We start from the raw sequence: 56,188 nt of genomic DNA on the forward strand, positions 1-56,188 counted from the left end.
GCGCATCTCAGCCGCTCTCGGCGGTCGCGGGGGCGGCGGAGACGTCGACGCCCGGGACGAGCAGGTCGTCCACGGTGACTGTCACCACCGCCACGCGGAGCCCGGTGCTGGCGGCCACCCGGTCGGCGACCACCGCCCGGACCGTCTCGGCGATGGCTGGCACGCTGTGCCCGTACCAGGTGATCAGGTGCAGGTCGAGGCCGACGGACCGGTCGTCGAGGCGGACCGCCGCCGGGCGGACGACGGACACGCCCGGCACCAGGCCGGCCGCGTGGGCCGCGATCCGCGCGACCTCGGCGGCGTCGGCGGGGTGGGTGGTCATCGGCGGCGCCGCGGGTGCGGGTGGCGGTCGCCGAGGCCGGTCACCGTGAGGTCACCGTCGAGCACCCGGACCACCAGCCAGCCGAGCAGGCCCGCGAGCACGGCGAGGGCGGCCACGCCGATGCCGGCGAGTGCCCAGACCGCCACGGCGAGAAACCCGGCGAGGAAGCCGAACTGCTGTCGCGACATGGTCACCTCCGGCCGGTCCGGTACCGGCGGTCGCTGGATACACCCGCCGGCCGTCCCTGGAACGTCAGTCGCCTGTGATTCAGGTCACAGCGCGGCGCGGAGTCCCATGATCGACCACCTAGACTCGGCCCGGCTCGACCGACCGGCGGATGGATCAGGCAGATGACGAGCATCGGCAGCGACGACCGCAGCTGGCTGCGGGTGCTGCCCGCCGACGGCGGAAGCGGGCCGCTGTTCGCTCGCGCCGGCCACCGGGTCCACCCGGCCCGCCGGCTCAGCGACCTGGTCCAGGGTCGCCCGCCCGGGGTCACCGGCAGTCAGTGGAGTTCGGCCAGCCGTGCCAGCTTCGACTTCGTGATCTGCGCCGCCGACACCGGCCGGCCGATCGTCGCGGTGGAGATCGGTCCGGTCGCGTCCGCCGGCTCGGCACAGCAGCGCGTCGAGCGACTCACCGACGCGGTGAGCGCGGCCGCCGGCCTGCCCGTGCTGCGGATCGGGTCGCCCACGTTGCGGGCCGCCGAGCACGGCCGGCGCCTCGTGGAGTACGTGATCGACGCACGCGCCTACGTGGCGGGCGCCGCCGGGGCGGCCGTCGATGGGGACGACCCGGCCCCGGTGAGCTTCCGGGACATCCTCGGTCGGCTGCCGGACGGCCGTACCGGGCCGGTCAACGACCTCGGCGCGCTGAGCCGCGCGGCGGCGGTCGAAGCGTACGTGGCGGGGCGGGTGGCCGACCCGATCGTGCGAGGACTGCACGTGCGCTGGGCCGACGGGACGGCACAGGGGTGGAGTTGGGTGCAGGTCCGCCCCGACGCGTGCCTCGTCGAGCGGGTCTCGGTGACCGAACACCGCTTCTCCTGCGGCATCGACGCGGCCCAACTGGCCGAGGATCTCGCCACCGTCGCGGTGGGGGAGCGGCTGCGCACGATCGCCGGCACCGACCTGTTGCCCCGCGCCGAGTTGACCGCGCAGATTGTCGCGCTGAGCCGGCGCCGTGACGAACTGGTCGGCGGGTTCGCCTTCGACCACCTCTGCGCCGACTGACCGGCGCCCGTTCTTCCTGCTGACACCGGCTCCGGATCCGGCCCCGGCAATTTCCTGCGAGACGGTTGAACCTTCCCGGTCGCCGTCCCGTACTCCTGCGCGAATGAACAGGATCTCCCCATCCGCGTCCACCGGGCGCGGGAGACGGTGCGGAAAGGGCATCGTCGGCCATCGACGCATTACCCGGGTAGGTCACGGTGCTCACCGCCGTGACGTGCCCTCTCACATCCGTCGGTCCGCCGAGGGCAGGAATCCACTACCGGATCGAGAAGGAGAGCAATTCGATGCGCAGGTCCACACGGGCGAGCCGGCCATCCGGCAACGCGCGGAGCAAGCGTCTGCTGGCCGTTGTCGGCACGCTCGTGGTCTTCGGCGGAGTCGTCGCCGTGACCCAGATTTCGTCGGCCCAGGACCGGCGGACAAATAAGCCGCGTCCGGCCGCCGGACAGTGCGTGGAGCCGAGCCCGGGTTCGACCGCGCCGGCTGGCGGCGCTTCGACCAGCCGGACCTGGCAGAACGGTCGGTGGGTGCGTAACCACTGGGGTGACGGACAGCAGTCGGTCCCCGAGTGCGAGGACGGCAAGGACGGCACGGTGGGCACCGGCACGGCCATCGCGTGTCCGGATGTGACGGCGAAGTTGCCGCAGGTGCCGGCTCAGGCGCGGGCCGAGGTGGACCGCGGTCTCGCCCAGCTGCAGGCCCAGATCGCCGAGGCGGACCGCCGGCTGGCCGCCGAGGGCAACAAGGGTGAGGCGTTCATCCGCAACGCCATCCTCCAGCCGCTGGCCGGCAAGCGGCGCGCGGTGCTGGACCGGATCACGACCGCGATCGACCGGGTCGGACCTCGGCCGCAGGGCCTCGCGCAGCTCGCCGACTGTCAGGTGCAGCCGACCGGCAACAACGGCGGCGGCAGCACGCCCACCACCACTCCCGGTGGCGGTAACAACGGTGGCGGTAACAACGGTGGCGGCAACAACGGTGGCGGCAACAACGGTGGCAACGCCCCCGGCGCCGGGCTCGGCGTGCTGGCCAACGACTGCGACGAGAGCCGGCTCCAGCCGCACGACGGCTTCCAGATCGGCAACCGCTGCGTGAGCACCGAGTTCGGTGAGGTCGGCGCCGCCGCCAACAACCCGTCCCTGCTGATCACCCAGTTCCCCCAGCAGGTTGGCCAGAACCAGGCATTCACCCTGCGGGTCAGCACCCGCAACCTGATCCGGGACCGCTTCCTGGCCGCCGGTCAGGGTGGCTACTACGTGGAGAGCTCGCTGCTCAACGCCCAGGGCCTGGTCCGGGGTCACTTCCACACCGCCTGCCGGATGCTGGACAGCCTGACCGCCCCGCCGGAGCCGCAGGAGGTGCCCGCGTTCTTCGTCGCGACCGAGGACGGCCGCGGTGGCGCCCAACCCGACGAGGTGACCATCCAGATTCCGGGCCTGCCGGAGTCGGGTACCGCGCAGTGCTCCGTGTGGGCCGGTGACGGCTCGCACCGCCTGCCGATGATGGAGCGGGCCAACCAGACCCCCGCCTTCGACTCGGTGCGGATCACCGTCAACTGATCCAGCATGACCGGCGGTGGCCGGTCACCCGGGCGATGACCCTGGGTGACCGGCCACCGTCGTGCCGTGCCGGGAAAATCCGACGGGGTCCCGCCGTCACGGCGGGACCCCGTCGGCAACTGCTGCGTCAGCGCGCCTTGTACGCCTCGACGACCTCAACCGGGATCCGACCCCGCTCGGAAATTTTGTAGCCGTTCTTGACGGCCCATTCCCGGATGGCCCGGTTCTGCTCCCGGTCCATTCCGGCACCGGCGGGTCGTCCGGGCCTCCGGATCGATCGGGTGCTCTCCACCGGGCCGCGCCCGATCCGCCGACCCGCATTGATGTACGGATCCAGCGCCTTGCGCAGGACGCCGGCATTTTCGTCCGAGACGTCGATCGTGTAGGCCACTCCGTCGAGACTGAACTCGACCGTCCGGTCGGCCTTGCCGCCGTCGAGGTCGTCGGTCAGGACCGTGATTACTTTTCTCGCCATTGCCGATTACTCCCTGTGTCCGGCGGGATGTGTCCAAAGTCTGACCTATCACCCCGGTAATCCGCAACAATATGCGTCCCATTCGGCGCGTCGTGATTCCGTTACCGAGAAAAACCGTGAATCGGTGCGATGACGGAACCTCAATCGAGCAGGCCGGTGTGCCCGGCCACGGCGGCTGCCTCGGCCCGGTTGGACACCCGCAGCCTGCGCAGCAACGCGGCGGTCATCCGTTTCACCGTCCGTTCCGAGACGTGCAGTTCTTCGGCGATGTCGACTGTCGTACGGCCGGCGGCGATCGCGCGCAGCAGTCGCCGTTCCTCGCCGTCCAGGTCGACAGACGTGGCGTGTACGGGGCGCAGCATGGCACGGAGCAACTCGGCTGGGAGCACCGCCCAGCCGTCGAGGATGGCCAGCAGCGGGGGGAGCAGTTCCTCCGGTTCGCTGGTCTTCGGCAGGAACCCCTCGGCACCGGCCCGCAGCGCCTCCACCGCCGGAGCGGTGTCGACGGACCCGGACATCGCGACCACCCGTACCCGTGGGGTGGTCTGCCTGATCGCGGCCACCGCCCGGATCCCGCCGGGTGCCGGCAGGTGCAGGTCGACCAGGACCAGGTCGGGCCGGCAGCGGCTGGTCAGCGCGGCCGCGGCGGCGGCGTCGCCGGTCGACGCGACCACCTCGGCCTGGCCGTCGGTGAAGATCGGGAGCAGCAACTCCAGCCCGCGGACGAAGACGGGGTGATCGTCCACGACGACGAGTCGAAGGGTGGCTGCTCCCGGCATGTCTGCGCCGTTCCCGACTGGGTGCCGATCATGCGGGTACGCACCGAACGAGCGGTGTTGGGTGGAACCCTCCCTGGAGTGGCCTGGGTCACAGTCCGGAACAAGGGGAACGCTTTGTTACTTGAGTGAGACACGCTCAACTCAACGCGATAGCAGGTGTTCGATGGCAACTCTTCCGGTACTTCCCCTGACCGACGCCGTGCTGCTGCCCGGCATGGTCATCCCGGTGACCCTCGACCCGACCACCCAGGCCGCGATCGACGCGGCACGGGCGACCGGCGATCGCCAGCTGCTGGCCGTGCCGCGCATCGACGGCGAGTACGGCCCGGTCGGCGTCGTCGCCACCATCGAGAAGGTTGGCCGGCTGCCCGAGGGTGAGCCCGCCGCCGTCATCCGTGGCCTGTCCCGGGCCCGGATCGGCTCCGGCGTGCCCGGCCCCGGCGCCGCCCTCTGGGTCGAGGCGACCGAACTCGACGAACCCGCTCCCGCCGGCCGCGCCCGGGAACTCGCCCGCGAGTACCGCGCCCTGGTGACGTCCGTGCTCCAACAGCGAGGCGCCTGGCAGGTCATCGACGCGGTGGAGCGGATGACCGACCTGTCCGAGCTGGCCGACTCCGCCGGCTACGCGCCCTGGTTGACCCTGGACCAGAAGACCGAGCTGCTCGGCGCGCCGGACGTCACGGCCCGGCTGGAGCTGCTGGTCGGCTGGGTGAAGGACTACCTGGCCGAGCAGGAGGTCACCGAGCAGATCAACAGTGACGTCCGTGAGGGGCTGGAGAAGTCCCAGCGGGAGTTCCTGCTGCGCCAGCAGCTCGCCGCGATCCGTAAGGAACTGGGTGAGGACGAGCCGGACGGCTCGGCCGACTACCGCTCCCGGGTCGAGTCCGCCGAGCTGCCGGAGAAGGTCCGCGAGGCGGCCATGCGCGAGGTCGGCAAGCTGGAGCGGGCCAGCGACGCCTCCCCGGAGGCCGGCTGGATCCGCACCTGGCTCGACACCGTGCTCGAAATGCCGTGGGGCACGCGTACCGAGGACAACACCGACCTGGCCGCGGCCCGGGCGGTGCTCGACGCCGACCACGCCGGCCTGGCCGACGTGAAGGACCGCATCCTGGAGTACCTGGCCGTGCGCAACCGCCGGGCCGAGCGCAACCTCGGCGTGGTCGGCGGTCGCGGCTCCGGCGCTGTGCTCGCCCTCGCCGGCCCTCCCGGGGTCGGCAAGACCAGCCTCGGCGAGTCGGTGGCACGCGCGCTCGGACGCAACTTCGTCCGGGTGTCGCTCGGCGGCGTCCGCGACGAGGCGGAGATCCGCGGTCACCGGCGCACCTACGTCGGCGCGCTGCCCGGTCGGATCGTCCGCGCGCTGCGCGAGGCCGGCTCGATGAACCCGGTCGTGCTCCTCGACGAGGTGGACAAGCTGGCCGCCGGCTACGCCGGTGACCCGGCCGCCGCCCTGCTGGAGGTGCTCGACCCGGCCCAGAACCACACCTTCCGGGATCACTACCTGGAGGTCGACCTGGACCTGTCCGACGTGCTGTTCCTGGCCACCGCCAACGTGGTGGAGTCCATCCCCGGCCCGCTGTTGGACCGGATGGAGCTGGTCACCCTGGACGGCTACACCGAGGACGAGAAGGTCGCCATCGCCCGCGACCACCTGCTGCCCCGGCAGCGGGAGCGGGCCGGGCTGACCGCCGACGAGGTGGAGATCGCCGACGAGGCGTTGGCGCTGATCGCGGGGGAGTACACCCGGGAGGCCGGAGTCCGGCAGCTCGAACGTGGCCTCGCCAAGATCCTGCGCAAGGTGGCGGTGACGCTGGCGACCGACCCGACGCCGGTACGCGTCGACACCGACAACCTCACCCGCTACCTGGGGCGGCCGAAGTTCACCCCGGAATCGGCGGAACGCACCGCCGTGCCCGGCGTGGCGACCGGCCTCGCCGTCACCGGCGCCGGTGGCGACGTGCTCTTCATCGAGGCGACAAGCATGGAGGGCGAGCCGGGGCTGACCCTGACCGGCCAGCTCGGCGACGTGATGAAGGAGTCGGCGCACATCGCCCTGTCGTACCTGCGCTCCAACGGGCGCCGGTTCGGCATCGACCCGAACGTCCTGGCCGGACGCCGGATCCACGTCCACTTCCCAGCGGGCGCGGTGCCCAAGGACGGCCCGAGCGCCGGCATCACCATGGTCACGGCCCTGGCGTCGCTGGTCACCGGCCGGCCGGTCCGCCCCGAGTTCGGGATGACCGGCGAGGTGACGCTCTCCGGTCGGGTGCTGCCGATCGGCGGGGTGAAGCAGAAGCTGCTCGCCGCGCACCGGGCCGGTCTCACCGAGGTGATCATCCCGGCGCGCAACGAGCCCGACCTGGACGACCTGCCGGCCGAGGTGCGCGAGGCGCTGACCGTGCACACCCTGGCCGACGTGGCCGACGTGCTCGCCCTGGCGCTGCGCCCGGCCGACGTCACGACGCTTGACGGGCCGGCGCTCTTCAAGGTCTGACGCTCCGAGCACAAGGACCCCCGCCGTCAGCGCAGACGGCGGGGGTCCTTGGCGTACGCCGGGACAGGTCTACTGTCTCGCCTGAACCCTCAACCACCTCTCCGCCGCGAGGCGGTGCCCCCGGAGGTAACCCCCGTGAACCTGGTGCTCGGGATCATCCAGATCCTGCTCGCTGTCGTCTTCCTCGGCGCCGGCCTGGCCAAGCTGACCCAGCCCAAAGAGAAGCTGCGCGACCGGATGGGCTGGGTGGACCCGGTGCCGCCGACCCAGGTGAAGGCGCTGGGCACGGTCGAGGTGCTGGCGGCCCTCGGGCTGGTGCTGCCCCCGCTCACCGGCATCGCCACCGTGCTCACCCCGCTGGCCGCCGTCGGGCTGGTCATCGTCATGACCGGCGGCATCCTGGTGCACCTGCGCGACCGGAAGAAGTACGACTCGGCGGCCGAGCGTCGCAGGGAGGTTCAGGGCGCGATCGCGTGCGCCGTACTGCTCATCCTCGCCGCGGTGGTCGCCTGGGGCCGGTTCGGCCCGTACTCCCTCTGATCCGCCGCGCCGGCGACCGTCGTACCCCGGCGGTCGCCGGCGGCGTGCCCAGGCCGGCGGTCGCCGGCGGCGTGCTCAGGCCGGCGGTCGCCGGCGGCGTGCCCAGGCCGGCGGTCGCCGGCGGTGAACTCAGCGCTCGTCGCCCCCGCGGTCACGGCGCACCGTGGCCTTGCGGCCCTTGATCGTGCTCTGCCGCAGCCCGGAGATCACCTCGTCGGCCACCCCCTGCGGCACCTCCACCAACGAGAACCGGTCGGCGATCTCGATCGAGCCGATGTCCCGGCCACGGATCCCGGTCTCCCCGGTGATCGCGCCCACCAGATCCTGCGGGCGCACCCCGGCCCGCCGGCCCAGGCCGACGAAGACCTGGACGGTGTTGCCGCCGCCCGAGCGCGGCCGGGCCCCGCCCCGCCGGTCGCCGCCCCGGCCGCCGCTCTCCGGTCGACCCTCGCGCGGACCGCGCACCGGCACCTGCGGGATCTCCACCTCGTCGTCGGAGCCCGGCGACGTGACCTCGTGGGCCAGCTTCACGGCGGCGAGGGCGACCTCCATCAGGTCGAACTCGTCGGTGAGCGTCTCCACGATCACCCGGTACCCGTCGAGGTCGTCCTCCAGCAGACTCTCGCGCAGGGCCGCCTGGGTCATCTCCAACCGCCGGGTCCGCATGTCGGCCACGGTGGGGATCTTGTCGATGGTGATCCGCTGGCCGGTCACCCGCTCGATGGTCTTGAGCATCCGGTGCTCACGCGGCTCGGCGAGGGTGATCGCCACGCCCTCGCGGCCGGCCCGGCCCACCCGCCCGATCCGGTGCACGTACGACTCGGGGGCGGACGGCACGTCGTAGTTGACCACGTGGGTGAGCTGCTCGACGTCCAGCCCACGGGCCGCCACGTCGGTGGCCACCAGCAGGTCGGCGGTGCCCGCCCGCAGTCGGCCCATCACCCGGTCGCGCTGCTCCTGGCTCATGCCGCCGTGCAGCGCCTCGGAGCGGTAACCCCGACCGTTCATCGTCTCGGTCAGCCGGTCGACCTCCTCGCGGCTGCGGCAGAACACGATCGCCGCGGTGGGGGACTCCACGTCCAGCACCCGGCCCAGCGCGGCCGGCTTGTGTGCCCGCGTCACGATGTAGGCGCTCTGTCGCACCCGGGGCGCCTCACCGGCGACCGTCTGCTCCCGGCCGATCTCGATCCGGACCGGCTCGCGCAGGTGCTGCCGGGCCATCCCGTCGATGCGCGACGGCATGGTGGCCGAGAACAGCACCGTCTGGCGCTCCGCCGGGGCGTGTTCCAGGATCGCCTCGATGTCCTCGGCGAAGCCCATGTCGAGCATCTCGTCGGCCTCGTCGAGCACCACCGTGGCGAGCCCGCCCAGGCGCAGGGTGCCCCGGGCGATGTGGTCGAGGGCCCGACCCGGGGTGGCCACGACCACGTCGACGCCGCTGTCCAGTGCCCGCAACTGCCGCCCGATCGGCTGCCCACCGTAGATCGGCAGCACCCGCGCACCCAGGTCCTTGCCGTAGCGGTGGAACGCCTCGGAGACCTGCACCGCCAGCTCCCGGGTCGGCACCAGCACCAGCGCCACCGGGTCGCCGTCGCGGCGGTGGGGCGTCATGAGGTTCAGCAGCGGCAGTGCGAACGCCGCCGTCTTGCCGGTGCCGGTGGCCGCCTGACCCAGCAGGTCCCGGCCTTCCAGCAGTGGCGGGATCGCCTCCCGCTGGATGGGGGTCGGCTCCTCGTACCCGAGGGCGGCGAGGGCGCCCAGCAGTTCGGCGCGCAGCCCGAGGTCGGTGAAAGCGCTCACCTCGTCGGTGCCGTCGGGGGTGGCGTCAATCGGTGCGTCGATCGGTGCGTCGTGCTGTGCAGGTGCGGAACTCATGGGCCAAGCCTTTCATTACGCCGTCCAGGCCGCTGCGCCGACCGCCACAAGAGTGCGATCGGCGACCAGCGGCACCCCCCACAAGGTCGCCCCCGTCAGACGGCGCCGGTCAGGATCGCCACGATCATGATGCCTCCCAGCGTCACGTCGAGCACGCCACACCCCTCGCTGTACCAGCGCGGCACGACCCGACCGGTGCGGTGGTGGACCAGGTCCCACCCGCCGTGCACCAGCCACCCGAGCGCCACCAGCCACGCGGCCACCTGACCCCCGACCGTGACCGCGGCCAGCGTCAGCCCCACCCAGACGACCAGGCCGACCAGTTGGGTGGCGAGCACGCCCGGCCCGCGCAGGGCGCGTCGGCCCAGGCCGAGCAGCAGGTACCCGCCGGGCAACACCAGCATCGTCCACGGGCTGAGCACACCCGGCTCGACCCACATGTCCACCGTCAGCAGCAACGCCAGCCCGGTCGGCCAGCGGTGGGCCAGCGCCGTCACGGCCGGATGCCGGCGTACCGCCACCGGCGTCTCGTGCCGATGACGCACCGCCACCAGCACCATCGCCGGCACCATCAGCAGGTGACCGCCGAGCATCAGGGCGTCGCCGTCCAGCCGGCCGGCCCAGAACGGTACGAGCACCAACAGGAACGGCACGTACATCGCCGCGGCCATCTCGACGACCCCACGCCAGTGGTGCGCCCGGTAGCGCATCCACACCGTCATCCCGACCGTCATGTTCGTGGCCATCACCAGCGCGGCGACGTCCGGCCGGCCCAACGTCCCGGTCAGCCCGAGCAGGACGCCGGCCGCGTCCCAGAGGGACCCGAGCAGCAGCATCCCGACGACCATCGCCAGCGCCATCTCGGCCAGCTGCCACCACAGCCGCCGCGTGCCGGCGCCGGGCGCTGCCGGCGTCGGCGCGGGAGACGGTACGACCATGCTGTCCGCGTACACCCGTGTGTTTTCCATGCCGTTGACCCTGCCGGTGTCCCGGCGCGGTCGGCAGGCTCATCCAGCACCGAAATCCCGTGCGGATCACACGGTCCAACCGTGACGTCTCGCACGGGTGGACCGTGCGCCGGGCGGTCCTAGGATCGGTGCGTGGCGAGCGAGGTGGTGACCCCCCGGGCGGACCGCCGGCTGCACCGGGCTCGGCAGGCGACGTTGCTGTCGCTGGCCACCGGCGTGTGGGCGAGTGTCCTGCTGCCCGCGGCCGGCCTGACCCGGGAGCCGTCCGCCGGCCGCGTCGTGCTCGGCGCGGTCGGGATCCTCGTCTTCGCGGCCACCCAGACCGCTGTGCTGTACGCGGCGGTCACCCCCTGGCTCGCGCAACGCTGGCGACGTCGCGCGCAGCTCGGGCTGGTCGTCGGGGCGGCGCTGACCGTGCCGTTGGTGGCCCCGGTCGCGGCCGGCACCTGGCCGACCTGGGCGTGGATCGGGGCCTCCCTGGTGGGGATGGCCCCCCTGCTGGTCCGCCTCCCGGGCGCGCTGGCGGTCACCGCCGGCACCCTGCTCGTGTCGGCGGCGGTCGCCTGGTGGACCGGCGGGTCCCTGGGGCGCTCCCTGGCCGTGACCGGTGGCATCGGGGCGGGTGTGGCCGCGGTCAACTGGTTCCAGGTCTGGTTCTGGGGACTGCTGGTGGAGGCCCGGCAGGGTCAGACCGCCCAGGCCCGGCTGGCCGCCGCCGAGGAGCGGCTGCGCTTCGCCCGGGACGTGCACGACCTGCTGGGGCACAGTCTCACCGTGATCGCGCTGAAGGCCGAACTCGCCGCGCGGCTCGCACCCGTCGACCCGGAGCGGGCCGGGCGGGAGGCCGCCGAGGTGCAACGGTTGGCCGCCTCCGCGCTCACCGAGGTCCGCGAGAGCGTGCACGGCTACCGGGCCGTCGACCTCGGCGAGCAACTGGCCGCCGTGGCAGACGTGCTGCGCTCCTGCGGCGTGCGCTGCACGGTGCCGCCAGACGTCGACCTGCCGCAGCCGGCCGCCACCGAACTGGCGGCGGTGCTGCGCGAGGCGGGCACCAACGTGCTGCGGCACAGCCGGGCCGAGTGGTGCCGGATCCACATCGACCGGGACGAGAACGGGGCCAGGATGACAATCGCCAACGACGGTGCCGACGACGGCGGACCGGACGAGCACAGCCACGGCCTGCGCGGCCTGGCCGACCGGCTGGCCGCGGTCGGCGGAGAGCTGCGGGTCCGTCGGGAGGACAGGGTGTTCACCCTGGAGGCGACCGTGCCGGTGCCGTCGTGATCCGCGTCCTGCTCGCCGACGACGAGGACCTGATCCGGGTCGCGGTCGCCGCGCTGCTCGGCCTCGAACCGGACATCGAGGTGGTGGCCCAGGCCGCCGACGGAGCCGCGGCGGTGACCGCGACGCTCGCGCACCGCCCGGACGTGGCGGTGGTGGACCTGGAGATGCCCGGTCTGGACGGCATCGCGGTGGCTGCCGAGCTGACCCGGGTCCGTCCCGAGTGCGCGGTGGTCGTGCTGACCGGGCACGGTCGTCCCGGGCACCTGCGGCAGGCGCTGACCGCCGGGGCGCGCGGTTTCGTGCCCAAGGGCTCGCCGGGCGGCGCGCTCGCCGACGTGATCCGCCGGGTGCACGCCGGCGGCCGGTACGTCGACCCGTCGCTGGCCGCCGACGCGTTGACCCTGCCCGCGTGCCCGCTGACGCCTCGGGAGCTGGAGACGTTGCGGCTGGCCGAGTTCGGTGCCCCGGTCGCGGTGATCGCCCGCCGGGTACACCTGTCCATCGGCACCGTCCGCAACCACCTGTCCGCCGCCGTGCAGAAGCTCGGCGCGGCCGACCGGGCCGAGGCGGTCCGCGCCGCCCGGGACAACGGCTGGCTCTGACCGCTTGCGTGGCGACCCGCCACCGCCGTGTCCTGGCGCGGGCGTGCCGCGGTGACGACCACGCCGTCAACTAACACCCCGCCGAGCGTTGCGACGTCATCACGCTGCGTCGCACTATGGTCAGTGGGTGTTCGGGATATCCCGGGAGGACAGAGGATGAATCACGCCGTCGTGGAAGCCATGACCCAATGTGGTGAGACCGCCGACTCTCTCGCCGCTCAGACCGGTGTCGACCCGAAGACGGCGGCCCGTTGGGCAAACCCGGGACGGATTCCGCAGACACGACATCGTGCCCAGGTCGCGGCGATCCTCGGCCGGGAGGTGATCGACCTGTGGCCGGACGTCCTGAAGCGGCGCGATCCGATCTGGCTGCGGGCGTGGGTCGACTGGGAACGGGAAGCGGTGGCGCTGCGGTGGTTCGAGCTGGCCTGGGTGCCTGGTCTCCTGCAGACCGAGGCGTACGCGCGGACGACGCTGGCGGGGGAGTCGCTGTCCGGTGAGGACGTCGATCGTCTCGTGCAGGCACGCATCGGCCGGCAGGCCGTCCTCCACCGCGACCAGCCCCCGCTCCTGATCGCCGTGCTGGACGAGGCCGTGGTGCGGCGTTCGGCGTACGGCGATCGAGATCTCATGCGCGAGCAGTGCGAGCATCTCGTCGCGTGCGCGCAACTGCCGTCGGTGCAGGTCTACGTCGTGCCGACCACAGTCGGCATGTACCCGGGCCTGGGTGGGCCGTTCATCGTCGCCGAGTTGGAGGGCGGCGGGCGCGTCGCCCACATCGATGGCCAGGCGCAGGCGCAGATAACCGAGCAGCAGGCAGAAATTGCTACCCTGGACCGACGATGGGAACGCATTCGCGGGGAAACTCTCTCTCGCGGACAGTCCCTAGACCTGCTCAGGGAAGCGGCATCCTCATGGACGTGACCGGTGCGCGCTGGCGCAAGAGCACCAAGAGCGGCAACAACGGGGGCTCGTGCGTGGAGGTCGCCGACAACCTTCCGGGCGTCGTCCTGGTTCGGGACACGAAGGACCGTGACGGCGCGACGTTGGCCTTCGCGCCGGAGGCGTGGCGAGGCTTCGTCGCTTTCACGCGAGCCCAGCGCTAGGTGTCCGTTGTGGCGTGGGATCGCGCCACCCCTGGCCCTGACACTGGCGGCCTTCGCCCGTCGGACGTCGTCCGATGGCGTGCTGGTTTGGGGGTGGCCGGTGACCGGGCAATCAGGAGTGACATCCGAGGTGTCCTGGGAGCCCTGAATCGGAGGCCGAGATGCGCTGGCTGCTCCTCCTTGTGATCGTGGTGCTGGTTGTCGGCGGGCTCTGGCTGCCCCGCCGCGCGAGGCGGGCGGGCAGGTCCGTGCGGCGACAGTTGGACGAGTGACGAGAGGGTGAAGGCACGCGGTGAACGTCGCGGACTGGCGGCGACAGTTCGGCGGGCCCCGGATCGTCCACGGAGATCTGCCCCTGCGGATCGAGGGAGTGGTCAAGCCGTGGTCGTTGGACGTCGGTCACAGCAAGCTGCACCTGCGGGGCATCATCGGCGACCAGGAGGGCGACGACGACCTCCGGGTGCTGGACCTGGTGTTCCACGACGTCTCGCGGATCTGCGTTCCGGACGTGTGCCGCCGGTTCGCACTCCGGGTGGCGCCCGCCGAGCAGAAGGCCGCCGAGGAGGAACGCCTCGGGATGCGCTGGCCGCACTTGACGATGTTCCTCCTCGATCGCGACCGGGCCACGGACTATGTCGTGGCCGGCCGGGTCTACTGGGCCGAGGTCGGTATCTCGCCGGCTTACCCGTCCCCGCTGTTGGGGGAGCGTGGAGACACGGCGGTTCCCGACGAGATCTTCTTCGCCTGAGCGAACGGTCGGGCTAGCGTGGGCGCGTGCGTACGGTGGAACTTGTCTGCTCGCCTGGCCTGGAGGTCGCGGTCCGGGCGGTCTGGCAGCGGTTGGCGGCCGCCGGGTTGCCCAGCCTGGCTCGCAACATCCATCCGACCAACCGGCCGCACCTGACTCTCGCCGCCGTCGACGACTTTCCGCCCGGGGTCGAGTACCGCCTGGCCGAGGTGTTCGACGCCGCGCTGCCGGTGCCGGTCGCGCTCGACCGCGTCGTCGTCCTCGACGGCAGCGCCCCGCTGGTCTGGCTCGTCCGGCCGACGCCGGCGTTGACCAGGCTGCACGCCGCCGTCTGGGACGTCCTCGTCGAGGCCGACGGGCACCGCCCGTGGCACGCCCCGGGGGCGTGGGTGCCGCACCTGAGCCTGGCCCTGCGGTTCCGCGACGCGGACCTGCGGGCGGCCCGGGGCGTCGCGGGCGGGCAGCGCCCGACGGGGGACTTCGACGCCGCCCGCAGCTACGACGGATCGGACCGGACGGTGACGCCGCTGACCCGGCTCCGCTAGGGTCAGCGCCCAATCGTCGGGGCGGGGGTTCCGGGTGCGGGATATCGGTTCCCACGAGGTTCAGGTGCGCGACTCGGGTGCCCCTGAGCAGTGCTGCTTCTGCGGCCGGCTGTCGCTGGGGCGGGCCGGGGCGGTGGGCGCAGTCGACGGCCGGTGGTGACCGTCGGTCACCTCCACGGGGGTGGATGCGGTGGTGAACGGTATACCTCACAGTCATGAATATGACTCTGAGGTATACCCCTCGACAGCACATCGACCTGGCGGGCAACCATCGGCGAGCGGGCTCGGCAGCTGGCCGGGCTCAGTTGCTACCCCCGCCGTCGCCGCTCCCGCCGTCGAATTCGCCGCCACCCACGCCACCGGAACCGCCGGCGTAGCCGTGGCGGCCGTCGAGGAAGGGCAGATCGCCACGGATGCCGCGTGGCTTTGGTCGCTTGCCGAGCCCACCGAGGTGTTGCAGGCAGACCCGTTCGGAAACGGGGAAGCATTCACCTCGGCCTCCGCAGTCGGCCAGGTAGCGACTGCCGCCCGGGATGCGAAGCTCGTGGTCGACCCGGAACAGCAGGGGAAGGCTGGCCGGGTCACCTCCCTCGTCGCGGCGTGCCTGGTGCAGCGTGGCGAGCAGCAGGGCGCGGTGATCTGCGTCGGTCGGGCCACCGCTCGCCGGGAACCTCGGCTGGTGCTTCAGAGGTCGCCCGAACGCCGCGTCGCAGAAGGTGGCGTAGTCCTGCGTGTGCAGCGTCAGCGCCTGCCACAGGTCGCCCGCGACCACCGACGGCATCGCCAGCTTCACACCGCCCTGGCGGACGGCGAGCCGGAACCACTGCCGGGTCGCGGATTCGACGACGGCGATGTCGTCGTCGCTGAGATGGGGGTACCGGTTCCGGAGATGCTCGCGCGCGCTGGCCGGAAAGCGCAGGTCGGCCACGGCGCGGAGTCGGCGAGGGGTGCGGGCGCTTCTGAACGTCGTCCAGTTCATGCGGCTGCTTCCATCCGCCCAGGCTGCGGGCGCTAGGGCCCCGACTTGCCGAAGTGGCGTCGTGGCCCCTTCAGAGTAGAGCGGCAGGCAAGCGCGACAGTTTGTCCGACCATCCCGGGCGGACTGCCTCGGACCCGGGTGGTCGGTGCGCCGCTCGTCGGGGCGATGATGGCGGCATGAGTGGTGGCACCGAGGGCCGCGGAATGGCCGAGTTGGCGGCTCTGCTGGCCGACGGCACCCGGGCCGGCATCTGTGTGGCGTTGCTCGACGGTCGGGCCTGGACGGCCGGCGAGCTGGCCCGACGAGCCGGTGTCGCGCCGTCGACAGCCAGCGACCACCTCACCCGACTGGTCCACGGCGGCCTGCTGGTCGAGGAACGGCAGGGCCGGCACCGCTACCTGCGGCTGGCCGGGCCCTCGGTGGCCCAGCTGATCGAGGATCTGGCCGGGCACGCTCCGGCCCCACCGGCGCCCGCCGGGTCGTTGCGCGCGTCCACCACCAGCACCGCCCTGGCGTACGCCCGGACCTGCTACGACCACCTGGCCGGACGGGTCGGTGTGCTGATGTACGACGCGTTGGTGGCCGACGGACGACTGGACCGCTCCAGCGGCCTGACGGTGACCGCCGCAGGCTGGGCGTGGGCGGCCGGGTTGGGCGTACCGGTGGATGCCCTGCGTACCGCTCGACGCCCGGTGGTCCGCGACTGTCTGGACTGGACCGAGCGCCGCCCGCACCTGGCCGGAGCGCTCGGCGCGGCGTTGCGCGGCCGATTCAGCGACCTGGGCTGGATCACCTCGGGCACCGGTCGCGCGGTCCGACTCACCCCGACCGGCCGCAGCGCGCTCGCCGAGACCCTCGCCGTCCCCGCGTCGACCCTCGCGCCCAGCCCGCCCCCGGTGCCCGGCAGCGGTCGCGCCTGACCCGCCGGGCACGCGGGCCGGGCGGGATCGTTCGGCGAGGGCCGAAGGGTCCGGGTTCTACCGTCGGGCGGTGACTGACACCTGGCCCGACATCGCACCCGCCGCCGGAACGCCGACGTGTGGCCCGCCCTCGTTCGCACCGGAGCGCGGCTGGTGGGTGACGCGGCACGCCGACGTACGGGCGGCGCTGACCGACCCGGCCTTCCGGGTTCCGGCGGTCGAGAGCGGCCCACCCGGCACGCTCGCCTGGCTGCGCGCCTCGGTGAGCAGGTTCAGCTCGCCGCGACGGCACGCCGAGCGCCGTTCGATCGTGGTCGCCGCGCTGGACGCGCTGGACCCGGACGAGCTGCGGCAGGAGGCGGCCCGGCTGACCGGCGTCGTCCTGGACCGCGCCGGTGACCGCCTCGACGTCATGCGTGAACTGGCCCGGTCGGTGCCGTTGCGGGTGCTGGCCGGGCGACTCGGTCTCGCCGATCCGGCAGCCGCCGGGACGGCGGTCGCGGTCGTCGCGGCGGCGTACCATCCGGGGGTTGACGTGGCACTGCTCCGGCGGGCCGACCGGGCGGTCGCGACGCTGCTGGCGGTGGTGCCGCCGGCGGCGCCGGAGGTACGCGCGAACGTGATCGGCCTGCTGGTCCAGGCGTGCGACGCGACCGCCGGTCTGATCGGCGCCGCCGCCCAGCACCTGCTGCCCCGGCCGGGCGGCGACGGTGCCGGCGCGGTGCGGACGGCGGAGTTGCTGGCCGAGGTGTTGCGACTCGACCCGCCGGTACGGGCGACCCGGCGCGTCACCGCGAGCGCGGTGCGACTGGGCGGGCGGGAACTGCCGGCGGAAAGCCCGGTGCTTCTGCGCTTCGACGCGGCGAATCGTGACCCGGCGGTGTTCGCGGAGCCGGCGGCGTTCCGGCCGGGGCGTCCCGGCGCTGGTCTGCTGACCTTCGGGGCGGGGGAGCGCGGCTGTCCCGGCGACCGGCATGCCCTGGCCCTCGCCACCGGGGTGCTCGACGTGCTGCGCGAACGCTGTCAGCGCACCCGCGTCCCGCTGTGCCACGAGCCGCACCCGACCCTGGCGGTGGCGACGACCCTGGAGGTGAGCGTCCGATGACCGATCGGCGTGCGGAGTTCCGCGCCCTGCATCACGGCGGCCGGCCGCTGCTGCTGCCGAACGCCTGGGACCACGCGTCGGCGGCGGCCCTCGCGGCGCGCGGGCACCTGGCGATCGGCACCACCAGCCTCGGGGTCGCCGCGGCCGCCGGGCGGCCCGACGGTGCCGCGGCCACCGCGGGGGAGACCCTGGCCATGACCCGCCGGCTGGCCCGCCTGCCGGTGCTGCTCAGCGTCGACGTCGAGGCCGGGTTCGACGACGACCCGGCGGCGGTCGCCGGGTACGTGGCGGAGCTGGCCGGGCTGGGCGTGGTCGGGATCAACCTGGAGGACGGGTGTGCCGACGGCACGCTTGCCGATCCGGCGGGCGTCGCCGAGAAGGTCGCGGCCGTGAAGGCGGCGGTGCCGGACCTGTTCGTCAACGCCCGCGTCGACACGTGGTGGCTCGGGGTGCCGGACCCGTTGCCGCAGACCCTGGCCCGCGCCCGTGCCTACCGGGCCGCCGGGGCGGACGGGATCTTCGTGCCCGGCATCGTCGACCTGGGGACGCTGCAAGTGCTCAGCGAGCGGATCGACGTTCCGCTGAACGCGCTGTACCAGCCGGGCGGGCCGTCCCTGGACGAGCTGGGCGGGGCCGGCGTCGCCCGGGTCAGCACCGGCTCCCTGCTGTTCCGGGCCGCGCTCGCTGCGGCCGTCGCCGCCGCCGACGCGGCCCGCGCCGGCGGGCCGGTCAGCCCGTCGGGGCTGCCGTCGTACGCCGAGGTGCAGGGCCTGGCACCCGGCCGGCGGGACCGGAGCTAGGCCGGCGCGGGACGCCACAGGCCGACCTCGAAGGCCTCGCACAGCCCGCGGTCGCGGCCAGCCACCTGTGCCCACCACCGACTCTTGACCCGCAGGTACTCCTCCGTCATGTAGTCCCGATCGAGGATCTGCCGGTACGCGGCGAGGGCCTTCATCTTGGCGCACCAGACGTTCGTGACGTCCACGAAGAAGGTCGGGCGGAAGTCGGTCGTGGCGAAGGTCGGGTGGCCGAGGAGGAGCATCGTGGGGTGACGGCTGCGGCTGACGGTGATCCGCACGGCGTGGCAGATCGCGTTGTGGTCCTGGTTCTGCCCGGCGCCGGGACCGTGGGTGATCACCACGTCCGGGCGGCGGGCATCAATCAACGCGTCCGTGATGGTGACCAGGTCCCCGCCGGTACGCAGGTCGTTGGAGGCCAGGTCGCCCACCTCGCCGGTTGCCCCGAGGATCTCGCAGCAGGCGTCGAACGCCTTGTCCCGGCCCTGACTCCCGGGCGACAGGGAGGCGACGTGGACGTCCATCCCGGCCTGGGTCATCCGGGCGATGGTGCCGCCGCAGAGCAGAGCCTCGTCGTCCGGGTGCGCGACGATCACCAGAGCGGTCCGCAGTGCGGTCGTCGCGAAGGGATTCACCTCGCCGACCGGGTCGTTCGCCGTCATCGAGGTGGAAGCCTCCCCCGCCCATCGTGCCGGTGCGATGTCGTCAGCCATTGATGAAGTATGGCGGCAATCTGTCAGCGTCTGATCACTCGCTGGTACTGCGCCTTCCGTCGTTCGGTGTAGCCGTGAGCGCGAGTTCCAGCTTCGTTAGGGGTGAATCGGAGGATTGTTCGATCCATCCCGGTCCGACTGATTACGGTGGTTTTCAGGGCGATCCACCCAGTGCCATGAGCGGAGAAGGGACCCCGTCATGCGAGTGCCCAGCCGTAGTCCGGGACAGCAACCTGGTTCGCCCGTCTCACCCACCGCGCCGCCCCGCCGCCGGCCCTCCGGCATCACCGCGCGCCGCCGGTCGGCCGCCGAGCCCGACCTGGCCGCCTACCGGGCCGCCGTCGCCGAACTGCTGATCGAGGTGGGCGCCCTGGCCGACGCGGCGAGCACCCGGGCCCGCCAGGTGCTCGTCGACGAACGGTTGCGGGAGCCGGCGCTCGCCGCCGTCCTCGACGCCACCCCCCAGGGGCTGCTCGGGGCGCGCGAGACGCTGCTGCTGGAGATGGCCCGCTACCAGCCCAACGAGCGCACCTCGGCGCGTGACCTCGGCGCGCTGGTGCGGGTCTACCTGCTCTCCCGCATCGACGTGTTCTGGTGGCAGGACGCCCCGACGTTCGTCACCGACGACCAGGTCAACGGCAGCGCCGAGCTGGTCGACCTGGAGTGGCTGCGCCGCCGCGACCTGCTGGGGTTCCGCTACCAGGAGCAGCCCGCGACCCTGCTGGGCCGCGCCGCCCGCGGGCTGCGACGTCGACTGCGACCGGACGCCGCCCCGCAGACCGCCGGCCTGCTGTTCCGTCGCGCCCGCCGGGAGGTGGTGGCGCTGCTCAACGACCTCGCGCGGGAGTTCGCCGCCACCGCACCGCCGAACACCCCGCCGCTGTGGGTGACCAGCCTGGTCCGCAGTGCCGAACACCAGTACCGGCTGCGCCGGCTGGGTTACGCCGCGATGCTGCCCAGCGGGCACTGCCTCGGCTACTCCGTCGATGTCGAGCTGAGCTGGTTCGAACGGTTCGGCGCGCGCCAGGCGCTGGCGGATCTGCTGCTGGGTCGGCAGGAGGCCGGTGAGATCAGCGTGATCGACGAGGGGCAGGCGTGGCACCTGTGCCTCGCGCCCGCCGCCCGGCGTCGCCTCCGCCGCGCGTACGAGGCCGAGATGGGGGTCTGAGCCCATGTGCGGCATCGCGTTGAGCATCGGCCCGGAGGCCGACCCGGCGACCTTCCGGCGAATGCTCGCCGTCCTGGCCCCCCGGGGTGAGGTCACCGAAACCCGGTCGGAGCGCGGGCTGCTCGCCGGCACCCGCCGCCTGCGCGTCGTCGACCGGGACCGGGCGGTGCAACCGTGGACCTCGACCGACGAGCGCTGGCTGCTCTGCTTCAACGGCGAGATCTTCAACTACCGGGAGCTGCGCGCCCAACTGACCCGCCTGGGTCAGGCGTTCCGCACCGAGAGCGACACCGAGGTGCTGCTCGCCGCGTTCCAGCAGTGGGGCGAGGCGGCGGTGACCCGACTGCGCGGCGAGTACGCGTTCGCGGCCGTGGAGCGCAGCACCGGCCGGGCCTACCTGGCCCGCGACCCACTCGGGGTCAAACCGCTGTACTGGTCCCGTCGGCCCGGCTGCCTGCACCTCGCCTCCGAGGTCAAGGCGCTCGTCGGGCACGGCGCCCCGATCGTCGAGGTACCGCCCGGGCACCACGGCTGGGTCGAGGCGGACGGGCACGTCCGCCTGAACCCGTACGTCGACCTGCTCACCATCGGCGCGGGCCTGCCGATCATCGACGACCCGGAGGAGGCCGCCCTGCTCGTCCGTGCCGCGCTGAGCGACGCCATCCGGATGCGGGTGGAGACCGACCTGACCGTCGGGGTGGTGCTCTCCGGCGGGCTGGACAGCTCGCTGATGCTGCGGCAGGTGCGCGACATCCACCCGGACTGCGTCGCGGTGACGGTCGGTGTCGCGGACAGCCCCGACGTCGCGTACGCCCGGCGGCTCGCCGCCGACCTCGACGTGCCGCACGTCGTGGTCGAGCTGCGCCCGCGCGACATCCGGCTCGCCGACGTGCGCGAGGCGATCCGCATCTCCGAGTTGACCGAGTACGGCGACATCATCAACGCCGTCGTGTCGGTCCCCATCTTCCGGCGCCTGCGTGACCTGGGCATCAAGGTGGTGCTGACCGGTGACGGCTCCGACGAGCTGTTCGGTGGGTACCCGATGTACCACCAGGTCGGCCCGGCCGCGGCCCGCCGGCTGTTCCTGCACCGGATCCGCAACCTGTGCCGCACCGAGTTGCAGCGGGTCGACCGGGCCGCCATGGCGTACGGGGTGGAGGCCCGGGTGCCGTTTCTCGACCTGAGCGTGGTGGAGCTGGCGATGCGACTGCCGCTGCACCTGAAGCTGCGCGACGGGCAGGAGAAGTGGATCGTCCGGCGGGCGTTCGCCGACGTGCTGCCCGACTACATCCTGCGGCGGCCGAAGAACCCGATGTCGTACTCGTCGGGGTTGCACGAGCGGGTCCGGCTCTACAAGCCGCTCTTCGCCCGGCTGCACCGCTCCTTCGGCTACGACCTGCAGGAGCCGGTGCGCCGCGACTTCGACACCGTGCTGAGCCGGTGTGGCAACGACCTCGACCGGGCCATCGCCGACGGGCTCGACCGGCCCGACTACACGGTCCTGGAGCACGCCCGTGACCTGGTCGGCGCCGCCACGTGGAACGCCGCGCCGATGGTCCGCCGGTTGGTCGGCCCGCGCCCGGCCCGCCGCTCGTCGGTCGGTTGACCCCACGCTTGACTCTGACACCGTGTCAGGGACGAGCGTGAGGGGACCATGTTCACCATCGGAGACTTCGCCCGACTGGGCCGGGTGTCGGTGCGGATGCTGCGCCACTACGACAGCATCGGGCTGCTGCGTCCGGCCGCCGTCGACGCCCACACCGGCTACCGGTTCTACCGCGCGGACCAGCTGCGCCGGCTCAACCGGGTGATCGCCCTGAAGGAGCTGGGCCTCACCCTGGAGCAGGTGCGGGTCATCGTCGACGACGCCGTCGACGTGGTCGAGCTGCGCGGCATGCTGCGGCTGCGCCGTACCCAGTTGGAAGAGCAACTGGCCGCGGACGCCGCCCGGCTGGCCGCGGTCGAGGCGAGGCTCCGGATGATCGAGTCGGAGGGCACGATGAGTACGCAGGACGTCGTCCTGAAGGAGGTCGCACCGGTCCGTGTCGCGGAGCTGAGCGCCGTCGCGCCGAGTTACCAGAGCCAGGACATCGGCCCGGTGATCCAACCGCTCTACCCGGAGCTGTTCCGCCGGCTGGCCGACGCCGGGATCACCCCGACGGGACCGACGATCGCCTGGTACGAGCCGGCCGCGCCGGGCGACGGCGACGCCGTGCTGGTGCACGCCGGGGTGACCGTCGCCAGCGGCGCGTCGAGCGTTGCCGACGTCGAGGTACGCGACCTGCCCGCGCTGGGCGCCGCCGCGACGATCGTCCATCATGGCGCGATGGACGACGTCGAGCAGAGCATGCAGGTGCTCGCCCGCTGGATCGACGACAACGGCTACCGCGCCGACGGCTTCGCCCGCGAGGTGTACCTGGACTACTGCCCCGACCAGCCGGAGCAGGGCGTCACCGAGCTTCAGCTCGCGGTGCGCCGGGACTGACCGCGACGCTGCCGTCGCGTCCGCCGCAAAAGGACGCGACGGCAGTCGGAATTCGGACAGCCTCCGCCCGTGGCTGGACACTTTCCCCGCCCGAAAATGGCCTGACCTGGGAAAACTGGTAGGAGTGGATAGAGATCCGTCACTCAACACGTGAAAGGCATTCCGTGCGTGACGGTCGAATTCCGCCAGTCGCCCTGCGGCCGGGGGGTAGCAGGCGCGTGGCCGCCGAGGACCAGCAGCCGGTCGCCTGTCTCCTCCTCCCGCCCGCGGTGGCCCTCATCCCCGGGAGAGGGAGAAAACATCCATGTCCCCAGTGCTCCGTGCCCGTCCACGGGCCGTCACGGCCTGCGCCGCAATCCTGGCGCTGTTCGTCAGCCTGCTCGTCGCACCCACGGCGGCCTCGGCCCGCGCCCCGAGTCGCACCCCCACACCCGCGTCCGCGCCGATCGCGGCGCCCGCCGTCGCCCCGCAGCGAATCGCCGAGCTGGCTGCTCCGGCCCAGCCACCGGCCGCGCCGGCCCGGCCCACCGCGTCCTGGCGTGCCGGCACGGCCACGGTGAACTGGAAGGCGCCGGCTGACCGCGGCTCGGCCCTCACCGGCTACCTGGTCACCGCGTACCGCAACGGCAAGAAGGCGAAGACTGTCACCTTCGACGAGTCGAAGACCACCCAGAAGATCGAGGGTCTGACCGCCAGGGCCACCTACACCTTCACGGTCGCCGCGAAGAACGCCGAGGGCGTCGGCCCGGCCAGCAAGCCCTCCACGGCTGCCAAGATCATGGCGCTGCCCGGCGCGCCGACAATCATCGCGGTCACCGCCGACACCGCCACGGCCCTGCTGAGCTGGACGCCTGGCCCCAACGGCGGCTCACCGATCACCAACTACATCGTCACTCCCTGGGTCGGCGGTGTGCGCCAGCCCGCCCAGACCTTCGGGGCGGCTACCACCAACACGGTCACCGGTCTGTTCCCCACCACCGCCTACCGGTTCACGGTGGCGGCCCGCACCGCCGAGGGCGTCGGCCCCGAGTCCGCCCCGTCGGACGAGGTGATCGCCAACATCTCGCCGACGCTGCTGTTCAACCACCCGAACGAGGCGACCGTCGGAATCGCGTACACCGCCACCCTGAACATCACCCACGGGGTGCCGCCGTACCTGTGGAGCGTCGACTCGGGCACCCTGCCGCCCGGTCTTATGCTGAACCCCGTCACCAACGGCATCTCGGGCGTTCCGACCACCGCCGGGGTCTACCCGGTGGTGATCCGGGTCGTCGACGCGGACGGCGAGACCGGCACCCGGCTGATCAGCCTGGTGGTCAACAAGGCGCCGATCCTGAACTTCCCGGCGCCGCCGCTGGGTGAGGTCGACGCGCCCTACTCCGAGCAGCTCAACGTGGTGGGCGGCACCGGGCCGTTCACCTGGTCGCTGCCCGTCGGGTCACTGCCGCCCGGGCTCAACCTCGACCCGACGACCGGCCTGCTGTCCGGCCGGCCGACAACTGTCGGCGCCTACCCGTCCACGGTCCGGGTGACCGACGCCAACGGCTTCGCCGCCAACCGGCCGATCCGAATCCTGGTCCAGCCCAAGAGCGTGGCCACGCTGACCGCGTCCACGAACGCCACCAACTTCGGCAACTCGGTGCAGTTCCAGGTCGTCGTCGGCCCCGGTGTGGCCGAGGGCAGCGTGACACTCATCGACGAGCTGCCCAACGGGGTGGAGACCCCACTGGGCACCTTCCCGCTGTCGCTCAACGTGGCCACCTTCCAGATCTACGTGCCGGCGTTCGGGCACAACCAGTTCCGGGCGCAGTACGACGGGACCGGCCCGCTCGGCGAGGCGGTGTCCAACGAGGTCGTCATCGAGGTCTCGGCCGCGCCCCGCCAGGTGGTCATCGACCAGTTCGCGCAGTCCGGCATCAGCGGCCTCGCCGACCAGTTCGTCTCGATCGTGAACGGCACGGCGATCAACCTGCCGATCGCCGGGTTCAAGGTGGAGGCGCCCGGCGGGCTGTCCATCACCATCCCGGGCAGCGCGCGGCCGCTGCCGCCCCGACGGGGCTACCTGATCGCGGCCGCCGACTACTCCCTGTTCAACATCCAACCCGACCTCGTCGTCCCCAGCCTCGGCCAGGGCGGCTTCCGGCTCGTCGCACCGGACGCGGCGAAGACGGTCACCGACCGGGCCGGGTCGACACCGGGCTTCTCCGAGGGCCCGCCGCTGCCCGCCTTCAACTCGCCGCCGTTCGTCCCCTACGCCTGGAACCGGCTCCGGATCGGGGGCAACCTGAAGGACACCGCCAACAACGTGGCCGACTTCCGACTTGTCGCCACGGTGATCGGGCCGATCAACGGGGTCCCGTCCACACTCGGCAGTCCCTCACCGCAGAACACGCTGGGCACCTACCAGCAGAACCCCGCGGTGCAGTCGACGCTGTTCGACCCGAACGTGGCCGCGTCGGCCGCGCCGAACCGGGTCCGCACGCCCAACAGTCTGGTGATCCGGCGGACGCTGACCAACCGGTCGTCCGCGCCGATCACCCAGGCGCGGATCCGGATCACGTCGCTGAGCGCGGAGAACGGCGCGCCGTACCCCGGTGGATCGTCGCCGCAGGTGCACTCCAACCTGCGGCTGGTCAACCCGGCCAACGCGACCGCCTCGATCACCATCAGTGACGGCCGGACGCTGCTGGTGCGCAACCTGTCCATGGACACGCCCGCCACCAGTCCACCGGGCGGCGGGTTGGGCACCACCCTGACGATCCCCATCGCCCTCGGTGGGCTCGCGCCGGGCGCGTCGATCCACATCGCGCTGACCTTCGCGGTGGACACACCCGGATCGTGGTGGGTCGCGTACGACGTGGACGCCATCGGCGGGGGCGTGGTCCCCACGATCGCGACGTCGGCGAAGGGCGCCAAGGCGACAAAGCAGCGCGCGGCGGACGCCAAGCGGCTGAAGGAGTCGCAGAAGGTGACAGTCGACAGGGGCACCCTGCGCTGACACCCGTCGGTCGATGATGCGGGTGGCGTGTCACCACGAGCGCCACCCGCATCGCGTCGCCGTCCAGGACCGTTGAGCAGACGATGAGCGGGGAGATCATGTCGACACCCGGCCGAGGCGTGTACGGGTTGCGGGTGCACGGGCTGGACGGGGTGACCGAGCTGCCGCCGGCCGACGGCGCGACCCTCGGATGGGCCACCGTACGGGTCGGCCAACTGCACCTACCGCCACCACCACCGGTGCCCCTGGACGACCGGCGGGGCACCCGGATCCTCGCCGACGGGCGAACCCTCGCCGTGGACCGGCTACGGGGCACCGCCACCTTCTACGGGCCACCGCTCGCCCCGGACGTGCTGGCCCACCCGTACCTCGCGCCGGTGGCCACGACGGTCAACAGGTGGGCCGGACGGGAGACGTTCCACAGTGGCGCGTTCGTGCTCGCCGGCCGGGCCTGGGCGGTGCTCGGCCCGCGTACCGCAGGCAAGAGCAGCCTGCTCGCCGCCCTGGCCGCGCGGGGCCTGCCGATCCTGACCGACGACATCCTGGTCGTCGACGGCGTCGACGCCTTCGCCGGCCCGCGCTGTGTCGACCTGCGGCAGCCGGTGCCCGGGGTGGGGCTGCCCACCCGACCGGTCCGGGCCGGTGACCAGCTGCGGGTGGGGCTGCCGCCGATCGCGCCCCGCGTCCGGCTGGGCGGTTGGTTGTTCCTGCGCTGGGGGGCCACGGTCACCCTGACCCGGCTGTCCGGCGCCGCCCTGCTGGCCCGGCTCGCCGGCCAGCGATCGTTCGGGCAGTTGCCCTCCGATCCGGCCGCGCTGCTGTCGCTCGCCGTCCTGCCGGCGTGGGAGCTGACCCGTCCGCGCGACTGGGCCGCCCTCGACGACACCCACCGACTGCTGGTCGACGCCGTCACCGCGACCTCGGCCGTGGGAGCGACCCGGTGAACGACCTACCGTCGGCGGTCCGCTGCCTGAGTCTCGACACGGCCGCGGTCGGCGTCACCGCCGCACTCGCCGACCGGGGGGTGCAGGCCGTCCTGCTCAAGGGGGCCGGGCTGGCCCGCCGGCTGGGCCAGGAGGGGCACCGGGTCTACACCGACATCGACCTGCTGGTCGCCCCCGCCTCCTTCGACCTCGCGCAGCGGGCGCTTGCCGACCTCGGCTGTACCAGCGCCCTCCCGGAGGGGCGGCCCGACCACCGGTCGCACTGGTACGAGCGTCCCTGGCGGATGCCCGGCCCGCTGGCGCTCACCGTCGACCTGCACCGCGGGTTCCACGGGGTCACCGACGCGGAGGCGTTGTGGACCGGGCTGTGGAGCTCGGCGGAACGGATCAGTTTGGCCGGCGGCCTGGTCACCGTGCCGGACGAGGCGGGCGCCGCCCTGCTGGTCGCCCTGCACGCCGCCGCACCGGGTCGCTCCGACCGGCCGCGTGTCGACCTGCTGCGGGCGCTCGCGGTCTTTCCCGTCGACACCTGGCGAGCGGCGGCCGACCTCGCCGCGCTGACCGGAGCGTTGCCGTCGTTCGCGCTCGGCCTGCGCCTGACGCCGGCCGGCGCGACCCTGGCCGGCACACTGGCCCTGCCCCGGCAGGGCACGCCCGCGCTGTGGCTGCGCGCCCACCGCGCCTCACCCGCTGCCCTGACGATCGCGCAGCTCGCCGAACTGCCCACCGTGGTCGACCGACTGCGGCACCTCGGCCCGCGGGTGTTCCCGACACCGGCGTCGATGCGGCACGCCAGCCCGTTGGCCCGACGTGGCCCGGTCGGGTTGCTGCTGGCGCACCTGGGCCGGCTGGCCCGCAACGCCGGACGACTGCCCGCCGCGCTGGGCGAGGTCCGCGCGGCCCGGCGCGACGATCGCGGCTGACCCCGCGCGGGTTCACCGTCAACCCGCCCGGCGTCGCCCGTCGTCCCGCCCGCCGCCGCCGTCGTCCCGCCCGGCGTCACCGTCAACCCGCCCGGCGTCGCCGTCAACCCGCCCGCCGCCGCCGTCGTCCCGCCCGGTGTCGCCGTCGTCCCGCCCGGTCGACGGCGTCGGTCAGGGCCGCTCGACGAGCAGCCCGTGCCCGCGCAGGTCCGCCAGGAACGCGGCCACGTCGGCGCGGGCCCGCTTCCGTTCCACCGGGGCCGTCTCCACGAGTGCCGTGACCAGCTCGGCACTTGTGGCACCGGTCGCCAGGCGTCGCCACAGCAACGCGCCGGTGGCGTCCAGCCCGAAGTAGACCGAGTTGCGGGTGTCCAGCACGACCACCTCGTCACCGGCGACCCGCCAGGCCACCCGGTCCGGGTCGACCCGGTGCACGATCTCCTGCTCTGTCAGGATGTGACCTCCACGTCGATGTCGGAACGCTCCAGCCGGCGGGCGGAGTCGGGCGGGTTGGCGACCAGCCAGAGCTGTTGGACCAGGCTGGCGGTGCCGCCGGGGATCGGCCAGCGCGACCAGAGCGCCCGGAGCGCCTCCGTGTCCACCAACTCCTCGTCGGTGCCGACGCCGTCCCAGGAGCGGACGAACTCCCGGGTCGGGGTCCGGAAGAACACCTCGAGGAAGCGGGCCTTGCGGCGCGGCGCGGTGACCTCGGCCGGTAGGGCACCCTGAACGATCTCCGTCAGCAGCCGGTCCCGGCCGACGTTCCGGCGGTCGCCGTACCGCAGCGTCAGCGCGGCCAGGAATCCCTCGTCGAGCAGCGGCTGGATCGCGGTCGCCCGGTGCTCGGCGGCCAGCGCGGCCAGGGCCGAGCAGGTCGTTCGGAGGTCCCGCCGCCGGGTGTGCCAAGCGATCCGCTGTCGCAGGCGACGCGGTTCGGCGCGCTGCTCCGCGCGCTGTGCGCGGTGCGCCTCCCGGGCGACGGTCGCCCGCAGCCACGGAAACATCTCCGCCGGCCCCTGCCGGGTACGCGCGGCGTGCCGCAGCCACCACAGCCGGCCGCGCAGCGAGGTCGCCGGTGGGCGACGCCACCCGGCCAGGATCTGGTCGCCGCCCGCACCGGTGAGCAGCGAGCCGCCGGTGGCCAACTCGGCGATGGGCAGGTGCAGGTGCAGGTTGACCGGATGGACCACCCCGTGGCGGTGCAGCAGCCGGCGGGCCACCGGCCCGACCAGGTCCAAGTCGTCATCGGCCCGCAGGATCTGCCAGGACCCTCCGATCCCCAGCGCCCCGATCACCCGCTGCTGCCAGTCCGACTCGTCCGCCCGGGGAGCCCCGCTGAACCGCCAGGTCACCGGGACCGGGTCCGGCAGCCCCTCCCGGCGGGCCGCCCGGACGGCCACCGCCAGGATCAGCGACGAGTCCAGCCCACCGGAGAAGCTCACCACACACGGTGGGCGGGTCAGACCGGCCAGCACGGCCGCGTCGAGCGCACCCAACGGATCCGGTACGCCGGCCGGCACAAGCCGACGCGGCCGTGGCGGGCCGACACCGAGCAGCGTTCCGGTGGCGAGGTCGAACGGTGTGGGGCGGAGCATGTCGTACCTCAATCGCGTTTCAGGGCGCCGCGGCCGGCGGCGACCCGCAGCGCCCCCGCGAAGGCCCAGCTCGACAGCGGCAGCAGGAGCGCGGTGGCACCGAGCAGCGCACCTGCCGACCAGGCCCAGTCGCCGCCGGCCAGCGCGGAGCGCAGACCGTCCAGAGCGATCCGGCTGGGCAGCACCGCGGCGAGCTCCGGCAGGGGGCCGGGAAGTTCGGAGACCGGGAAGTACGTGCCGGACACGAAGGTGAGCCCGACGACGAACAGTCGGGCGGCGGCGTCGCCGTGCCCGACGGCGACGGTGAACGCCGCGAGTGCGATGCCGATGCCCAGCACCGACGCGGTGCCGGCGATCAGCAGCACCGCGACCCCCCACCAGTCGGCCCGGTCGGTGTGCAGGCCGAGCACGGTGCCGAGGATGGCCAGGTAGACGCAGGAGCGCAGCAGGGCGAACAGGAACGGGTAGCCGGCCGTCCCGATGGCCAGCGCGGTGACCGGCACGGGTTGGGCGGCCAGCACCTCCAACGTCCCGCTGCGCTGTTCCCGGATCACCCGGCCGGTCAGCTGTGTGGTGGCGGCCTGCAGGACGAGCAGGAAGGTGATGCCGACCGCCACGAAGTCGAAGTAGCTGGGCGAGCGGGCGAGGTCGGTGCCCGCCGACGGGGTGAGCACCCGGGAGATGAACAGGAAGACGATCAGGTTCACCACCCCGAAGGCGAGGTCCAGCAGCAGCGGCAGCCGGAACTGGCGGGGGTCGCCGAGATCACGGCGGACCAGCGCGAGGACCATCGCGACCGGCCCTGCGCCGGCGGCCCGGCGACCGACCGGTCGGCTGGTGGTCGCGGCCGAGACGGCGGGCGTGGTCGGTGTCGTCATCGGAGGGCCGGGAGCGTCAGGGCGGACTGGCACCGGTCGCGGTCGTCGGCGAGGTGCGACGCGATCACGCAGGTCAGCTCGGGCCGCCGGTCGAGCGCCTGCCACAACAGCAGCCGTGACGTCTCGTCGAGGGAGCGGCCCGGCTCGTCGAGCAGCAGCAGCGCGGGCTCGGCGACGAGAGCCCGCGCGATGCTGACCCGGGCCCGCATCCCCGCCGAGCACCGTTGCACGGGCACGGTCGCGTAGCCGGCCAGGTCCAGTTCGGCTTCGACCCGGGCGACGGCCGCGCGGACGGCTCGCCGGGGCAGCCGGAGTCGGGCCACGAGGGTCACGTTCTCCCGTGCCGACAGTTGCTCGTAGAGGCCCTGTTCCGGGGCGAGGCAGACAGCGGTCAGGCGCCGGGCGGGCAGTGAGCCGACCGGGTGGCCGCCGACGGTGGCCTGTCCGGCGCTGAGGGTCAGCGTGCCGGACAGGCACCGCAGCAGCGTGGTCTTGCCGGAGCCGTTGTTGCCGCCCAGGAACATCCGGGCACCGACCGGGACGTCGAGATCCAGGTCGGTGAAGATCACCCGACGACCGTACCGGCGCTGTGCCCGGCGGATCGTGAGCAGCGGCGGTCCTCCCACGATGGCGGGCGGTGACGAGTCAGAGTGAACCGTCGCCGCCGCCGCCCAGGCCGTCGTCCGGGCCGACGGTGCCGCCCTTGGTCAACTCGGCGAGCGTGCCCAGGCGCTGGATCGTCGGCGGGCGGTAGTCCGAAGGGGTCGTCTGGGCTGTGTCCAGCTCGTGCTGCGCTGTCACCGGTTCTCCTACTCGGATCGGTGTCGAACCAGCATAAACGGTCATCTCGCGCTTCCGGTCGATAACACGTCTCGGAGGGTCAAACGCCGCAACCGAGTGAGAATCATTCAATAGTGGTCAACTAACCAGCAGGAGCGCGCCGACCGCCGCGACCGTGCCGGTCAGCGCGAGCAGCGCGCTGGTCAGCACGAACCGCCGCATCGGCACCGTCACCCCGGCCGCCCGGCACCGCTCGAACCACAGCAGGGTGGCCAGCGACGCCCAGGGGACGGCCAGCGGGCCGACGTTGGTGCCGATCAGCAGCGCCAGCAGGCGGGTGTGCTCGCCGGACGGCAGCACCGACTCGCCGGCCAGGTAGGCCGGCAGGTTGTTGACCATGTTGGCCAGCAACGCGCCCGTACCGCCCGCGCGCAGCTCGCCGAGCGTTCCACCGTGGGTGCCGAGCAGGCCGCCGACCAGGTCGTCCAACCCGTGCTGGCCGAGGGTCTGCACCACCAGGAACAGACCGACGACGAAGAGCAGCAGCCGCACCGGCACCAGCTTCAGGCGCAGCGTGGCGGGGGAGCGGACGACGAAGCCGACAACTACCAGCGCGAGCGCGACGGCGGAGGCCAGACCGATCTCCACCCCGGCGAGGATGCCGGCGACGAAGAGCAGACAGCCGGCGAGGGCGACGCGGTGCAGCACCGGATCCGGCGGCACGTGCCGGGCCGGCGGGACGAAACGCCCGCCGACCGGCTGGTCCCGCCGCCACCACGCGTACCAGAGCAGCGCCATGGTGACCGCCACGGCGGCGAGTTGCGGCAGCGCCATCCGCTCGGCGTAGGCCAACGGGGACAACCCGACCCGGTCGGCGGCCAGCAGGTTGGTCAGGTTCGACACCGGCAGCAGCAGACTCGCGGTGTTCGCCAGCCAGACCGTGGTCACCGCGAGCGGGCCGGCCGGGACGCGCAGGTTGCGGGCCAACGCGAGCAGCACCGGGGTGAGCAGCACGGCGGTGGTGTCGAGGTTGAGCACGAGGGTGGTCAGCGTGGCGAGGCCGCCACAGAGCAGGAACAGCGCCGCCCACCTGCCCCGGGAGGCGATGGCCAGTCGGCTGGCCAGCACGTCGAAGACGCCGGCCACGGCGGTCAGCTCGGCGAGCACGATCACGGTGCCGAGGAAGAGCAGCAGCGGCAGGATCCGGTGCAGGGTGGCGGTGGTCTCCGCCCGTGGCAGCAGCCCGCTCAGCGCGCAGGCGGCGCCGAGGACGGCGAGGACGACCGCCACCAGATCCAGCGGGTGGGGCCGCCAGCGCGTGGTCGGTTCGGGCGGGGCTGCGGTCGTCACGTCTGACCACGTTCGCACAGCGTCCGGCCGGCGGCGTCGCCGCCCCCACTGGGGTGACGAGCCGCACCGTTGGCGGCCCGTCGCCCTGCTGATTCAGGTCCTTTGCTCTGCTTCAACCCACGCAACACCACACGTCCGATAGTCGGACAACGGCTGTCGCGCCCGTTGAAGCAGAGCAAAGGTGAACTCGGGGGCGGCCGGGGTGGGCGATGCGCCGGGGTGAAACAGCGCGGTGGACAACCGTCTACCGCTGCCATAGCGTCCAACGGGTATGCGGAGGACCCTGCCGGCCGTTGCGGCGGCCCTGTTGCTCGCCCTGACGTCCTGTGCCACATCCGGGCCGGCGGGCCCGTCGCACGTCGGGTCGCCGGCCGCCACCCCGGCCGCTTCCCGCCAGGACGCCGCCCAGGCCGAGCAGACTATGGCCAGCCTGCGCCGGGTCGACGACCTGCCGCTGTACGAGATGACGTACGTCGGGGCATACGACCCGACGGTGGGGACCGACGCGGCCCCGCCCAGTCCGTTCGGCTGCTCGCTGTTCGTCGCCGCCGGTGACCCGGCGCGGCCGTTGTTCGCCCGCAACTTCGACTGGGACGCCAACCCGGCGCTGGTGCTGCGGACCGACCCGCCGGACGGCTACGCGGCCGTGTCGCTCGTCGACATCTCCTACCTCGGGGTCGGCGCGGACCCGGCCGGGGACCGTCGGCTGCTCGACGCGCCGCTGCTGCCCTTCGACGGCATGAACGAGCGGGGCCTCGCCGTGGGGTTGGCGGCGGACGACGCGGCGACCGCCCGCCCGGTCGCGGGCAGACCCACTGTCGGTTCGGTGCGGATCCTGCGGTTGGTGCTGGACCGGGCCGCGACGGTCGACGAGGCCGTTGCCGTGTTCACCCGGCACAACCTCGACTTCGACGGAGGGCCGCCGCTGCACTACCTGCTGGCCGACGCGTCCGGCGCATCCGCCGTGGTCGAGTTCGTGGACGGGGAGATGCGGGTGGAGCGGGGCACGGGCGGCTGGCAGGCGCTCACGAACGTGCCGGTCGCAGGGGTGCCCGAGCAGCGCCGCCGGGAGGACCGCCGGTACGGGCAGATCGCCGCCGTGCTCACCGACGCGGGCGCGGTGGTGGACGCCGACGCGGCGCACCGCATCCTCGCCGCCGTTCGGCAGGGGCATACCCGTTGGTCGGTGACGTACGGCCTGCGCAGCGGTGAGGTTCGACTGATCACCGCGGGCGGTGGCGAGCGCCGTTACCAGTTGGCCGTGCGCTGACGCGCGTACCCCCTGGGAACGTGGACGGGCCCGGCCCTGCGGATTCGAGGGCCGGGCCGGTGTCGTGCTTGGTGCCTACCAGCCCAGGTAGCTGGGCTGGGTCTGCACGTTGAGCTCGTTGTAGCGGGTCAGCTTGGCCGTCCAGGTGCGCCAGTCGTTCAGCTCCAGGACGTCCAGGCCCTTCACCATGTCGTTGGAGTAGATGTGGCCGTTGTAGTAGTACGCGGACCAGGTGCCACCACTGACGGGCTTGTCGGCCGAGAGCGGGCCGCGCTCCCAGAAGGCGATCTCCTTCGGGTGGGCCGAGTCGGTGAAGTCCCAGACCGAGATGCCGCCCTGGTACCACGCCTGGACCATGATGTCGCGACCGAGCACCGGCACCAACGAGCCGTTGTGTGCCACGCAGTTCTCGGTGGCCGCGTTGACCCGGGGGATCTTGTAGTAGCTGCGGAAGGTCATCGTCCGGGCGTCGCCGCGGCCGGCGATGTCGTAGATGGCGTCCGCGCCCCGGTTCGGTCCGATGGCCTCGTTGCAGGTCGCCGCCCCGCCGCCACCCAGCTCGTCGGTGAAGATCACCTTGGTGCCGGAGTTGTTGAAGGTGGCGGAGTGCCAGAACGCGAAGTTGACGGTGTCCCGGACCCGGTTGATGACCCGGGGCGCCTCCCGGTTCTTGATGTCGAGCAGGATGCCGTCACCCATGCAGGCGCCGGCGGCCAGGTCCTTCGACGGGTAGGCGGTGATGTCGTGGCAACCGGTCGTCGCCGAGCCGGGGCCGCCGGGGAAGCCGCCGTCCGGGAAGAGGTTCGGCGTCGCCACCACGGCCGCGTCGGTGGGCTTCTTCAGCGGCACCTTGATGATCGAGATCGAGTCGTGCGGCGGCTGGCAGTCCGGGAACTCGGCCCGCGGGCTGTACGACGAGACGTACAGGTAGATGGCCTTGCGGTCCTTGCCCGGCACCAGGGTGTGGGTGTGCGAGCCGCAGGCCGTCTCGACGGACTTGATGTAGCGCGGGTTGGCCTTGTCCTTGATGTCGAAGACCTTGATGCCCTCCCACGAGCCCTTCTCGGTCGGTACCCCGGGGGTGCTGTTGCAGGAGTCGTCGCTGCGGGGCGAGTCGGTGGAGAGGAAGAGCAGGTCGCCGTGCACGGAGATGTCGTTCTGCGACCCCGGGCAGAGCACCCGGGCCTTGACCGTCGGGGCGTTGGGCCGCGAGATGTCGTAGATGACGAAGCCGTTGTAGTTGCCGGCGAACGCGTACCTGCCCTGGAAGGCGATGTCGCTGTTTGTCGCGTCCAGTGGGGCGACCTTTGGCACGTTGGCGATCTGCCGCAGGTTGGGGCTGCTGACGATCTCGTCGACGCCGGGGATCGCGTTGGTGGTGGGGGCCGACGGCGGCGCCACCTGGGCGTTGCCGGGCGGGGCGACGAGCGCGTTGGCGACGAGGAGCCCGGTGGTGGCGAGCGCCACGATGCGCAGGTGTCGTGGCCGTGGCATGTGGAGTCTGATCATCGGCGAGGCCCTTCGCAAGGGGGAGATGATTGTCGACACCTTACCGTCCGACGAAGAACGTCGATGTGATGCGGGTCACATCAAAGTGCCTGCGTCAATGGATAGCATCGCGATGACCTCGACTCCAGGGAGTGGCCCATGACCGATCGGCGCGCACGAACCCTGGCGATCGTCACACTGGCGCTCCTGCTCGCGCTCGTGACAGTCGTCGTGAGTCGCGCCGGGGGCGACGCCGCGACGACCGGCGCCCCGTCGGCCTCCGCACCCGCCACCTCCGCCTCGCCGACGGTCAGCCCGGTCCCCACCGACCTGACCGTCATCGCGCCCGGCCGCCCGGGTGAGGCCGCGGCCACCCGCGCGGCCCACGAGGTCCGCGACGCGGGTCCCGCACCGCACAACTCGCTGGACGTCTTGTTCGTCCGGATGATGATCCCGCACCACGCGCAGGCCCTCGCGATGGCGGAACTCGCCGCGGACCGCGCGGCCGACCCCGACATCCGCGCCCTCGCCGAGCGCATCCGGGCCAGCCAGGGACCGGAGATGGGCATGATGCGGGGCTGGCTGCAGACCCGCGGCCTCCCGGCGGAGGTCGAGGGGCACGACCACGGCGCCATGCGCGGCATGCAGTCACCCGAGGCGATGCGGCAGCTCGCCGCCAGCCGTGGCCCCGACTTCGACAGGCTCTTCGTCCAGATGATGACCGCGCATCACGAGGGCGCCATCGAGATGGCCACCAACCTGCTCACTGTCGGTTCCGACCTCACGCTCAACGAGTTCGCCACCTCGGTCGCCACCGAGCAGACCGTCGAGATCGACCGGATGCGCGAGGTCCTCGGCCGCTGACCCGCGCCGATGGGGCCGACCCGGACGATCCGGTCCGGTCGACCCGGCCGAGGCGCGAGGGTCACGTCCGTCGACACGTACGCTGGGTGACCGTGAGACGCACGATGTTCGGTCGCCCGCTGCGCGGCGTCGCCTTCGACGTGGCCGTTTCCGTCGTGGTGGCCCTCATCGGCCTGGCCGGCGCGGCGAACCTGGCGGGCGGTTGGGCGGCGGCGCTGGTCTGCCTGGGGATGGCCGTGGCGCTGCTGTTCCGCCGCGCGCACCCGGGCGCGGTGACCGTGGTGATCGCCGCGCTCGGCCTGGTGCAGGTGATCGCCCAGTGGGGTCCGCTGCCGTTCGACGTCGCCGTCCTGATCGCGCTCTACAGCGTGGTGAAGTACGGCGAGCGGCTGCGCGCGGCGGTGCTCGCCGGTGCGGTCGCCGCCGTGGGAGTGGTGCTCGCCGCCGTGCAGACGCCTGGCGTCATCAGCTGGTGGGTGACCGCGCTGTGGTACGCGCTGGTCACCGGCGCGGTGTGGCTGGTCGCGCTGAACGTGCGGACCCGCCGGCTCTACGTGCTCAGCCTGGAGGAACGGGCCACCACCCTGGAACGCGAACGGGAGGCCGAGTCCCGGGCGGCGGTCGCCGAGGAGCGCACCCGGATCGCTCGTGAGCTGCACGACGTCGTCGCGCACAGCCTGGCGGTGATGATCGTCCAGGCCGACGGCGCCCGGTTCATGCTCGACCGTGACCCCGCGCAGGCCCGCACCGCCGTGAAGGTGGTCGCGGACACCGGCCGGTCGGCGCTGGAGGAGATGCGCCGGTTGGTCGGCGTCCTGCGCGACGCCGGCCCGTCCGGCGGCGACGGGCTCGTGGCGGCCGCCGACCCGGAGCACCGGCGCCTGGCGCTGGCCGAGCTGCCCGACCTGCTGGCCCGCTTCGGTGACGCCGGGCTGCACATCCGCAGCACCGTCACCGGCGAGCAGCCGGCCCTGCCTCCGGGGTTGGAGCTGACCGTCTACCGGGTGGTGCAGGAGGCGCTGACGAACGCGCTCAAGCACGCCGGCGTCGGCGCCGTCGTCGAGGTCACCCTGACGTACACCGCCGAGGCCGTCGTGGTCCGGGTGCGCGACGACGGTCGGGGTCGCCCGCTGGTCAGCCCGGCGCCGTCCGGCGGTCACGGTCTGCTCGGCATGCGGGAGCGGGTGACGGTGTACGACGGCAGCCTCACCGCCGGCCCCCGGCCGGCCGGGGGCTGGCAGCTCGAAGTCCGGCTACCGCTACCGTCGGAGCCGGCAACGGAGGTGATCGCGGCATGACGGTCCGGGTGGTGATCGTGGACGACCAGGCGCTGGTGCGCGCCGGGTTCCGGATGGTGCTGGGCTCCCAGCCCGACCTGGAGGTGGTCGGGGAGGCGATCGACGGCGCGGACGCCCTGCGGGTGCTCGCCCGCACCGAGGCCGACGTGGTCGTGATGGACATCCGGATGCCCACCATGGACGGGGTGGAGGCGACCCGGCGGCTCTGCGCCGACCGGCCTGCGGGCCCGCCCCGGGTGCTGGTGCTGACCACCTTCGACACCGAGGCGGACGCGTTCGCCGCCCTCCAGGCCGGGGCGAGTGGGTTCCTGCTCAAGAACGTCCCGCCGGAGGAGTTGCTGGCCGCGATCCGGGTGGTGGCCCAGGGCGACTCGGTGGTGGCCCCGTCGATCACCCGGCGGTTGCTGGACCGGTTCGCCGGGCAGCTCGGCGCCGCCCCGAGCGCGGACCCGCGCCTCACGCAGCTCACCGAGCGGGAGCGGGAGGTGCTGCTGCTTGTCGCGCAGGGCCTGTCCAACGCGGAGATCGCCGCCCGGGTGCACGTTGCCGAGGCGACGGTGAAGACCCACGTCGGTCGGATCCTGGCGAAACTCCAGCTGCGCGACCGGGTCCAGGCGGTGGTCCTGGCGTACGAGAGCGGGCTGGTGACACCCGGCGGATGACGCCGCGTACGACCTGGGGCGTAGGGGGCGGCGGGCGCACCGCGACCCGGGACGCACGCAGGTCGAGAGCGCAGGTGGAGATCCACCGACCGGCGGCGGCCATAGCGTCGGAGGGGTCCGAGCCGCCACCTGCACCGGGAGCCTCGCATGATCCGCCTGACCCTGCGCTCGTTGCGTGCCGAGGCGCTGCGCATGCTGCTCTCCGCGCTGGCCGTCGTGCTCGGCGTCGCGTTCGTCGCCGGCACGATGATCTTCGTCGACGGGATGCGCACCGGGGCGTACGAGCGGGCCGGCACCTTCGACCGGCACACCGACCTGGGTGTCTACGCGACGGGCGCGGAGTTGCTGCCCCCGGCCCTCGTCGACCGGGTGCGGGCGGTGGACGGGGTGGCCGCCGCAGCCGGTGAGCTGACCAACACCGCCGGGATCGTCGGCTCCGACGGCCGTCCGGTGCTCGGCTTCACCATGCTCGTGGCCATCCCCACCGAGCAGGCTCTGCGCTCGTACGACGTGGTCGCCGGCCGGCTGCCCGACCGGGCCGGTGAGGTGGTGCTCGACGCGCCGACGGCGGCCGAGGAGGGCTTCGCTCTCGGTGCCGAGGTCCGCGTCGGCGGCAGTGGCGGCGCGGCCCGCCCGTACACCCTGGTGGGCACCGTCGACGTGGCCGGCACCGTACGCGACGTGGGAGGCCCGTTCGTCGGCCTGGTCGGGCCGGACGCGTTGGCCCTCACCGGCCAGCGGGGGTACGGCCGCATCATGGTGGCGGCCCGACCGGGCATCTCCGTCGCGGCGGTGACCGAGCGGGTACGTGCCGTTGCCGGCGGCGACGCCGCCGTGAAGAGTCGCCAGCGGATCCTCGACGAGGCCGTCGAGGAGTCGGTTCGCAACGTGGACCAGTTCCGGATGCTGCTGTTGATCTTCGTGGGGGTCGCGGTGGTGGTGGCCGGCTTCGTGATCGCCAACACCTTCGCGATCGTGCTGGCCCAGCGCACCCGGCGCACCGCGCTGTTGCGCCTGATCGGCGCCACCCGGGGGCAGGTGTTCCGGGCCGCCCTGCTGGAGTCGGCGGTGCTCGGGCTGGCCGCCTCCGCACTCGGGGTGCTGCTCGGGGTGGCCCTCGCCGCCGGACTGCGGCTGCTGATGTCCCACCTGGACGTGCCGGGCACCGGTGGCCTGACCGTGACCGGTTCGACGGTGCTGACCGGCCTGTTGCTGGGCACCGCGCTCACCGTGTGCGCCGCCCTGCTCCCGGCCTGGCGGGGCACCCGGATCGCGCCGGTGGCCGCGCTCACCGACGCCGCGGTGCAGCCGAGCCGGGGCGCCGGACGGGTTCGGTTGGCCTTCGGCGCGGTGCTGCTGGCCGTCGGTGTCGCCGCGCTGGCCGGTGCCGCCAGCGCCGGCCAGCTGGTGCTGGTGGCGGCCGGCGGGGTGCTGACCTTCTTCGGGATCGTGCTGTTCGGGCCGGTGCTCGTCCCGGCGCTGGCCCAGGTGTTCGGCTGGCCGGCCCGTCGCGTCCTGGGGGCGACCGGCGCGCTGGCGGTGGCCAACACGGTCCGCAATCCGCGGCGCGTCGCCGCGACCGCCACCGCCCTGGTGATCGGGATCGGACTGGTGTCGGCCTTCGTGGTCGGCGCGCGCAGCACCAAGGACGGCATCGAGCGCAGCGTGGACGCCCAGATCGGGACGGACTTCGTGGTCAGCGGAATCGGTCAGGAGCTGCCGGCCGCGCTCACCGACGAGCTGGCCGCCCGTCCCGAGTTGGGGGTGGTGCACGAGCAGCGCCACACGGTCGTCGCCGACGTGGAGATCCGGGCGGCCCACCCCGCGCTGGTCAGCCGGACGCTGGGTGAGGTGCTGACCGGCGACGCCACCCGGGTGGGTCCCGGGCAGGTGCTTGTCCACCGGGAGTTGGCCCAGGCACGCGGCCTGGAGGTCGGCTCCCCGGTGACCGTCGCGGACCGCTCGTTCCGGGTGGCGGCGGTGGTCACCGACGACACGCCCGCCGACGGGGCGCCCGCAGGTCACGTCATCGACATGGCCGACGCGGACTTCGCCGCGCTCTTCCCCGGTCATCGCGGCTTCCTGGCCGAGATCGACCCCGCCGCCGCGGTGAGCGCCGAGCAGGCCCGGGACGTGATCGAGGCGGTGCTGGCCCGCTACCCGACGGTGAACCTGATGGACCAGGGCGCGTACAAGAAGATGCTCACCGGCACGGTGGACATGGTGCTCGGCTTCGTCACCGCGCTGCTCGGCCTGGCCGTGGTGATCGCCCTGGTTGGCGTGGCGAACACGTTGAGTCTGTCGGTGGTCGAGCGGACCAGGGAGAACGCGGTGCTGCGGGCGGTCGGGCTCACCCGAGGACGGATGCGGGCGGTGCTCGCCGTCGAGGCGGTGCTGATGGCAGTGGTCGGTGCGGTGCTCGGCATCGGGCTGGGCACCGGCGTCAGCGCCTCCGCGATGGCCCTGTTGACCCGCCTCGGCGGGGACTTCCACCTGGTGCTGCCGTTCGGCCAGCTCGCGCTGATCCTCGGCGTCGCGGTGCTGGCCGCCCTGCTCGCCTCGGTCCTGCCGGCCCGCCGGGCGCTGTCCCGCCCGGTCGTCGAGGCGCTCGCCGACCAGTGACCGACGCCGCGGCCGACGCCGGACTCCGCCTGCGGTGCGGCCGCCCGGCGCGGCCGGTCGGTGCGGCCGCCCGGCTTCGTCGACGGGGCCGGCCGCCGGGGGCGGGAACGGACATCCGCCGGCCGGTCCCGCCGTCTTCGCCGATGGCGGGACCGGCCAGCGGTGCCGGGTCTACAGGCGCTCGACCATCGGGCCGACGCACCGGTTGCGGGTGTCGAAGACGTAGCGCGCGTGCCGGACCACCAGGTCGTAGTCGAAGCTGTCGTGGTCGGTGACCACCACCACCGCGTCGGCGGCGCGGATCTCCTGCTCGGTGAGCCCGACCACGGTCACCCCGGCCGGGATCTGGTGCGCCTCGGCGTACGGCTCGACCGCGTGCACCTCGGCGCCCAGCGACCGCAGCCGGAGGGCCACGTCGACCGCGGGGGAGTCGCGCATGTCGCCGGTGTTCTTCTTGTACGCCAGACCGAGCAGCAGCAGCCGGGCCCCGCTGACGGCCCGGCTGTCCCGGTTCAGTCCCGCCATGATCCGCTGCGCGACGTGCTCGGGCATCTCGTGGTTGATGTCGTTGGCCAGCTCGATGAACCGGAACTGCCGGCCGAGGCGGCGCTTGACCTGCCAGGACAGGTAACACGGGTCGATCGGCAGGCAGTGCCCGCCGACTCCGGGACCGGGCCGGAACGGCAGGAATCCGAACGGTTTGGTCTCGGCGGCGTCGATCGCCTGCCAGACGTCGATGTCGAGGTGGTGCGAGAGCATGGTCAGCTCGTTGATCAGCGCGATGTTGACCTGGCGGAACGTGTTCTCGATCAGCTTGGTCAACTCGGCCACCTGGGTCGAGCCCACCGGCACGGTGCGTTCCACAAGGCGCTGGTAGAACTCGTCCACCCTGGCCAGCGACACCGCGTCCACGCCGGAGACCACCTTCGGCGTGTTCTCCAACCGCCACGTCGGGTTGCCCGGATCGATCCGCTCCGGGCTGTAGCCGAGGTGGAAGTCACCGGGGCTGCGCAGCCCGCTGGCCGACTCCAACAGTGGGCGCAGCAACTCCTCGGTGGTGCCCGGGTACGTGGTCGACTCCAGGATCACCGTGCACCCCGGGCGGACGTACGGGCCGATGCCGACACCGGCCTGCTCGACGAAGCTCAGGTCGGGGGTGCCGTCGCGCAGCGGGGTCGGCACGGTGATGACACAGATGTCGAAGCCTTCGGCATCCGTGTATTCCGTGCTGGGGTGGTACCGGCCGCTCCCCAACGCGCGGCCCAGCCGGTCGGTCGGGATGTCCTCGATGAACGACTCGCCCGAGGCGAGACGCTTCACCCGGTCGGCGTCGACGTCGAGGCCGACGACGTCCAGCCCCGCCTCCACCGCGCGCATCGCCAGCGGCAGCCCGACGTACCCCTGACCGATCACGACCAGCTTTTCAGCGTTCACCCAGGCTCCCGCAGCAGATGGTGGATATGACCTGCTGAGGAGCCTAGAGCGGTGTTCGGCGGCCCAAGTCCGTTTTGGGGATATCGGTGCTGGTGGGACAGTCGGCGCCCGGCGAAGCCGGCGCGTTCAGTCGACCTCCGGTCCCTCCGGCACGGCCGGCGGGCTGTCCGTGGCCGTCGGAGTGGGCACGGACGACGGGGTCGGCGGGGTGCTCGGCGCGGTGGTGGTCGGCGGGGTGGTCATCGTCGGCGTCACCGAGGGCGTCGGCGGGCTGGACGTCTGATTGGGGCGCGTGCTCGGCGTGACGGATATCGACGCCGACGGGGAGTTGCCGGGCACCACCGACCGGTCGGGCCGGGTCGGGCCACCGGTGGCGATCTGCTCGTTGCCCGCTGGCAGATCCAATGGGCCGCTCGGCGCCGCCGTGGGCGAGCTGGACGGCAGGTTGACCGCCGGGTCCTCGTTGGTCTTGCGCGTCGTGGCCAGTGCCACCCCGAGCCCGACCACCGCGACGAGCACGGCCACCGCCGCGCCGACCAGCGGACCCCGGCGTCGCTGGCGCGCGTCCCGAGCCCCACCCGCCACCGCCGCGCCAACCGGCCCGTCGCCGCGGGTGCCCGGCCCGGCGTCGCGCAGCGGAGCGGCTGCCGCCATCGCGGTGGGCGGCTCGCCGCCGGTCACCGCGGTCCGGGCGGCCTCGGACATCGCCGCCCCGCTGGTGAAACGGTCCAGCGGGTCCTTGGCCAGGGCCCGGGACACCAGGGCGCGGACCGCCTCCGGAATCTCGTGCGGCAGCTCCGGCGGCTCGTCGTCGAGGTGTCGCACGGCAACCTGGAGGGGGTTGTCGCCGGTGAACGGCGGACTGCCGGTGAGGCAGCAGTAGGTGACCGCGCCCAGCGCGTAGATGTCCGTCGCACCGGTGACCGGTCGCCCGGCGGCCTGCTCGGGGGCCATGTAGAGGGCGGTGCCGGGCACCGCGTTGGTGCTGGTGATGCTGGTGATGTCGAGGGAACGCGCCACGCCGAAGTCCACCAGGACGACCGAGCCGTCCTCGAGCACGAGCAGATTGCTGGGCTTCACGTCGCGGTGCACGATGCCGCCGCGGTGCGCCGCGTTCAACGCCGCGGCGGCCTGGGCCACGATCGACATCGTCTCGCCCACGTCGAGGCGGCCGGCCGTCTCGATCCGCTTGGACAACGGCTCGCCGGCGACGAACTCCATGACCAGGTAGTCCGCCCGACCGGCGCCGTCGGGCAGGTCGTCGGCGCCGCAGTCGAAGACCTGCACGATGCCGGGGTGCCGCAGCGCCGCCATGATCCGGGCCTCGGCCCGGAACCGGGCGATGAAATCGGGGTCGGAGACCAGCGTCGGCAGCAGCACCTTGACCGCGACCTGCCGGCCGAGGATCAGGTCGGCGGCAAGCCAGACGTCGCCCATGCCGCCCGTGGCGACACGTTCGTCCAGGCGGTACCGACCGCTGAGCACGACCCCCGATGACAACACCGCAATACCGTACCCAGAGTGGCGCGCGGCGGCGCGACACGGGCTGTCCGCCGAACGAGTGACAACCGCGGCGTATCCGCTCTGACCTGGATGGACACCGCCGCCCTGTGACGGTGCGACGACATGCTGTGACGAAAAGTGACATATTTCGGCACGTCGGTGTGATCGACGCTGACCGAAAGGGTGGGTAGCGGCCAGGTTTGCGCGCTCTGCTCACGGGCAGTGATGACGACACGCCGGCTCGCCGGGTTGATTATTGTCACTCTTCCGTGACAACCTCCCGGCTTGTCGCGTCGTTGGCCCCGTCCTAGCGTTAGCCCGGCTCAAGCCGTCCCCGGTCACCTCGGCCGCCGGCGCGCCGAGCTGACGACCCTGACGTCGGCCCACAGACACCCCGGGCCGACGACCTCGGTCACGGGTGGGACCAGATCGGCGGAGGGCGGCGGGGCGGGTGGTGAGCGGGCGGACGATGCGTACCGCGTGGTCTGCTTCGCCGCGGCGGAGCGGGGCGGCCCGAGCCGGGCGTGCCACGGGGCGCGGATGACCGGCGAACTGTCCGAGGCGGTCAGCGCGGCGCAGGCGGGGGACGAGGACGCGTTCCGCCTGCTCTACCGCAGCCTTCAACCGGGCCTGCTGCGCTACCTGACCGCCCTGGTCGGCCCGGATGCGGAGGACGTCGCCTCCGAGACCTGGTTGCAGATCTCCCGCGACCTGCCCACCTTCACCGGTGGCGAGTTCCGCGCCTGGGCCGTCACCATCGCCCGCAACCGGGCGATGGACCACCTGCGCCGGCTGCGCCGTCGACCGTCCCTGCCGGTCCCGGTGCACGCGCTCGTCGACCTGGCCAGCACGGCGGACACCGCCGAGGGCGCCAGCGAGACGATCGGCACCGAGACGGCCCTGGCGCTGATCGCCACCCTGCCTCCCCGGGAAGCCGAAGCGGTCCTGCTGAGGGCCGTGATCGGGCTGGACGCGGGATCCGCCGGCCGGGTGCTGGGCCGCCGGGCCGGTGCCGTCCGCACGGCCGCCCACCGCGGTCTGCGACGGCTCGCGGCCGTGCTGGAGACGCAGCGCGCGGCCGAGCCGTCCGTCGAGGTCGACGGGGTGCCACCGCCCCGCACGGGCGGCAGCTCATCCCTGCGGGCACCGCACGCCGAGCCGGCGGACGGCTGACGTGAGGGGATTCTGGATGAACCCGTTCCGGCGCGTCGACCACGCCGAGACCGAACGGCTGCTCGACTCGGCCCGCGCCGACGTGGACGCGTCGTCGAACCAGGCGCGCCCGGCCACGTCGTCCGAAGGGGAGGTGGCGTCGTCGCCGGCCCGCGTGCCCCCGGCGGACCCGGTGGCCGGCGTGCTCGCCGCGGCCGCCGGCCCGGCTCGGCCCGGGGAGTTGGCCGGCGAGGAGGCCGCGCTGGCCGCGTTCCGGGCCGCCCGGGCCACGCCGGCGCCGTCCGTGCCACACCGACCCGGCCGTCGTCGCCTGACCACCGGCGCGTTGGTCTGGATCGGCGCGGTCGCGGTCACCGCCACGGCGGGCGCCGCCTTCGCCGCGGTCAACCTCGACCGGACACCGGAGCCGGTCGCACCGGGGCCGTCGCGGACGTCGGGGAGCCCCGACCGGGGCGCACCCACGTCCGGCGAGCCCGGTCGATCGACCCCGCCCGGCCCACCGGCGTCGGGCCAACCGTCTCCCAGCGCGCCGGTGTCGGACCGGCCGCCGGTGCCCGGCCCGCCGTCACCGGGCACACCGTCGACTCCTGGAGCGCCGGCCGGCCAGTTGCACGGCCTGTGCCGTGCCTGGCAGGCCAAGAAGCCCGAACAGCGGGAGCAGGCGCTACGGACGCCGGCCTTCGAGAGGTTGGTCGCCGCCGCCGGCGGCGTCGCCGAGGTCGAGGCGTACTGCCAGCGGTTGGCGCCCGAGTCCCGACCATCCGAGCCGGCGAAGCCCAAGGCGCCACCGTCACCGACGGGCCACCCCGCCCGTCGGTGAACGGCCGGTGGTAGCCGCGTTTCCTTTCCGCCCTGCGTGGGAAAATCGTCTGTTAGACAGGGGTGGGTGGCGCTCGTACGTCCCCGACGGTGTCGGTGGGTGGGTTTACGGTGGCACCCGTGTCCCGGAGTCGGCACACGGAGAGGGGTCCCTACCGTTGGTGACGTCACCCGAGTTGGATCGCAGCGCCATCCTGCGCGAGTCCGGGGCCGCGGGCCACTACCTCGCCCGGATCTGCTTCAAGACCGGCCCACCGACACTCACCGGCGTCGAACTGGAATGGACCGTGCACGACGCCGCCGATCCCGCCCGCCCCGTCGACCCGACGCGGCTACGGGCGGCGTTGGGGCGGCACAGCCCCGCCACGCTGGATGCCACCAGCCCGGCCGAGCCGCTGCGACACGGCGGCCTGGTGACCCTCGAGCCGGGCGGCCAGTTGGAGATCTCCACCCCGCCCCGCCCCTCGGTCACCGCGTTGATCCAGGCCACCGAGGCCGACATCGCCCAGGTCACCGACCTGCTGGCCGCCGCCGGGCTGATCCTCGGTCGCAGCGGCATCGACCCACACCGACGGCCCCGCCCGGTGGTGGAAACTCCCCGCTACCGCGCGATGCGCGACGCCTTCGACAGGCACGGCGCTGCCGGCCGCACCATGATGTACAGCACCGCCGGCCTGCAAATCTGCCTCGACGCCGGTGAGCCGGACCAGGTCGCGGCACGCTGGGCGGCCGCACACGCGGTCGGGCCGCCGCTGCTCGCGGTGTTCGCGTCGGCCAACCGGCACGCCGGGCGGCGCACCGGCTGGGCTTCCGCGCGGATGGCCGCCTGGCTGGCCATCGACCCGGCCCGCACCCGCCCGGTCTGGACACCCGGCCACGCCGACGACGACCCGACCCCCAGCTGGATCCGGTACGTGCTGGCCGCGCCCCTGCTCTGTCTGCGCCGGCAGGGCACGAACTGGACCGCGCCGCCCGGCGTGACCTTCGCCGACTGGCTCGACGGCGCGTTGCCCCGACCGCCCACCACCGACGACCTCGACTACCACGTCAGCACCCTCTTTCCGCCCGTGCGCCCGCGCGGCTATCTGGAGCTGCGCTACCTGGACGCCCAGTCCGACCGGGACTGGCGACTACCGCTGGCGGTACTGGCCGCCCTCTTCACCGATCCGGACACGGTGCGCGCGGCACACGAGGTCGCCGCGCCGGTGGCACACCGCTGGTCGGCCGCCGCCCGACACGGCCTGGCCGACCCCGCGCTGGCCGCCGCGGCGGCGGCGCTGCTCGACCTGGCCCTGCGCACACTGCCCCGGCTGGACCTGGCGGCGGGCATCCACGACGAGATCCAGCACGGACTACGACGGCGGCTGTCCGCCGCGACGAGAGGGCGGGAAAAGTGACCACGAGGAGTGCGCCAGGGTCGCGAGCGAAGGGCGGCGTGGTGAGCGCGAGCACGACGGGACACACCGACGGAGAGCGGTTGCGCGACCGGATCGCGGGAGAGTTGGCGCGGGCCCGCGCCCGCACCACGCTGCTGACCGAGGTGGTCGACGAGGCGGATCTGCTGCGCCAACACTCACCGCTGATGTCGCCGCTGGTCTGGGATCTCGCCCACGTGGGCAACCAGGAGGAGCTGTGGCTGGTCCGTGACGTCGGGGGCCGCGAGCCGGTCCGGTGCGACATCGACGAGCTGTACGACGCGTTCAAGCAGCCGCGACGGGACCGTCCCACGCTGCCGCTGCTGCCGCCCGCCGAGGCGCGCGCCTACCTGGCCACCGTCCGGGACAAGGTGCACGACCTGCTCGACCGGGTGGCGTTCACCGAGCGTCCGTTGGTCGCCGACGGGTTCGCCTTCGGCATGATCGTGCAGCACGAGCAGCAGCACGACGAGACCATGCTCGCCACCCACCAGCTGCGGTCGGGGCCGGCGGTGCTGCACGCCCCGGCGCCGCCCGAGCCCACCGTCCAGGTTGGTGGCGAGGTGCTGGTGCCGGCCGGCGAGTTCACCATGGGCACCGACAGCGACCCGTGGGCGCTGGACAACGAGCGCCCGGCACACCGGGTCGACCTGCCCGCGTACGTCATCGACGCCGCCCCGGTCACCAACGGGCAGTACGCGGCGTTCATCGCCGACGGCGGTTACACCGATCCGCGGTGGTGGAGCGCGGCGGGCTGGTCCCACCGGGTTCGGGAGCAGCTCAGCGCGCCGATGCACTGGCGCCGGGACGGTGACGACTGGTCGTACCAGCGCTTCGGCCGGTGGACCCGGGTCCGCGGCGACGAGCCGGTGGTGCACGTGTGCTGGTACGAGGCGCAGGCGTACGCGGCGTGGGCCGGTAAGCGGCTGCCGACCGAGGCGGAGTGGGAGAAGGCGGCCCGGTGGGACCCGGCGACCGGGCGGTCCCGCCGTTATCCCTGGGGGGATGACGACCCGACCGAGGCCCACGCCAACCTCGACCAGCGTCATCTGCGGCCGGCGCCGGTGGGGGCGTACCCGGGTGGTGCCTCGCCGTTGGGTGTGCACCAGCTCATCGGTGACGTCTGGGAGTGGACCTCGACCGTGTTCGACGGGCATCCCGGCTTCACCGCGTTCCCGTACCGCGAATACTCGGAGGTCTTCTTCGGCGGCGACTACCGGGTGCTGCGCGGCGGCTCGTTCGGCACCGACCGCTCGGCCTGTCGGGGCACCTTCCGCAACTGGGACCATCCGATCCGCCGGCAGATCTTCAGTGGTTTCCGCTGCGCCCGCGACGTCCGACCGGAGGAGTCGTACCGGTGATCCACCGTGCGGTCCGCGGCCCGGCGCGGACGGGGCGCTGATGTGTCGTCATCTGGCCTACCTGGGGCCGCCGGTCACCCTGGCCGAGGTGCTCTTCGACCCGGCGCACTCGCTGGTGCGGCAGTCCTGGGCGCCGCGTGACATGCGCGGCGGCGGCACCATCAACGCCGACGGGTTCGGGGTCGGCTGGTATCCGGGCGACGGTGAGCCGGTGCGTTACCGGCGGGCGCAGCCGATCTGGAGCGACCCGACGATCGCCCAGCTCGCCGCGGTGACGTCCTCCGGCGCGTTGCTCGCGGCGGTGCGGTCGGCCACCGTCGGGATGGCGGTGGTCGACGGCGCGGCCGCGCCGTTCGCCGAGGGGCGGTGGTTGTTCAGTCACAACGGCGTGGTCCGCGGCTGGCCGGACGCGGTGGTGCCGCTCGCCGCCGGGCTGCCGGTGCGTGACCTGCTCACGCTGGATGCCGCCACCGACTCGGCGTTGCTCTGGGCGCTGGTGCGGCATCGGCTGCGCGCCGGCGAGGACCCGGCGGAGGCGGTCGGGCGGACGGTGACGGACGTGGCCGCGGCGGCCCCCGGGTCGCGGCTCAACCTGCTGCTCACCGACGGCCACCGGGCGGTCGCCAGCGTGTTCGGGCACGCGTTGTCGGTCCGTGCGACGCCGGGTTCGGTGCTGCTCGCCTCCGAGCCGCACGACGACGACCCGGGGTGGCGGGCGGTGCCGGAGGGGCACCTGGTCCTGGCCACGGCGGGCGAGGTGCGGGTACGCCCGTTGGCGATTCGGTGAACCGCACCGGTCGAGGCACCACCTGTTGGTCCAAGAGAGAGGCGAACCGATGACCGCGGATCCGCTGGAGATCTACCTCGAAGAGGGCGACCTGGAGCGCGGCCTGCGCGACGACGTCCGAGCCGGGCTGAGCGCCGGGCAGAAGTGGCTGCCGCCGAAGTGGTTCTACGACGCCCGGGGCAGTGAGTTGTTCGAGGAGATCACCCGGCTACCCGAGTACTACCCGACCCGGGCCGAGCGGGCGGTGCTGGCCGAGCGCGCTCCCGCGATCGCGGCGTTGACCGGGGCCAAGACCCTGATCGAGTTGGGTTCCGGCTCGTCGGAGAAGACCCGGCTGCTGCTGGACGCCTTCAGCCGGCGCGGCGGGCTGGGCACGTTCGTCCCGCTCGACGTGTCGGTCAGCGCGTTGACGAGTTCCACGGCCCAGATCGCCGCGGACTTTCCCCGCCTGCGGGTCCGGGGCATCGTGGGCGACTTCACCCGGCAACTGGACCGGCTGCCCACCGGCGGCCGTCGGTTGGTGGCGTTCCTGGGCGGCACCATCGGCAATCTGCTGCCCGCCGAGCGGGCCGAGTTCCTGACGGCGATGCGCGGCGCGTTGGAGGTCGGCGACTGGCTGCTGCTCGGCACCGACCTGGTGAAGGACCCGTCGGTGGTCGTGCCCGCGTACGACGACGCCGCCGGCGTCACCGCCGAGTTCAACCGCAATGTGTTGCGGGTGATCAATCGGGAGTTGGGCGCCGACTTCGATCCGGAGGCGTTCGCGCACGTGGCCCGCTGGGACCCGACAAACGAGTGGATCGAGATGCGGTTGCGGGCGACCCGACCGATGCGGGTACGGGTGCTGGACCTGATCGTGGACTTCGCCGCCGGGGAGGAACTGCGTACCGAGGTCTCGGCGAAGTTCCGCCCGGAGGGGATCGCCGGGGAGTTGGCCACGGCGGGCTTCGCCACGACGGAGTTCTGGACCGACCCGGACGGGCTCTTCGGGGTCACGCTGGCGCGGGCACGGTGAGCCGGTTCACCCACCCCGGCCCGGCCCGGTGGTGATCGGCTAGGCTGATCCCGCGAAGGGGAGTAGCCCCCAATGTCGTGGTCGACATACTGGTGCGTTCCGCATCCGGCCACGCGGCCCCGGTCTTTTCCGGGGCGGGCGAGACCTTCGACTCAGGCTGTTGCAGCCGGGTCGAGGGCGCCCCTGTACCTCCTCCCGGCGTGAACGGGAAGGATGTCATGGAGGGATTTTTCGCCGCGCTGGTGATCAGCTTCGGCGTCATCTTCGTCGCCGAGCTGGGGGACAAGTCCCAGTTGATGGCGCTGACCTTCGCCACGCGGTTCAAGCCGATCCCGGTGCTGATCGGCATCACGGTCGCCACGGCGGTGGTGCACCTGGCGTCGGTGGCCATCGGCGTGGGTCTCGGGGCGGTGTTGCCGACCGAGTGGATCTCCCTGGTGGCCGGTGTGGCGTTCCTCGGCTTCGGCGCGTGGACGTTGCGCGGTGACAAGCTCACCGAGGAGGAGAAGCGCAAGGCGGAGAAGACGAGCAAGACCGCGATCGTGGCGGTGTCGGTGGCGTTCTTCCTGGCCGAGTTGGGCGACAAGACGATGCTCGCCACGATCACACTCGCCACCAAGTACGGCTGGTTCGGCACCTGGCTCGGCTCCACCATCGGCATGGTGGCCGCGGACGCGCTGGCCATCCTGGTCGGCCGGATGCTCGGTCGGCGGCTGCCGGAGAAGACCATCAGGTACGGCGCCGCGATCCTGTTCGCCATCTCCGGTCTCTGGTTGATCCTGGAGGCGGTCAACGAGCTGACCTGAGGGCCGACTAGCTGGCCCGAGGGCGGGTAACGGCATCCGGTGGAGGCGGCCGAGCTGTTGCGCCAGGGCGACCAGGTGCTGGTTGCCGTCGTGGAGGTCGCCGGCGCGCTCGTCATCTTCGTCGGGGCGGTCTGGGCGGCGGTGCGGTTCGTGGTCGAAGGGCTACGACACCGCAGCGCCGCCCTCTTCACGCCGATCCGGCTCTCGCTGGGTCGCTTCCTGACCCTCGGCCTCGAGTTCCAGTTGGCGGCCGACGTCCTGCGGACGGCGGTGTCCCCGTCGTTCGACCAGATCGGCCAACTGGCCGCGATCGCGACGATCCGAACAGCGCTCAACTACTTCCTGGGTCGGGAGATCCGTCACGAGCAGCGGCAGGTGGCCGAGGGCGAGAGCCGGAGGTGACGGGCGTGACGGGCGTGCTGATCACCGCGGTCACCGCTCTGGCGTTGGTCGCCGGGGTGGTCACCGCGCTCAGCACCGGGGCGCTCCGGGTCGCCGTCCGGGTGCTGCTGGATCTGCTGACCGCGGCCGGCCTGCTCCGGCTCGCGGGTGATCCGGGGTGGAACGGTCTGGCCGGCGCGGTGGCGATCATCGCCCTGCGCCAGCTGCTCGGGGCGGCGCTGGGCACCGGGCGGCCGTGGTCGGGGCGACAATCCCCGGCGCGCTGCGCCGGAGACGATCAGCACCTACCGTTGGCGGTGAGGGGCGAAACCGGGAAAGCGGGAGGATGACCAGATGAGCCGGCACGACGAACCGAACGAGTACGGCTACGCCGGTGGCGCCACCGCTCCCGAGCCGCCGCCCGGTGGCAAGGCCGACGAGCAGGATCGTGTCGAGGCGGTCGCGGTGCCGGGCGACGACCTCACCGCACCGGCCGCGGAGGCGCTGGCCGAGGAGACCGAGGACCTGCCGCCCGCCGAGCGTCGCCGCTGATCGCAGGCCCGCCGTGTGGCCCGGCCGGGCTCCGCTCACCGGTGTCCGCAGGCCCCGATCAACGATCGGCGGGCCGCTGGTAGACGTCGGGCACGCCGTCGGCGTCGAGCCGCTCCCGCCACGCCAGCGTGCGGTACGCGGCGTTGCGGCGGCCGAGCACCGTGGCGGCCAGCCCGGCGGAGAGCACCGATCCGGGCAGCACGGCCACCGTGACCCGGTCGTCGGCCGTGCTGCCCGTGCCGAGGGCCAGGTCGCCGACGAGTAGCCCCGGCCCACCCCCGACCACGACGACAGCCACGTAGATCAGCGTCGGCAGCAGCATCCCGCCGAGGGCGGCCGCCACGGGCAGCGCGCCCGGCGCGGGTCGCGGAGTTCACGGCGACGAACTCCCGCTCGAGTTCCAGACCCAGCACGAAGAAGAAGACGGCCAGCAGGCCGTCCGCCGCCCAGGTGGCCACGTCCAGGTCGAGGGGCCAGGGCGCGCCGCCGGGCCAGGGCACCCAACCGCCGAGCCGGGTGTACGAGTCGGACCAGGGCGAGTTGGCCCAGAGCAGCGCTGTCACGGTGCCGAGCAGCAGCAGCGCGCCACCGACTGTCTCGGTGCGCAGGACGTCGGTCAGATGCCGCGCCTCGCACGGTGGCGACCGCAGGGTCGTTCGGTCGGTATCCGATCGGCGGCCGACTTTTCCCCGGGTCTCGCCGCAGCCGAATGCCCCTTTGCCCGGTTGGTTATGCGGGCGCACGTGTCGAAGTCAGAACCACCTAACTCCGGACATAAGCCGTAAGAGCCGCTTTAATGGTTTCACGAGTTGACAGACGACCTTGGGGGTTTTCGTGAAGTTTTTTGGCGTAACCGGACCGACGCGGAGGCGCACCTGATGGACCTGCTCCGCCAATTGCGCCACGTGCGTCGGCACTGGTGGGTCGTGCTGGTCACGGTCATGGTGGCCCTGGGCGCCTCGGCGTTCCTGACCGTACGGGCACAACCCCGGTACGTCGCCTCGGTGACCTTCTTCGTCACCACCCCCAACTCCGGCGTCAGCGATGCCTACCAGGGTGGGCTCTTCCTCCAACAGCGCGTCAAGTCGTACGCCGACCTGCTCACCAGCGACCGGCTGGCGCAGAGCGTGGTGGCCGAGACCCCGGTGGGGCTCACCGCGGACGAGGTGCGGAGTCGGGTCAGCACCTCCACCGAGACCGGCACCGTCCTGCTGCGTGCCTCGGTCACCGACACCGACCAGGCCCGGGCGCTGCGGGTGACCGAGTCGCTCGCGGCGAAGTTCGTCGACCTGGTGCAGAAGGTCGAGACGACATCCGAGGGTAAGGCGCCGATCAAGATCGAGGTGGTCAGCGGCCCACGGGTCACCGCAAACCCGGTCTCACCGCAGCCCACGCGCAACCTCACCCTCGGCGGGCTGATCGGCCTGGTGCTCGGCGTCGGCCTGGCGATCCTGCGGGGCGTCGCCGACGTCCGACTGCGGGACTCCGCCGGCCTGCAACGCGCCACCGGCAGTCCGCTGCTCGGCGAGATCCCCTACGAGAGCAGCGCCCGTACGGAGCCGCTCATCATCGGCGACGCCGCGACCTCGGCCCGTGCCGAGGCGGTGCGCAAGCTGCGGACGAACCTGCGCTTCGTGGATGTCCACGAGCCGGCCCGGGTCATCGCCGTGACCAGCGCGCTGCAGGGCGAGGGCAAGACCACGCTCTCCTGCAACCTGGCCATCGCGCTGGCCGAGGCGGGGTGGCGGGTGCTGCTCGTCGACGCGGACCTGCGCCGGCCGAAGGTCGACGAGTACCTGGGGCTGGACGCCGGTGTCGGCCTCACCGACGTGCTCGTCGGCGATGTGAAGGTCGGCGACGTGGTGCAGCGCTGGGGCGACAAGTCGATGCTCGTGCTGCCCAGCGGTTCCGCCCCACCGAACCCGAGCGAGCTGCTCGGTTCCAAGGCGATGTCGGATCTGCTGCTGGCGCTGCGGGAGTCGGCGGACATCGTGATCATCGATACCGCTCCGCTGCTCGCGGTGACCGACGGCGTGGTCGTGGCCGTGCAGGCCGACGGTGCGTTGCTGGTGAGCCAGCAGGGCCGTACCTCCCGGACCCAGGTCGCCGCGGCGGCCCGCGCACTGCACTCGGTCTCGGTCCGTCTGCTCGGCTGCGTGCTGAACATGGCCAAGGTGGCCAAGGCCGAGGCGTACCAGTACGAGGCCTACCGGGTGGTCGCCTCGACACCTCCGGCGTCGGTACCGGCCGACCGGACGATGGCCGGCCGGCACAGCGACACCACCACCGGGGTCAACGGCGTCGCCGACCACACCCAGGAACTCACCCGGCTGCCCCGATGAGCGCGGCGAGGGGTCGCAGCGACCGTTCGATCTCCTCGGCGCAGCGTCGGAAGTCGGCGGACGTACCGCCGATCGGGTCCCGAAGGTCGTCCGCGTCCGGGGCGGCGGGTTGCAGCCGTCCCCGGGCCTGGGCGACGGCGGCGATCGCCGCCCGCAACGGGTCGTCCGCCGGCTCGGCGGGCGGCTCGGCCGCCGCGGCCAGCCGACCGAACTGGCGCAGGGTGAACGTCCGGTGCAGCGCGCTGGGCGCCAGCGCGGTGCAGATCGAGCGCTGGCGGCGGGTGGCGGTCAGCACCAGCGTCGCGTCGATGAGGTATTCGGGCCGCAGTCCCCGGGTCCGGAACCCCGACGGGTCCGCGCCGCTGTCGGTCGCGACCTCCAGGGCGTACGGATGCATGGACAGCCCGTCGATCGCGTCGGTGCCGGCGCTGGCCACCGTGACCTGTCCGTCGGCCAGCAGCCGGCGGGCCAGGTGCTCGGCCATCGGTGATCGGCACAGGTTGGCGTGGCAGACGAACAACACGCGATCAGCCATCGGTGCCCCTCTCGTCGGTGCGGACGCGGGCGGGCACACCGTGCGAACGGTGCGTCGGTGCCGGCGGCCGCGCGGGGAGGGGTTGTCGGCATCGTACGCGGGCCGTCCACCTGTCGGTCCGGGTGCCGCGCCGATCGCCGCCGATTCGCGGCGGACGGGGGCGCAACGATGAAGATCGGCATTCTGTCCTACCACTTTCCGCCCGAACCCGCGTTCATCCCCGGCAGCCTCGCCGAGGAGTTGGCCGCGCGGGGGCACGAGGTCCGCGTGCTCACCGGGTTTCCGGACTACCCGGGCGGGCACGTCTATCCCGGCTGGCGACAGCGCTGGCACCACGAGACGCACAGTGAACGGCTGACCGTGCGGAGGGTGCCCCGCTACCCGGGAGGTGCCACGTCCACCGGCGCCCGGATGGCCAGCTACCTGTCCTTCGCCGGCAGCGCGACGCTGACCGCCCGCCGGTACTTCAGCGACCTCGACGCGCTGTACGTCTTTCAACTCCCGGCCACGACGTTCGCCGCCGCCGGGGTGCTCCGGCTGCTCGGGAGGGTGCCGACGGTGCTGCACGTCCAGGACGTCTGGACCCGCGACGGCACCGACGAGGCGGGCGAGGGGCGCTGGGTGGCGCGGATGGGCAGCGCGATGACCCGGATCTACCGGTCCGCCGCGCGGATCGCGGTCGCGGCGCCGTCGATGCGGGATCTGGTCGTCGCCGCCGGCGCCGAGCCGGATCGGGTCCGGCTGGTGCTCAACTGGACCGACGAGCGGATCTTCTATCCGGCGACGCCCGGCGCGGCGGCCCGCCAGCTGGTCCGCCGCGACGGTCGGTGCGTGGTCATGCACGCGGGCACGATCGGCCCACGGCAGGGGCTGGAGACCGCGGTCCGGGCGGCCGCGGCGCTGGACCGGACGATGGACCTGGTCCTGGTCGGTTCGGGCTCGGCCGAGCGGCGGGTCCGGGGACTCGCCGCCGAGCTGGGCGCGGACAACGTCCGCTTCGTGGAGCGTCGGTCGCCTGTCGACATGCCCGAGCTGTACGCCGCCGCCGACTATCAGTTGGTCATGCTGCGCGACCTGCCGGAACTGCGCGGCACGGTGCCCGGCAAGGTGCAGGCGGCGCTCTCCTGTGCCGCACCGGTGGTCGCGTCGGCCGGCGGCGACACCGCCGAGCTGGTCGAACGGGTCCGGGCCGGGCTGTCCTGCCCACCGGAGGACTGGGCGGCGCTGGCCGACCGGTTCTGGTTGGCCGCCACCATTCCGCCGCCGGCGCGCACCGAGATGGGTCGCCGGGGGCGGGCGGCGTACCTGCGGGAGATGTCGCTGCCCGCGGGGGTGGACCGGATCGAGCGGCTGCTGCACGAGGCGGCGGGACGAGTCACCGAGCCCGCCGGTGATCCGCGAAGTAAATTCGCTTAAAGGGCGAAGAAGCCAATAAGGGTACGAAGTTCCCTGCCACGTGCTAAGAACGTCAGGGAATCGACCTTCTGTCCGGTTCCGCGAACGGGAGTGTGGTGTGACGGAGAGCGAACGGCCGACCCGGCGGCGGAGCCGGTCCCGACGTCGTCGGCGTGCCCGACTGCGACGTGCGCTCCTCGGCGCCCTGGTCGTCGGCTCGCTGCTGCTGGCCACCGGTGGCTGGATCGGCTTCCGTGGCTGGCAGGCGCGCACCCATCTGCTCAACGCCGCCGGCCTGGCGC

General features: G+C 72.9%; 56 protein-coding genes and 1 pseudogene (2 of these 57 only partly in view). 37 read left to right on the forward strand and 20 right to left on the reverse strand.

The window, feature by feature from the left end:
- The 3 genes in view from AB0C25_RS30570 to AB0C25_RS30580 are tightly spaced (at most 1 nt apart) and all read right to left on the reverse strand, a layout consistent with a single transcriptional unit that may run on beyond the window.
- On the reverse strand, positions 1–6 hold the 5' portion of the coding sequence (locus AB0C25_RS30570) for a DUF6286 domain-containing protein (protein ID WP_357377694.1). Its footprint begins 516 nt before the window's first position; the window shows 6 of its 522 coding nt (coding positions 1–6); it begins with the start codon at positions 4–6; its stop codon lies beyond the left edge, outside the window.
- A 1-nt stretch (position 7) separates the two neighbouring features.
- Entirely contained in the window at positions 8–322 is a 315-nt protein-coding gene (locus AB0C25_RS30575) for an Asp23/Gls24 family envelope stress response protein (protein WP_357377696.1), read from the reverse strand.
- The gene (locus tag AB0C25_RS30580; protein WP_357248928.1) at positions 319–510 is read right to left on the reverse strand and encodes a hypothetical protein; all 192 of its coding nucleotides are present in this window, start codon (positions 508–510) and stop codon (positions 319–321) included. The genes AB0C25_RS30575 and AB0C25_RS30580 overlap by 4 nt, the downstream gene beginning before the upstream one ends.
- 162 nt (positions 511–672) lie before the next feature.
- Here AB0C25_RS30580 and AB0C25_RS30585 point away from each other — a divergent pair, with 162 nt between their 5' ends.
- Positions 673–1,554, forward strand: coding sequence for a DUF2726 domain-containing protein (locus AB0C25_RS30585; protein WP_357377698.1), 882 nt, complete (start codon positions 673–675; stop codon positions 1,552–1,554).
- Positions 1,555–1,838: 284 nt separating this feature from the next.
- Positions 1,839–3,113, forward strand: coding sequence for a hypothetical protein (locus AB0C25_RS30590; protein ID WP_357377700.1), 1,275 nt, complete (start codon positions 1,839–1,841; stop codon positions 3,111–3,113).
- Positions 3,114–3,240: 127 nt separating this feature from the next.
- Here the strand turns inward: AB0C25_RS30590 and AB0C25_RS30595 are convergent, their stop codons facing one another.
- Together AB0C25_RS30595 and AB0C25_RS30600 are read right to left on the reverse strand one after the other, a co-directional pair.
- Complete coding sequence (locus AB0C25_RS30595) at positions 3,241–3,588, reverse strand: Lsr2 family protein (protein WP_357377702.1); 348 nt, start codon at positions 3,586–3,588, stop codon at positions 3,241–3,243.
- A gap of 140 nt (positions 3,589–3,728) precedes the next feature.
- Positions 3,729–4,334, reverse strand: a complete 606-nt coding sequence (locus tag AB0C25_RS30600) for a response regulator transcription factor (RefSeq protein WP_357377704.1) — start codon at positions 4,332–4,334, stop codon at positions 3,729–3,731.
- A 196-nt stretch (positions 4,335–4,530) separates the two neighbouring features.
- Between AB0C25_RS30600 and lon the strand changes: the two genes are divergently transcribed.
- Entirely contained in the window at positions 4,531–6,861 is a 2,331-nt protein-coding gene (gene lon, locus AB0C25_RS30605; protein ID WP_357377706.1) for an endopeptidase La, read from the forward strand.
- A 135-nt stretch (positions 6,862–6,996) separates the two neighbouring features.
- Positions 6,997–7,401: a DoxX family protein gene (locus AB0C25_RS30610; protein WP_357377708.1), complete on the forward strand. Its 405-nt coding sequence runs from the start codon at positions 6,997–6,999 to the stop codon at positions 7,399–7,401.
- 129 nt (positions 7,402–7,530) lie between these two features.
- Here AB0C25_RS30610 and AB0C25_RS30615 read toward each other — a convergent pair whose 3' ends face one another.
- Positions 7,531–9,276 carry a DEAD/DEAH box helicase gene (locus tag AB0C25_RS30615; protein ID WP_357377710.1) on the reverse strand — a complete coding sequence of 582 codons (1,746 nt, stop codon included), beginning with the start codon at positions 9,274–9,276 and terminating at the stop codon, positions 7,531–7,533.
- Positions 9,277–9,371: 95 nt separating this feature from the next.
- Entirely contained in the window at positions 9,372–10,244 is an 873-nt protein-coding gene (locus AB0C25_RS30620) for a hypothetical protein (RefSeq protein ID WP_357377712.1), read from the reverse strand.
- Between the two features lie 132 nt (positions 10,245–10,376).
- On the opposite strand from AB0C25_RS30620, the gene AB0C25_RS30625 reads away from it, so the two are divergent.
- The 6 genes from AB0C25_RS30625 to AB0C25_RS30650 all read left to right on the forward strand — a co-directional run bounded on the left by AB0C25_RS30625 (position 10,377) and on the right by AB0C25_RS30650 (position 14,529).
- A complete protein-coding gene (locus AB0C25_RS30625; protein ID WP_357377714.1) occupies positions 10,377–11,528 on the forward strand; it encodes a histidine kinase in 1,152 nt (383 codons plus the stop codon).
- Entirely contained in the window at positions 11,525–12,130 is a 606-nt protein-coding gene (locus AB0C25_RS30630) for a response regulator transcription factor (RefSeq protein WP_357377717.1), read from the forward strand. Before AB0C25_RS30625 ends, AB0C25_RS30630 begins: the two co-directional genes overlap by 4 nt.
- A gap of 156 nt (positions 12,131–12,286) precedes the next feature.
- The gene (locus AB0C25_RS30635) at positions 12,287–13,054 is read left to right on the forward strand and encodes a DUF5753 domain-containing protein (RefSeq protein WP_357377719.1); all 768 of its coding nucleotides are present in this window, start codon (positions 12,287–12,289) and stop codon (positions 13,052–13,054) included.
- The gene (locus AB0C25_RS30640; RefSeq protein ID WP_357377721.1) at positions 13,045–13,236 is read left to right on the forward strand and encodes a DUF397 domain-containing protein; all 192 of its coding nucleotides are present in this window, start codon (positions 13,045–13,047) and stop codon (positions 13,234–13,236) included. The genes AB0C25_RS30635 and AB0C25_RS30640 overlap by 10 nt, the downstream gene beginning before the upstream one ends.
- Positions 13,237–13,528: 292 nt before the next feature.
- Positions 13,529–13,984, forward strand: coding sequence for a hypothetical protein (locus tag AB0C25_RS30645; RefSeq protein WP_357377723.1), 456 nt, complete (start codon positions 13,529–13,531; stop codon positions 13,982–13,984).
- A 26-nt stretch (positions 13,985–14,010) separates the two neighbouring features.
- A complete protein-coding gene (locus tag AB0C25_RS30650; protein ID WP_357377725.1) occupies positions 14,011–14,529 on the forward strand; it encodes a 2'-5' RNA ligase family protein in 519 nt (172 codons plus the stop codon).
- 301 nt (positions 14,530–14,830) lie between these two features.
- Here AB0C25_RS30650 and AB0C25_RS30655 read toward each other — a convergent pair whose 3' ends face one another.
- Positions 14,831–15,508, reverse strand: a complete 678-nt coding sequence (locus tag AB0C25_RS30655) for a hypothetical protein (RefSeq protein WP_357377727.1) — start codon at positions 15,506–15,508, stop codon at positions 14,831–14,833.
- Between the two features lie 176 nt (positions 15,509–15,684).
- Between AB0C25_RS30655 and AB0C25_RS30660 the strand changes: the two genes are divergently transcribed.
- The 3 genes from AB0C25_RS30660 to AB0C25_RS30670 all read left to right on the forward strand — a co-directional run bounded on the left by AB0C25_RS30660 (position 15,685) and on the right by AB0C25_RS30670 (position 18,333).
- Positions 15,685–16,428 (forward strand): winged helix-turn-helix domain-containing protein, encoded by a 744-nt coding sequence (locus AB0C25_RS30660; RefSeq protein ID WP_357377729.1) that lies wholly within the window; start codon positions 15,685–15,687, stop codon positions 16,426–16,428.
- A 70-nt stretch (positions 16,429–16,498) separates the two neighbouring features.
- On the forward strand, positions 16,499–17,533 hold the full coding sequence (locus AB0C25_RS30665; protein WP_357377731.1) for a cytochrome P450: 1,035 nt from the start codon (positions 16,499–16,501) through the stop codon (positions 17,531–17,533).
- On the forward strand, positions 17,530–18,333 hold the full coding sequence (locus tag AB0C25_RS30670; protein WP_357377733.1) for an isocitrate lyase/phosphoenolpyruvate mutase family protein: 804 nt from the start codon (positions 17,530–17,532) through the stop codon (positions 18,331–18,333). The genes AB0C25_RS30665 and AB0C25_RS30670 overlap by 4 nt, the downstream gene beginning before the upstream one ends.
- Here the strand turns inward: AB0C25_RS30670 and AB0C25_RS30675 are convergent.
- Positions 18,330–19,043 (reverse strand): PIG-L family deacetylase, encoded by a 714-nt coding sequence (locus AB0C25_RS30675; protein WP_357377735.1) that lies wholly within the window; start codon positions 19,041–19,043, stop codon positions 18,330–18,332. The genes AB0C25_RS30670 and AB0C25_RS30675 overlap by 4 nt on opposite strands.
- A 199-nt stretch (positions 19,044–19,242) precedes the next feature.
- Between AB0C25_RS30675 and AB0C25_RS30680 the strand changes: the two genes are divergently transcribed.
- The 6 genes from AB0C25_RS30680 (at position 19,243) to AB0C25_RS30705 (ending at position 27,561) form a co-directional block, all read left to right on the forward strand.
- A complete protein-coding gene (locus tag AB0C25_RS30680) occupies positions 19,243–20,211 on the forward strand; it encodes a DUF5715 family protein (RefSeq protein ID WP_357377737.1) in 969 nt (322 codons plus the stop codon).
- A gap of 4 nt (positions 20,212–20,215) precedes the next feature.
- On the forward strand, positions 20,216–21,817 hold the full coding sequence (locus AB0C25_RS30685; protein ID WP_357377739.1) for an asparagine synthase-related protein: 1,602 nt from the start codon (positions 20,216–20,218) through the stop codon (positions 21,815–21,817).
- Between the two features lie 48 nt (positions 21,818–21,865).
- Complete coding sequence (locus AB0C25_RS30690; protein WP_357377741.1) at positions 21,866–22,696, forward strand: MerR family transcriptional regulator; 831 nt, start codon at positions 21,866–21,868, stop codon at positions 22,694–22,696.
- Between the two features lie 304 nt (positions 22,697–23,000).
- Positions 23,001–25,694, forward strand: a complete 2,694-nt coding sequence (locus AB0C25_RS30695; RefSeq protein WP_357377743.1) for a fibronectin type III domain-containing protein — start codon at positions 23,001–23,003, stop codon at positions 25,692–25,694.
- 83 nt (positions 25,695–25,777) lie between these two features.
- The gene (locus tag AB0C25_RS30700) at positions 25,778–26,638 is read left to right on the forward strand and encodes a hypothetical protein (RefSeq protein ID WP_357377745.1); all 861 of its coding nucleotides are present in this window, start codon (positions 25,778–25,780) and stop codon (positions 26,636–26,638) included.
- On the forward strand, positions 26,635–27,561 hold the full coding sequence (locus AB0C25_RS30705; protein WP_357377747.1) for a nucleotidyltransferase family protein: 927 nt from the start codon (positions 26,635–26,637) through the stop codon (positions 27,559–27,561). The genes AB0C25_RS30700 and AB0C25_RS30705 overlap by 4 nt, the downstream gene beginning before the upstream one ends.
- A 171-nt stretch (positions 27,562–27,732) precedes the next feature.
- Here the strand turns inward: AB0C25_RS30705 and AB0C25_RS30710 are convergent, their stop codons facing one another.
- The 6 genes from AB0C25_RS30710 to AB0C25_RS30735 form a co-directional block, all read right to left on the reverse strand.
- Positions 27,733–27,996: a PqqD family protein gene (locus AB0C25_RS30710; RefSeq protein WP_357377749.1), complete on the reverse strand. Its 264-nt coding sequence runs from the start codon at positions 27,994–27,996 to the stop codon at positions 27,733–27,735.
- 14 nt (positions 27,997–28,010) lie between these two features.
- Positions 28,011–29,156 carry an asparagine synthase C-terminal domain-containing protein gene (locus AB0C25_RS30715; protein ID WP_357377751.1) on the reverse strand — a complete coding sequence of 382 codons (1,146 nt, stop codon included), beginning with the start codon at positions 29,154–29,156 and terminating at the stop codon, positions 28,011–28,013.
- A gap of 8 nt (positions 29,157–29,164) precedes the next feature.
- Positions 29,165–30,034, reverse strand: coding sequence for an ABC transporter permease (locus AB0C25_RS30720; protein ID WP_357377753.1), 870 nt, complete (start codon positions 30,032–30,034; stop codon positions 29,165–29,167).
- Positions 30,031–30,603 (reverse strand): ATP-binding cassette domain-containing protein, encoded by a 573-nt coding sequence (locus tag AB0C25_RS30725; protein ID WP_357377755.1) that lies wholly within the window; start codon positions 30,601–30,603, stop codon positions 30,031–30,033. Before AB0C25_RS30725 ends, AB0C25_RS30720 begins: the two co-directional genes overlap by 4 nt.
- A 76-nt stretch (positions 30,604–30,679) precedes the next feature.
- Positions 30,680–30,835 (reverse strand): lasso RiPP family leader peptide-containing protein, encoded by a 156-nt coding sequence (locus AB0C25_RS30730; protein WP_357249022.1) that lies wholly within the window; start codon positions 30,833–30,835, stop codon positions 30,680–30,682.
- 117 nt (positions 30,836–30,952) lie between these two features.
- Entirely contained in the window at positions 30,953–32,164 is a 1,212-nt protein-coding gene (locus AB0C25_RS30735) for an SLC13 family permease (RefSeq protein ID WP_357377757.1), read from the reverse strand.
- A gap of 271 nt (positions 32,165–32,435) precedes the next feature.
- Here AB0C25_RS30735 and AB0C25_RS30740 point away from each other — a divergent pair, with 271 nt between their 5' ends.
- Entirely contained in the window at positions 32,436–33,434 is a 999-nt protein-coding gene (locus AB0C25_RS30740; RefSeq protein WP_357377759.1) for a linear amide C-N hydrolase, read from the forward strand.
- A 75-nt stretch (positions 33,435–33,509) separates the two neighbouring features.
- On the opposite strand, the gene AB0C25_RS30745 is transcribed toward AB0C25_RS30740, so the two are convergent.
- The gene (locus AB0C25_RS30745; RefSeq protein ID WP_357377761.1) at positions 33,510–34,943 is read right to left on the reverse strand and encodes a hypothetical protein; all 1,434 of its coding nucleotides are present in this window, start codon (positions 34,941–34,943) and stop codon (positions 33,510–33,512) included.
- Between the two features lie 138 nt (positions 34,944–35,081).
- Between AB0C25_RS30745 and AB0C25_RS30750 the strand changes: the two genes are divergently transcribed.
- The 4 genes from AB0C25_RS30750 (at position 35,082) to AB0C25_RS30765 (ending at position 40,368) form a co-directional block, all read left to right on the forward strand.
- On the forward strand, positions 35,082–35,786 hold the full coding sequence (locus AB0C25_RS30750) for a DUF305 domain-containing protein (RefSeq protein WP_357377763.1): 705 nt from the start codon (positions 35,082–35,084) through the stop codon (positions 35,784–35,786).
- 86 nt (positions 35,787–35,872) lie between these two features.
- Entirely contained in the window at positions 35,873–37,084 is a 1,212-nt protein-coding gene (locus AB0C25_RS30755; RefSeq protein ID WP_357377765.1) for a sensor histidine kinase, read from the forward strand.
- A complete protein-coding gene (locus tag AB0C25_RS30760; RefSeq protein ID WP_357377767.1) occupies positions 37,081–37,746 on the forward strand; it encodes a response regulator transcription factor in 666 nt (221 codons plus the stop codon). Before AB0C25_RS30755 ends, AB0C25_RS30760 begins: the two co-directional genes overlap by 4 nt.
- A gap of 147 nt (positions 37,747–37,893) precedes the next feature.
- Complete coding sequence (locus AB0C25_RS30765) at positions 37,894–40,368, forward strand: ABC transporter permease (RefSeq protein ID WP_357377769.1); 2,475 nt, start codon at positions 37,894–37,896, stop codon at positions 40,366–40,368.
- 171 nt (positions 40,369–40,539) lie between these two features.
- Here AB0C25_RS30765 and AB0C25_RS30770 read toward each other — a convergent pair whose 3' ends face one another.
- Together AB0C25_RS30770 and AB0C25_RS30775 are read right to left on the reverse strand one after the other, a co-directional pair.
- Positions 40,540–41,802, reverse strand: coding sequence for a nucleotide sugar dehydrogenase (locus tag AB0C25_RS30770; RefSeq protein WP_357377771.1), 1,263 nt, complete (start codon positions 41,800–41,802; stop codon positions 40,540–40,542).
- A 126-nt stretch (positions 41,803–41,928) separates the two neighbouring features.
- On the reverse strand, positions 41,929–43,305 hold the full coding sequence (locus AB0C25_RS30775) for a serine/threonine-protein kinase (protein WP_357377773.1): 1,377 nt from the start codon (positions 43,303–43,305) through the stop codon (positions 41,929–41,931).
- A 540-nt stretch (positions 43,306–43,845) separates the two neighbouring features.
- On the opposite strand from AB0C25_RS30775, the gene AB0C25_RS30780 reads away from it, so the two are divergent.
- The 10 genes from AB0C25_RS30780 to AB0C25_RS30825 all read left to right on the forward strand — a co-directional run bounded on the left by AB0C25_RS30780 (position 43,846) and on the right by AB0C25_RS30825 (position 51,614).
- Positions 43,846–44,478, forward strand: coding sequence for an RNA polymerase sigma factor (locus AB0C25_RS30780; protein WP_357377774.1), 633 nt, complete (start codon positions 43,846–43,848; stop codon positions 44,476–44,478).
- 16 nt (positions 44,479–44,494) lie between these two features.
- A complete protein-coding gene (locus AB0C25_RS30785) occupies positions 44,495–45,298 on the forward strand; it encodes a hypothetical protein (protein WP_357377776.1) in 804 nt (267 codons plus the stop codon).
- Positions 45,299–45,455: 157 nt separating this feature from the next.
- Positions 45,456–46,694, forward strand: coding sequence for an ergothioneine biosynthesis glutamate--cysteine ligase EgtA (gene egtA / locus AB0C25_RS30790; RefSeq protein WP_357377777.1), 1,239 nt, complete (start codon positions 45,456–45,458; stop codon positions 46,692–46,694).
- Positions 46,695–46,735: 41 nt separating this feature from the next.
- A complete protein-coding gene (gene egtB / locus AB0C25_RS30795) occupies positions 46,736–48,073 on the forward strand; it encodes an ergothioneine biosynthesis protein EgtB (RefSeq protein ID WP_357377779.1) in 1,338 nt (445 codons plus the stop codon).
- Between the two features lie 40 nt (positions 48,074–48,113).
- Positions 48,114–48,860, forward strand: a complete 747-nt coding sequence (gene egtC / locus AB0C25_RS30800; RefSeq protein WP_357377781.1) for an ergothioneine biosynthesis protein EgtC — start codon at positions 48,114–48,116, stop codon at positions 48,858–48,860.
- A 49-nt stretch (positions 48,861–48,909) separates the two neighbouring features.
- Complete coding sequence (gene egtD / locus AB0C25_RS30805; RefSeq protein ID WP_357377783.1) at positions 48,910–49,875, forward strand: L-histidine N(alpha)-methyltransferase; 966 nt, start codon at positions 48,910–48,912, stop codon at positions 49,873–49,875.
- Between the two features lie 218 nt (positions 49,876–50,093).
- Positions 50,094–50,681 (forward strand): TMEM165/GDT1 family protein, encoded by a 588-nt coding sequence (locus AB0C25_RS30810; protein WP_112587100.1) that lies wholly within the window; start codon positions 50,094–50,096, stop codon positions 50,679–50,681.
- Positions 50,682–50,720: 39 nt separating this feature from the next.
- Positions 50,721–51,083 (forward strand): DUF1622 domain-containing protein, encoded by a 363-nt coding sequence (locus AB0C25_RS30815; RefSeq protein WP_357377785.1) that lies wholly within the window; start codon positions 50,721–50,723, stop codon positions 51,081–51,083.
- 5 nt (positions 51,084–51,088) lie between these two features.
- Positions 51,089–51,412 carry a hypothetical protein gene (locus tag AB0C25_RS30820; RefSeq protein ID WP_357377787.1) on the forward strand — a complete coding sequence of 108 codons (324 nt, stop codon included), beginning with the start codon at positions 51,089–51,091 and terminating at the stop codon, positions 51,410–51,412.
- A gap of 4 nt (positions 51,413–51,416) precedes the next feature.
- Positions 51,417–51,614 carry a hypothetical protein gene (locus AB0C25_RS30825; RefSeq protein WP_357377789.1) on the forward strand — a complete coding sequence of 66 codons (198 nt, stop codon included), beginning with the start codon at positions 51,417–51,419 and terminating at the stop codon, positions 51,612–51,614.
- A 154-nt stretch (positions 51,615–51,768) separates the two neighbouring features.
- Here the strand turns inward: AB0C25_RS30825 and AB0C25_RS30830 are convergent.
- Positions 51,769–52,264: pseudogene (locus AB0C25_RS30830) on the reverse strand (Na+/H+ antiporter NhaA); the annotation flags it as partial.
- Between the two features lie 228 nt (positions 52,265–52,492).
- Here AB0C25_RS30830 and AB0C25_RS30835 point away from each other — a divergent pair.
- Positions 52,493–53,956, forward strand: coding sequence for a polysaccharide biosynthesis tyrosine autokinase (locus AB0C25_RS30835; protein WP_357377791.1), 1,464 nt, complete (start codon positions 52,493–52,495; stop codon positions 53,954–53,956).
- Here AB0C25_RS30835 and AB0C25_RS30840 read toward each other — a convergent pair.
- Positions 53,937–54,491 carry a low molecular weight phosphatase family protein gene (locus AB0C25_RS30840; protein WP_357377793.1) on the reverse strand — a complete coding sequence of 185 codons (555 nt, stop codon included), beginning with the start codon at positions 54,489–54,491 and terminating at the stop codon, positions 53,937–53,939. The two genes, AB0C25_RS30835 and AB0C25_RS30840, sit on opposite strands and share 20 nt — an antisense overlap.
- A gap of 168 nt (positions 54,492–54,659) precedes the next feature.
- Here AB0C25_RS30840 and AB0C25_RS30845 point away from each other — a divergent pair, with 168 nt between their 5' ends.
- Positions 54,660–55,907 (forward strand): glycosyltransferase family 4 protein, encoded by a 1,248-nt coding sequence (locus AB0C25_RS30845; RefSeq protein WP_357377795.1) that lies wholly within the window; start codon positions 54,660–54,662, stop codon positions 55,905–55,907.
- Positions 55,908–56,004: 97 nt separating this feature from the next.
- A protein-coding gene (locus tag AB0C25_RS30850; RefSeq protein WP_357377797.1) for a DUF4012 domain-containing protein crosses the window boundary here: on the forward strand, positions 56,005–56,188 show its beginning. It continues 1,601 nt past the right edge of the window; only the first 184 of its 1,785 coding nucleotides appear in the window; its start codon is at positions 56,005–56,007; its stop codon lies off the right edge, out of view.

The organism is Micromonospora sp. NPDC048839 (assembly GCF_040649915.1).
Taxonomy (GTDB): Bacteria; Actinomycetota; Actinomycetes; order Mycobacteriales; family Micromonosporaceae; genus Micromonospora.

Bases quoted from the DNA above. Each gene is read 5' to 3' on its own strand.
- AB0C25_RS30670 (WP_357377733.1), top strand. From the start codon at position 17,530: ATGACCGATCGGCGTGCGGAGTTCCGCGCCCTGCATCACGGCGGCCGG.
- AB0C25_RS30810 (WP_112587100.1), top strand. From the start codon at position 50,094: ATGGAGGGATTTTTCGCCGCGCTGGTGATCAGCTTCGGCGTCATCTTC.
- AB0C25_RS30750 (WP_357377763.1), top strand. From the start codon at position 35,082: ATGACCGATCGGCGCGCACGAACCCTGGCGATCGTCACACTGGCGCTC.
- AB0C25_RS30685 (WP_357377739.1), top strand. From the start codon at position 20,216: ATGTGCGGCATCGCGTTGAGCATCGGCCCGGAGGCCGACCCGGCGACC.
- AB0C25_RS30680 (WP_357377737.1), top strand. From the start codon at position 19,243: ATGCGAGTGCCCAGCCGTAGTCCGGGACAGCAACCTGGTTCGCCCGTC.
- AB0C25_RS30845 (WP_357377795.1), top strand. From the start codon at position 54,660: ATGAAGATCGGCATTCTGTCCTACCACTTTCCGCCCGAACCCGCGTTC.
- AB0C25_RS30825 (WP_357377789.1), top strand. From the start codon at position 51,417: ATGAGCCGGCACGACGAACCGAACGAGTACGGCTACGCCGGTGGCGCC.
- AB0C25_RS30660 (WP_357377729.1), top strand. From the start codon at position 15,685: ATGAGTGGTGGCACCGAGGGCCGCGGAATGGCCGAGTTGGCGGCTCTG.
- AB0C25_RS30700 (WP_357377745.1), top strand. From the start codon at position 25,778: ATGAGCGGGGAGATCATGTCGACACCCGGCCGAGGCGTGTACGGGTTG.
- AB0C25_RS30840 (WP_357377793.1), bottom strand. From the start codon at position 54,491: ATGGCTGATCGCGTGTTGTTCGTCTGCCACGCCAACCTGTGCCGATCA.
- egtD (WP_357377783.1), top strand. From the start codon at position 48,910: ATGACCGCGGATCCGCTGGAGATCTACCTCGAAGAGGGCGACCTGGAG.
- egtC (WP_357377781.1), top strand. From the start codon at position 48,114: ATGTGTCGTCATCTGGCCTACCTGGGGCCGCCGGTCACCCTGGCCGAG.
- AB0C25_RS30675 (WP_357377735.1), bottom strand. From the start codon at position 19,043: ATGGCTGACGACATCGCACCGGCACGATGGGCGGGGGAGGCTTCCACC.
- AB0C25_RS30635 (WP_357377719.1), top strand. From the start codon at position 12,287: ATGAATCACGCCGTCGTGGAAGCCATGACCCAATGTGGTGAGACCGCC.
- AB0C25_RS30760 (WP_357377767.1), top strand. From the start codon at position 37,081: ATGACGGTCCGGGTGGTGATCGTGGACGACCAGGCGCTGGTGCGCGCC.
- AB0C25_RS30765 (WP_357377769.1), top strand. From the start codon at position 37,894: ATGATCCGCCTGACCCTGCGCTCGTTGCGTGCCGAGGCGCTGCGCATG.
- AB0C25_RS30690 (WP_357377741.1), top strand. From the start codon at position 21,866: ATGTTCACCATCGGAGACTTCGCCCGACTGGGCCGGGTGTCGGTGCGG.
- AB0C25_RS30655 (WP_357377727.1), bottom strand. From the start codon at position 15,508: ATGAACTGGACGACGTTCAGAAGCGCCCGCACCCCTCGCCGACTCCGC.
- AB0C25_RS30620 (WP_357377712.1), bottom strand. From the start codon at position 10,244: ATGGAAAACACACGGGTGTACGCGGACAGCATGGTCGTACCGTCTCCC.
- AB0C25_RS30835 (WP_357377791.1), top strand. From the start codon at position 52,493: ATGGACCTGCTCCGCCAATTGCGCCACGTGCGTCGGCACTGGTGGGTC.
- lon (WP_357377706.1), top strand. From the start codon at position 4,531: ATGGCAACTCTTCCGGTACTTCCCCTGACCGACGCCGTGCTGCTGCCC.
- AB0C25_RS30615 (WP_357377710.1), bottom strand. From the start codon at position 9,276: ATGAGTTCCGCACCTGCACAGCACGACGCACCGATCGACGCACCGATT.
- AB0C25_RS30745 (WP_357377761.1), bottom strand. From the start codon at position 34,943: ATGATCAGACTCCACATGCCACGGCCACGACACCTGCGCATCGTGGCG.
- AB0C25_RS30720 (WP_357377753.1), bottom strand. From the start codon at position 30,034: ATGACGACACCGACCACGCCCGCCGTCTCGGCCGCGACCACCAGCCGA.
- AB0C25_RS30575 (WP_357377696.1), bottom strand. From the start codon at position 322: ATGACCACCCACCCCGCCGACGCCGCCGAGGTCGCGCGGATCGCGGCC.
- AB0C25_RS30585 (WP_357377698.1), top strand. From the start codon at position 673: ATGACGAGCATCGGCAGCGACGACCGCAGCTGGCTGCGGGTGCTGCCC.
- AB0C25_RS30695 (WP_357377743.1), top strand. From the start codon at position 23,001: ATGTCCCCAGTGCTCCGTGCCCGTCCACGGGCCGTCACGGCCTGCGCC.
- AB0C25_RS30595 (WP_357377702.1), bottom strand. From the start codon at position 3,588: ATGGCGAGAAAAGTAATCACGGTCCTGACCGACGACCTCGACGGCGGC.
- AB0C25_RS30590 (WP_357377700.1), top strand. From the start codon at position 1,839: ATGCGCAGGTCCACACGGGCGAGCCGGCCATCCGGCAACGCGCGGAGC.
- AB0C25_RS30580 (WP_357248928.1), bottom strand. From the start codon at position 510: ATGTCGCGACAGCAGTTCGGCTTCCTCGCCGGGTTTCTCGCCGTGGCG.
- AB0C25_RS30640 (WP_357377721.1), top strand. From the start codon at position 13,045: ATGGACGTGACCGGTGCGCGCTGGCGCAAGAGCACCAAGAGCGGCAAC.
- AB0C25_RS30740 (WP_357377759.1), top strand. From the start codon at position 32,436: ATGCGGAGGACCCTGCCGGCCGTTGCGGCGGCCCTGTTGCTCGCCCTG.
- AB0C25_RS30785 (WP_357377776.1), top strand. From the start codon at position 44,495: ATGAACCCGTTCCGGCGCGTCGACCACGCCGAGACCGAACGGCTGCTC.
- AB0C25_RS30715 (WP_357377751.1), bottom strand. From the start codon at position 29,156: ATGCTCCGCCCCACACCGTTCGACCTCGCCACCGGAACGCTGCTCGGT.
- AB0C25_RS30780 (WP_357377774.1), top strand. From the start codon at position 43,846: ATGACCGGCGAACTGTCCGAGGCGGTCAGCGCGGCGCAGGCGGGGGAC.